This is a genomic window from Streptomyces sp. NPDC048192 (assembly GCF_043202415.1).
Taxonomy (GTDB): Bacteria; Actinomycetota; Actinomycetes; order Streptomycetales; family Streptomycetaceae; genus Streptomyces.
In genome coordinates, this window is the sequence record NZ_JBIDAL010000015.1 from 1 (window position 1) to 54,631 (window position 54,631).

General features: G+C 71.6%; 53 protein-coding genes and 5 tRNA genes (1 of these 58 cut by a window edge). 32 read left to right on the plus strand and 26 right to left on the minus strand.

Features of this window, described 5'->3' with window-relative positions; genetic code table 11:
* Window positions 1-535 (plus strand): alpha-isopropylmalate synthase regulatory domain-containing protein (locus ACGFZN_RS29150; RefSeq protein ID WP_393861453.1); only part of this gene is annotated, 535 nt, incomplete at its 5' end.
* 13 nt (window positions 536-548) lie between these two features.
* Complete coding sequence (locus ACGFZN_RS29155) at window positions 549-968, plus strand: VOC family protein (protein ID WP_393861454.1); 420 nt, start codon at window positions 549-551, stop codon at window positions 966-968.
* A gap of 29 nt (window positions 969-997) precedes the next feature.
* On the opposite strand, the gene ACGFZN_RS29160 is transcribed toward ACGFZN_RS29155, so the two are convergent.
* From ACGFZN_RS29160 to ACGFZN_RS29170, 3 genes are read right to left on the minus strand one after another with little or no spacing between them, the layout of a single operon-like run.
* Window positions 998-1,597, minus strand: coding sequence for a GPP34 family phosphoprotein (locus ACGFZN_RS29160; protein WP_393861455.1), 600 nt, complete (start codon window positions 1,595-1,597; stop codon window positions 998-1,000).
* Window positions 1,598-1,652: 55 nt separating this feature from the next.
* Complete coding sequence (locus tag ACGFZN_RS29165) at window positions 1,653-2,141, minus strand: hypothetical protein (RefSeq protein WP_393861456.1); 489 nt, start codon at window positions 2,139-2,141, stop codon at window positions 1,653-1,655.
* Between the two features lie 7 nt (window positions 2,142-2,148).
* A complete protein-coding gene (locus tag ACGFZN_RS29170) occupies window positions 2,149-4,014 on the minus strand; it encodes a ricin-type beta-trefoil lectin domain protein (RefSeq protein WP_393861457.1) in 1,866 nt (621 codons plus the stop codon).
* A gap of 145 nt (window positions 4,015-4,159) precedes the next feature.
* On the opposite strand from ACGFZN_RS29170, the gene ACGFZN_RS29175 reads away from it, so the two are divergent.
* Both ACGFZN_RS29175 and ACGFZN_RS29180 read left to right on the plus strand, forming a co-directional pair.
* Window positions 4,160-7,174: a carbohydrate binding domain-containing protein gene (locus ACGFZN_RS29175; RefSeq protein WP_393861458.1), complete on the plus strand. Its 3,015-nt coding sequence runs from the start codon at window positions 4,160-4,162 to the stop codon at window positions 7,172-7,174.
* Between the two features lie 47 nt (window positions 7,175-7,221).
* The gene (locus tag ACGFZN_RS29180; RefSeq protein WP_393861459.1) at window positions 7,222-8,592 is read left to right on the plus strand and encodes a hypothetical protein; all 1,371 of its coding nucleotides are present in this window, start codon (window positions 7,222-7,224) and stop codon (window positions 8,590-8,592) included.
* Here ACGFZN_RS29180 and ACGFZN_RS29185 read toward each other — a convergent pair.
* Window positions 8,589-9,065: a MarR family winged helix-turn-helix transcriptional regulator gene (locus ACGFZN_RS29185; RefSeq protein ID WP_393861460.1), complete on the minus strand. Its 477-nt coding sequence runs from the start codon at window positions 9,063-9,065 to the stop codon at window positions 8,589-8,591. The two genes, ACGFZN_RS29180 and ACGFZN_RS29185, sit on opposite strands and share 4 nt — an antisense overlap.
* 62 nt (window positions 9,066-9,127) lie before the next feature.
* Between ACGFZN_RS29185 and ACGFZN_RS29190 the strand changes: the two genes are divergently transcribed.
* On the plus strand, window positions 9,128-10,213 hold the full coding sequence (locus tag ACGFZN_RS29190) for an FUSC family protein (protein ID WP_393861461.1): 1,086 nt from the start codon (window positions 9,128-9,130) through the stop codon (window positions 10,211-10,213).
* Here the strand turns inward: ACGFZN_RS29190 and ACGFZN_RS29195 are convergent.
* Both ACGFZN_RS29195 and ACGFZN_RS29200 read right to left on the minus strand, forming a co-directional pair.
* Window positions 10,127-10,318: a DUF397 domain-containing protein gene (locus ACGFZN_RS29195; RefSeq protein ID WP_393861462.1), complete on the minus strand. Its 192-nt coding sequence runs from the start codon at window positions 10,316-10,318 to the stop codon at window positions 10,127-10,129. The genes ACGFZN_RS29190 and ACGFZN_RS29195 overlap by 87 nt on opposite strands.
* Window positions 10,315-11,121 (minus strand): helix-turn-helix domain-containing protein, encoded by an 807-nt coding sequence (locus ACGFZN_RS29200; RefSeq protein WP_393861463.1) that lies wholly within the window; start codon window positions 11,119-11,121, stop codon window positions 10,315-10,317. The genes ACGFZN_RS29195 and ACGFZN_RS29200 overlap by 4 nt, the downstream gene beginning before the upstream one ends.
* 112 nt (window positions 11,122-11,233) lie before the next feature.
* Between ACGFZN_RS29200 and ACGFZN_RS29205 the strand changes: the two genes are divergently transcribed.
* Window positions 11,234-11,632 carry an ATP-binding protein gene (locus tag ACGFZN_RS29205; RefSeq protein ID WP_393861464.1) on the plus strand — a complete coding sequence of 133 codons (399 nt, stop codon included), beginning with the start codon at window positions 11,234-11,236 and terminating at the stop codon, window positions 11,630-11,632.
* A 21-nt stretch (window positions 11,633-11,653) separates the two neighbouring features.
* Here ACGFZN_RS29205 and ACGFZN_RS29210 read toward each other — a convergent pair whose 3' ends face one another.
* Window positions 11,654-12,262, minus strand: coding sequence for a YceI family protein (locus ACGFZN_RS29210; protein ID WP_393861465.1), 609 nt, complete (start codon window positions 12,260-12,262; stop codon window positions 11,654-11,656).
* Window positions 12,263-12,501: 239 nt separating this feature from the next.
* On the opposite strand from ACGFZN_RS29210, the gene ACGFZN_RS29215 reads away from it, so the two are divergent.
* The 3 genes from ACGFZN_RS29215 (at window position 12,502) to ACGFZN_RS29225 (ending at window position 15,177) form a co-directional block, all read left to right on the plus strand.
* Window positions 12,502-12,999 (plus strand): hypothetical protein, encoded by a 498-nt coding sequence (locus ACGFZN_RS29215; RefSeq protein ID WP_393861612.1) that lies wholly within the window; start codon window positions 12,502-12,504, stop codon window positions 12,997-12,999.
* Between the two features lie 330 nt (window positions 13,000-13,329).
* Window positions 13,330-14,925 (plus strand): acyl-CoA carboxylase subunit beta, encoded by a 1,596-nt coding sequence (locus tag ACGFZN_RS29220; RefSeq protein WP_393861466.1) that lies wholly within the window; start codon window positions 13,330-13,332, stop codon window positions 14,923-14,925.
* A gap of 57 nt (window positions 14,926-14,982) precedes the next feature.
* The gene (locus ACGFZN_RS29225) at window positions 14,983-15,177 is read left to right on the plus strand and encodes an acyl-CoA carboxylase subunit epsilon (protein ID WP_330337621.1); all 195 of its coding nucleotides are present in this window, start codon (window positions 14,983-14,985) and stop codon (window positions 15,175-15,177) included.
* A 111-nt stretch (window positions 15,178-15,288) separates the two neighbouring features.
* On the opposite strand, the gene ACGFZN_RS29230 is transcribed toward ACGFZN_RS29225, so the two are convergent.
* The 9 genes from ACGFZN_RS29230 to ACGFZN_RS29270 form a co-directional block, all read right to left on the minus strand.
* Window positions 15,289-15,741 (minus strand): glutaredoxin domain-containing protein, encoded by a 453-nt coding sequence (locus ACGFZN_RS29230; protein ID WP_393861467.1) that lies wholly within the window; start codon window positions 15,739-15,741, stop codon window positions 15,289-15,291.
* A 105-nt stretch (window positions 15,742-15,846) separates the two neighbouring features.
* Window positions 15,847-16,428: an ATP/GTP-binding protein gene (locus tag ACGFZN_RS29235; protein WP_110630992.1), complete on the minus strand. Its 582-nt coding sequence runs from the start codon at window positions 16,426-16,428 to the stop codon at window positions 15,847-15,849.
* Window positions 16,409-16,978 carry a DUF742 domain-containing protein gene (locus tag ACGFZN_RS29240; protein WP_393861468.1) on the minus strand — a complete coding sequence of 190 codons (570 nt, stop codon included), beginning with the start codon at window positions 16,976-16,978 and terminating at the stop codon, window positions 16,409-16,411. Before ACGFZN_RS29240 ends, ACGFZN_RS29235 begins: the two co-directional genes overlap by 20 nt.
* A gap of 93 nt (window positions 16,979-17,071) precedes the next feature.
* Window positions 17,072-17,485: a roadblock/LC7 domain-containing protein gene (locus ACGFZN_RS29245; protein WP_004983065.1), complete on the minus strand. Its 414-nt coding sequence runs from the start codon at window positions 17,483-17,485 to the stop codon at window positions 17,072-17,074.
* Window positions 17,486-17,495: 10 nt separating this feature from the next.
* A complete protein-coding gene (locus ACGFZN_RS29250; RefSeq protein ID WP_393861469.1) occupies window positions 17,496-20,762 on the minus strand; it encodes a nitrate- and nitrite sensing domain-containing protein in 3,267 nt (1,088 codons plus the stop codon).
* A gap of 392 nt (window positions 20,763-21,154) precedes the next feature.
* Window positions 21,155-21,730: an ATP/GTP-binding protein gene (locus tag ACGFZN_RS29255; RefSeq protein WP_069778535.1), complete on the minus strand. Its 576-nt coding sequence runs from the start codon at window positions 21,728-21,730 to the stop codon at window positions 21,155-21,157.
* Window positions 21,711-22,109, minus strand: a complete 399-nt coding sequence (locus tag ACGFZN_RS29260) for a DUF742 domain-containing protein (RefSeq protein ID WP_009190816.1) — start codon at window positions 22,107-22,109, stop codon at window positions 21,711-21,713. The genes ACGFZN_RS29255 and ACGFZN_RS29260 overlap by 20 nt, the downstream gene beginning before the upstream one ends.
* A gap of 112 nt (window positions 22,110-22,221) precedes the next feature.
* Window positions 22,222-22,635, minus strand: coding sequence for a roadblock/LC7 domain-containing protein (locus ACGFZN_RS29265; RefSeq protein ID WP_005479910.1), 414 nt, complete (start codon window positions 22,633-22,635; stop codon window positions 22,222-22,224).
* Window positions 22,636-22,644: 9 nt separating this feature from the next.
* Window positions 22,645-26,475, minus strand: a complete 3,831-nt coding sequence (locus tag ACGFZN_RS29270) for a nitrate- and nitrite sensing domain-containing protein (RefSeq protein ID WP_393861470.1) — start codon at window positions 26,473-26,475, stop codon at window positions 22,645-22,647.
* Between the two features lie 569 nt (window positions 26,476-27,044).
* Between ACGFZN_RS29270 and ACGFZN_RS29275 the strand changes: the two genes are divergently transcribed.
* From ACGFZN_RS29275 to gltX, 3 genes are all read left to right on the plus strand, one after another.
* Window positions 27,045-27,236, plus strand: coding sequence for a hypothetical protein (locus tag ACGFZN_RS29275; protein WP_393861471.1), 192 nt, complete (start codon window positions 27,045-27,047; stop codon window positions 27,234-27,236).
* Between the two features lie 183 nt (window positions 27,237-27,419).
* Window positions 27,420-28,205 carry a fumarylacetoacetate hydrolase family protein gene (locus tag ACGFZN_RS29280; protein ID WP_393861472.1) on the plus strand — a complete coding sequence of 262 codons (786 nt, stop codon included), beginning with the start codon at window positions 27,420-27,422 and terminating at the stop codon, window positions 28,203-28,205.
* Window positions 28,198-29,682, plus strand: a complete 1,485-nt coding sequence (gltX, locus tag ACGFZN_RS29285; RefSeq protein ID WP_393861473.1) for a glutamate--tRNA ligase — start codon at window positions 28,198-28,200, stop codon at window positions 29,680-29,682. The genes ACGFZN_RS29280 and gltX overlap by 8 nt, the downstream gene beginning before the upstream one ends.
* A gap of 59 nt (window positions 29,683-29,741) precedes the next feature.
* Here gltX and ACGFZN_RS29290 read toward each other — a convergent pair whose 3' ends face one another.
* On the minus strand, window positions 29,742-30,026 hold the full coding sequence (locus ACGFZN_RS29290) for a type II toxin-antitoxin system RelE/ParE family toxin (RefSeq protein WP_393861474.1): 285 nt from the start codon (window positions 30,024-30,026) through the stop codon (window positions 29,742-29,744).
* Window positions 30,027-30,067: 41 nt separating this feature from the next.
* Here ACGFZN_RS29290 and ACGFZN_RS29295 point away from each other — a divergent pair, with 41 nt between their 5' ends.
* The 6 genes from ACGFZN_RS29295 to ACGFZN_RS29320 all read left to right on the plus strand — a co-directional run bounded on the left by ACGFZN_RS29295 (window position 30,068) and on the right by ACGFZN_RS29320 (window position 31,353).
* The gene (locus tag ACGFZN_RS29295) at window positions 30,068-30,802 is read left to right on the plus strand and encodes an HAD family hydrolase (RefSeq protein WP_393861475.1); all 735 of its coding nucleotides are present in this window, start codon (window positions 30,068-30,070) and stop codon (window positions 30,800-30,802) included.
* Window positions 30,803-30,891: 89 nt separating this feature from the next.
* Window positions 30,892-30,963, plus strand: a tRNA-Gln gene (locus ACGFZN_RS29300).
* A gap of 21 nt (window positions 30,964-30,984) precedes the next feature.
* Window positions 30,985-31,057, plus strand: a tRNA-Glu gene (locus ACGFZN_RS29305).
* Between the two features lie 29 nt (window positions 31,058-31,086).
* A tRNA-Glu gene (locus tag ACGFZN_RS29310) sits at window positions 31,087-31,159 on the plus strand.
* Window positions 31,160-31,180: 21 nt separating this feature from the next.
* Window positions 31,181-31,252: transfer RNA gene (locus ACGFZN_RS29315), tRNA-Gln, on the plus strand.
* Window positions 31,253-31,280: 28 nt separating this feature from the next.
* Window positions 31,281-31,353, plus strand: a tRNA-Glu gene (locus ACGFZN_RS29320).
* 73 nt (window positions 31,354-31,426) lie between these two features.
* On the opposite strand, the gene ACGFZN_RS29325 is transcribed toward ACGFZN_RS29320, so the two are convergent.
* On the minus strand, window positions 31,427-32,071 hold the full coding sequence (locus tag ACGFZN_RS29325) for a MerR family transcriptional regulator (RefSeq protein ID WP_393861476.1): 645 nt from the start codon (window positions 32,069-32,071) through the stop codon (window positions 31,427-31,429).
* Window positions 32,072-32,153: 82 nt separating this feature from the next.
* On the opposite strand from ACGFZN_RS29325, the gene ACGFZN_RS29330 reads away from it, so the two are divergent.
* The gene (locus ACGFZN_RS29330) at window positions 32,154-32,663 is read left to right on the plus strand and encodes a DUF4188 domain-containing protein (protein WP_393861477.1); all 510 of its coding nucleotides are present in this window, start codon (window positions 32,154-32,156) and stop codon (window positions 32,661-32,663) included.
* A gap of 77 nt (window positions 32,664-32,740) precedes the next feature.
* Here ACGFZN_RS29330 and ndgR read toward each other — a convergent pair whose 3' ends face one another.
* Window positions 32,741-33,457 (minus strand): IclR family transcriptional regulator NdgR, encoded by a 717-nt coding sequence (gene ndgR, locus ACGFZN_RS29335; RefSeq protein WP_023546516.1) that lies wholly within the window; start codon window positions 33,455-33,457, stop codon window positions 32,741-32,743.
* A 208-nt stretch (window positions 33,458-33,665) separates the two neighbouring features.
* Between ndgR and leuC the strand changes: the two genes are divergently transcribed.
* The 4 genes from leuC (at window position 33,666) to ACGFZN_RS29355 (ending at window position 36,973) form a co-directional block, all read left to right on the plus strand.
* Window positions 33,666-35,090: a 3-isopropylmalate dehydratase large subunit gene (leuC, locus tag ACGFZN_RS29340; protein ID WP_393861478.1), complete on the plus strand. Its 1,425-nt coding sequence runs from the start codon at window positions 33,666-33,668 to the stop codon at window positions 35,088-35,090.
* 6 nt (window positions 35,091-35,096) lie between these two features.
* On the plus strand, window positions 35,097-35,690 hold the full coding sequence (gene leuD / locus ACGFZN_RS29345) for a 3-isopropylmalate dehydratase small subunit (protein ID WP_393861479.1): 594 nt from the start codon (window positions 35,097-35,099) through the stop codon (window positions 35,688-35,690).
* Between the two features lie 263 nt (window positions 35,691-35,953).
* Entirely contained in the window at window positions 35,954-36,184 is a 231-nt protein-coding gene (locus ACGFZN_RS29350; RefSeq protein WP_330337608.1) for a hypothetical protein, read from the plus strand.
* A gap of 135 nt (window positions 36,185-36,319) precedes the next feature.
* Complete coding sequence (locus tag ACGFZN_RS29355; protein ID WP_393861480.1) at window positions 36,320-36,973, plus strand: HU family DNA-binding protein; 654 nt, start codon at window positions 36,320-36,322, stop codon at window positions 36,971-36,973.
* A 69-nt stretch (window positions 36,974-37,042) separates the two neighbouring features.
* Here ACGFZN_RS29355 and ACGFZN_RS29360 read toward each other — a convergent pair whose 3' ends face one another.
* Together ACGFZN_RS29360 and cofC are read right to left on the minus strand one after the other, a co-directional pair.
* Entirely contained in the window at window positions 37,043-37,246 is a 204-nt protein-coding gene (locus ACGFZN_RS29360; protein ID WP_330337606.1) for a hypothetical protein, read from the minus strand.
* Window positions 37,247-37,309: 63 nt separating this feature from the next.
* On the minus strand, window positions 37,310-37,948 hold the full coding sequence (gene cofC, locus ACGFZN_RS29365; protein WP_393861481.1) for a 2-phospho-L-lactate guanylyltransferase: 639 nt from the start codon (window positions 37,946-37,948) through the stop codon (window positions 37,310-37,312).
* 153 nt (window positions 37,949-38,101) lie between these two features.
* Between cofC and ACGFZN_RS29370 the strand changes: the two genes are divergently transcribed.
* From ACGFZN_RS29370 to ACGFZN_RS29380, 3 genes are all read left to right on the plus strand, one after another.
* Window positions 38,102-38,881, plus strand: coding sequence for a lysophospholipid acyltransferase family protein (locus ACGFZN_RS29370; protein WP_393861482.1), 780 nt, complete (start codon window positions 38,102-38,104; stop codon window positions 38,879-38,881).
* Window positions 38,878-39,888 (plus strand): NAD(P)H-dependent glycerol-3-phosphate dehydrogenase, encoded by a 1,011-nt coding sequence (locus ACGFZN_RS29375; protein ID WP_393861483.1) that lies wholly within the window; start codon window positions 38,878-38,880, stop codon window positions 39,886-39,888. Before ACGFZN_RS29370 ends, ACGFZN_RS29375 begins: the two co-directional genes overlap by 4 nt.
* Window positions 39,889-39,992: 104 nt before the next feature.
* A complete protein-coding gene (locus ACGFZN_RS29380) occupies window positions 39,993-41,150 on the plus strand; it encodes a D-alanine--D-alanine ligase family protein (RefSeq protein WP_393861484.1) in 1,158 nt (385 codons plus the stop codon).
* A gap of 9 nt (window positions 41,151-41,159) precedes the next feature.
* Here the strand turns inward: ACGFZN_RS29380 and ACGFZN_RS29385 are convergent, their stop codons facing one another.
* A complete protein-coding gene (locus ACGFZN_RS29385) occupies window positions 41,160-41,678 on the minus strand; it encodes a DUF3515 domain-containing protein (protein ID WP_393861485.1) in 519 nt (172 codons plus the stop codon).
* 20 nt (window positions 41,679-41,698) lie between these two features.
* A complete protein-coding gene (locus ACGFZN_RS29390) occupies window positions 41,699-41,932 on the minus strand; it encodes an Lrp/AsnC family transcriptional regulator (RefSeq protein WP_003997603.1) in 234 nt (77 codons plus the stop codon).
* A 267-nt stretch (window positions 41,933-42,199) separates the two neighbouring features.
* On the opposite strand from ACGFZN_RS29390, the gene ACGFZN_RS29395 reads away from it, so the two are divergent.
* Both ACGFZN_RS29395 and thiD read left to right on the plus strand, forming a co-directional pair.
* Entirely contained in the window at window positions 42,200-43,165 is a 966-nt protein-coding gene (locus ACGFZN_RS29395; protein WP_330337600.1) for a thiamine-phosphate kinase, read from the plus strand.
* Window positions 43,162-43,950 (plus strand): bifunctional hydroxymethylpyrimidine kinase/phosphomethylpyrimidine kinase, encoded by a 789-nt coding sequence (gene thiD / locus ACGFZN_RS29400; protein ID WP_393861486.1) that lies wholly within the window; start codon window positions 43,162-43,164, stop codon window positions 43,948-43,950. The genes ACGFZN_RS29395 and thiD overlap by 4 nt, the downstream gene beginning before the upstream one ends.
* Window positions 43,951-44,082: 132 nt before the next feature.
* On the opposite strand, the gene rpmB is transcribed toward thiD, so the two are convergent.
* Window positions 44,083-44,268, minus strand: coding sequence for a 50S ribosomal protein L28 (gene rpmB / locus ACGFZN_RS29405; protein WP_330337598.1), 186 nt, complete (start codon window positions 44,266-44,268; stop codon window positions 44,083-44,085).
* Between the two features lie 258 nt (window positions 44,269-44,526).
* On the opposite strand from rpmB, the gene ACGFZN_RS29410 reads away from it, so the two are divergent.
* Window positions 44,527-46,407 carry a DAK2 domain-containing protein gene (locus tag ACGFZN_RS29410; RefSeq protein ID WP_393861487.1) on the plus strand — a complete coding sequence of 627 codons (1,881 nt, stop codon included), beginning with the start codon at window positions 44,527-44,529 and terminating at the stop codon, window positions 46,405-46,407.
* A gap of 58 nt (window positions 46,408-46,465) precedes the next feature.
* On the opposite strand, the gene ACGFZN_RS29415 is transcribed toward ACGFZN_RS29410, so the two are convergent.
* Window positions 46,466-49,423 (minus strand): tetratricopeptide repeat protein, encoded by a 2,958-nt coding sequence (locus ACGFZN_RS29415; RefSeq protein ID WP_393861488.1) that lies wholly within the window; start codon window positions 49,421-49,423, stop codon window positions 46,466-46,468.
* Window positions 49,423-51,249 (minus strand): HSP90 family protein, encoded by a 1,827-nt coding sequence (locus tag ACGFZN_RS29420; RefSeq protein ID WP_393861489.1) that lies wholly within the window; start codon window positions 51,247-51,249, stop codon window positions 49,423-49,425. Before ACGFZN_RS29420 ends, ACGFZN_RS29415 begins: the two co-directional genes overlap by 1 nt.
* Window positions 51,250-51,415: 166 nt before the next feature.
* On the opposite strand from ACGFZN_RS29420, the gene recG reads away from it, so the two are divergent.
* The 3 genes in view from recG to coaD are tightly spaced (at most 41 nt apart) and all read left to right on the plus strand, a layout consistent with a single transcriptional unit that may run on beyond the window.
* Window positions 51,416-53,632 (plus strand): ATP-dependent DNA helicase RecG, encoded by a 2,217-nt coding sequence (recG, locus tag ACGFZN_RS29425; protein WP_393861490.1) that lies wholly within the window; start codon window positions 51,416-51,418, stop codon window positions 53,630-53,632.
* Between the two features lie 41 nt (window positions 53,633-53,673).
* Complete coding sequence (gene rsmD, locus ACGFZN_RS29430) at window positions 53,674-54,261, plus strand: 16S rRNA (guanine(966)-N(2))-methyltransferase RsmD (protein WP_393861491.1); 588 nt, start codon at window positions 53,674-53,676, stop codon at window positions 54,259-54,261.
* A 26-nt stretch (window positions 54,262-54,287) separates the two neighbouring features.
* On the plus strand, window positions 54,288-54,631 hold the 5' portion of the coding sequence (gene coaD, locus ACGFZN_RS29435; RefSeq protein ID WP_330342793.1) for a pantetheine-phosphate adenylyltransferase. The gene runs 136 nt beyond the window's last position; the window shows 344 of its 480 coding nt (coding positions 1-344); it begins with the start codon at window positions 54,288-54,290; the stop codon falls past the right edge of the window.

A 54,631-nucleotide genomic window follows, 5' to 3' on the forward strand; every position in this document is an offset into this window, starting at 1 on the left:
GGGCGGTGACCGGGAACTGGTCGGCCGGGTCGTGGAGCGGGTCAAGGAACGCGAACTCAAGGGCTACACCTACGAGGCGGCGGACGCGAGCTTCGAGCTGCTGCTGCGCGCCGAGGTCGAGGGCCGCCCGCTGAAGTACTTCGACGTGGAGTCCTGGCGGGCCATCGTGGAGGACCGCCCCGACGGCACCCACGCCAACGAGGCCACGGTCAAGCTGTGGGCCAAGAGCGAGCGGATCGTCGCCACCGCGGAGGGCAACGGCCCGGTCAACGCCCTCGACCGCGCCCTGCGCGTCGCCCTGGAGAAGATCTACCCGCAGCTCGCCAAGCTGGACCTGGTCGACTACAAGGTCCGCATCCTGGAGGGCGTGCACGGCACCTCCTCCACCACCCGGGTCCTGATCTCCACCTCGGACGGCTCCGGCGAGTGGTCCACGGTCGGCGTGGCGGAGAACGTCATCGCCGCGTCCTGGCAGGCGCTGGAGGACGCGTACACCTACGGGCTGCTGCGGGCGGGCGTCGAACCGGCCGAGTAGTCATAGTGGAGGCATGACCGACGCCGACGTGCTGTCCCGGGCCCGCGCCGCGACCCGGCTGCCCGCCCGGGACCTGGAGCGGGCCCGGCGCTTCTACGCCGACGTACTCGGCCTCCGGCCCGTCGACGAACGCCCCGGCGGGCTGCTGTACCGGTGCGGCGGAACCGAGTTCGTGGTGTTCCGCTCCACCGGCGCGTCGCCCGGCACCTTCACCCAGATGGGCTTCGAGGTCGACGACCTGGACGCGGTCGTCGCGGAGCTGAGGCGGCGCGGGGTGGTCTTCGAGGACGTGGACGCGCCCGGCTTCCGCACCCGCGACGGCATCGCCGAGGTCGAGGGCAACTACCCCAGCAAGGGCGCGCGCGGGGAGCGGGCCGCGTGGTTCCGGGACAGCGAGGGCAACCTGCTGGGGATCGGCGAGCCGGTCCGCTAGCCCCTGCCGTCGGCGGGCCCGTCGGGCGCTCAGGGCGCCCGCCAGATGTTGTCGAAGGCCACGTTCTCGATGCGGCGCCGCTCGCGCACGGCCCCCAGCTCGGTCACCGCGTCGCCGACCGCGACCAGGACGGTGACGACGGACTCGTCGCCCGGTTCCTCCTCGGGCGGCCGCTCGCCCTGGATGCCCAGGGTGGCGGCGAGCCCGGCGAGGACGGGCTCACGGGACCACCAGCGGTCGGCGGCGTGCCGGCGGGCCGGGGTGTCGGCGGCCGCGGCCTTGTCCGCCCGGTGCGGCCAGCGGTGCGGCTTGCCGGACAGCTGCCCCCCTGCGTCGAGCACGTCCCGGTAGGCGGTGGCGAGCCCCTCGCCCCGCCGCCACAGCCAGTCCTCGACCGTCTCGTACGGCTCCGCGCGCCGCAGCGCGGCCCCGGCCTCGTCCAGCATCCGGTCGCCCGTGGTCAGCACCGGGCCGGGCACGATCCGCTCACCGTCCAGGGTGAGCGCCCGCGCCCCGAGAAGGTCGATCAGTTCGGCCCCCGCCAGCGCCAGCGACAGATCACCCGCCTCGACGGGATGGTCGCCGGGCACGTCGAGACTGACGAGGAACAGATCCTGCGGTGTGGTCATACCCACCACCATGGTCCGTGGGCGCCCGATGCGCACCACGCCACACCCGTCCCGTTCAGCAGGACTCCTCGGCCAGCCGCTCGAAGGAGCGCCGGCTCATCGCCCGCCCGTCCGCCCACACCTGGCCGGGCCGCAGCCGGGCGATCTGCCCCGCGGTGAACTCCACGACCGCGTTGTAGGAGTCACCGGTGACGTAGTGCCCGAAGCCGAGGGTGTAGTCGTGCCCGGGCAGCAGCTCCTGCCTGCCGCGGTGCCGGGCGTGCCAGTGCCCGGGCGGGGCGAACAGCGGGAACTCGGCGTCCCCGCGCAGCCCCTCGCGCCGCGAGTCCCACCCGGTGGTCACCGGCCCGTCCCCGCCGCCGCGCGCCCGCCCCTCCAGGGACGGGCCCCGGTAGGCGTCGTCGCCGCACGGACGGAACACCGCGTACGGCGTCCCGTCCGTGCCGACGCGCACCCCCGCGAGCGGCAGGTCGACGGCTCCGCAGCCGCTCAGCAGCAGCATCCCGCCGGCGATCCCCGCCGCCACGGCCCCCGTGCGTCTCATGTGTCCCCTACCGCAGTGTCCACTTCTGGTTGGCGGCCCCGGTGCACGACCAGATCTGGGCCCGCGCCCCGTTCGCCGACGAGTTGTCGGTGACGTCGAGGCACTTGTCCGCCGCCGTATTGACCACGTCACCGGTCGAAGGGTTGTACGACCACTGCTGGGCGCCGGTTCCGTTGCAGTCGTACAACTGCACCTTCGCCCCGTCCGCCGTCGAGCCCGAGGTGACGTCCAGGCACTTGCCGAGCGCCTGGACGGACCCGTCGGGCTGGACCGTCCACTGCTGGGCCGCCGTGCCGTTGCAGTCGTAGAGCTGCACCGCCGTGCCGTTGGCGCTCGAACCGCCCGCCACGTCGAGGCACTTGCCGGCCAGGCCGACGAAGGAGCCGGTGCGGGCGCCGCCGCCGGACTGGGTGCCGGACCAGGTGAAGGTGGCCGAGGTCCGGGCGGGCAGCGAGTAGGTCGCGTGCTCGGAACCCCAGTCGATGGTGACGGTCTGCGCCGAGGAGGAGCCGTTGTAGGCGATCAGCGCCTTGCTGCCGTCGGGGTTGCGCCAGGCTACGTTGGGCACGGTGGTGGACGCCGTCGAGGCGATCCGCTGGGCGCCCGGCCGGACGAACTTGGTCAGGTGCCCCATGTCGTAGTACTCGACGGTGTAGTCGACCGTTCCGCTCGCGCCGTCGCCGTTGTGCACGGTGATCAGTCCGGTGCAGGTGCCGCAGCCGCCGTTGTGCGGGCCCATGTTCTGGTCCACGGCCAGCGACCACTTGGTCACCGACTTCGCCCAGTTGCGGGTGTAGTCGATGATGTTGGACATGTCCTCGCGCTGCTGGTCGGCGATCCAGGTGCCGCCGGAGTGCTCGGTGCCGAACGCGTCCAGCGCGGGGTACTTGTCGTGGATCGTGGTCTGCTCGCCGACGTCACCGCCGTAGCCGTGCCAGGCGATCCCGCCGAAGTTGGGGTGGTTGCGGATCGCCGGGTCGTCCACGGACAGGGCCGCGTAGGAGTCGTAGGTGTCCCAGTTCCAGTCGTGCGCCAGGACCTTGGTCGACAGGCCCGCCGACTGGAGCTGCGGCAGCAGGTCGTTCTTGAGGAAGTACTGGATGCCGGAGGCGTTCCAGCTCATCGACGGGTAGCCGGAGCAGCACGTCGGCTCGTTCTGCGGGGTCACGTACGAGACGTCGATCCCCTGCGCCTTGTACGCCTGCAGGTACTTCACGAAGTAGGAGGCGTACGCGCCGTAGTCCTCGGCCTTGAGCCAGCCGCCGTTGAGGGAGCCGCTGTCCTTCATCCAGGCCGGTGCGGTCCACGGCGAGGCCATCACGGTCAGGGACGGGTTGAGCTGGAGCGCCTGCTTCGTGAGCGGCACGACGTCGGCGAGGTCGTGGGCGATCGAGAACTTCGCCAGGGAGGGGTCGGTCTGGCCGGACGGCACGTCGTCGTACGTGTAGCCGTACCGCGCGAGGTCCGAGGCGCCCATCGGGTTGCGCAGGAACGAAAGACCGATGCCGTCGGTCGGCGAGAACAGCTTGCGCATGGTCGCGTCCCGGGTCGCCTGCGACAGCGCCCCGCTGCTGTTCATCAGCCAGGCCGCGGTGTCCGTGAAGGACGCGCCGCCGCCGGTGAAGGTCTGGTAGCGGGTGTTCTCGTCCACCGTGATGTTCGTGCCGCTGCCGCCGGTGCCGGACTGGAAGGCGAACGGCGTCTGTGCCTGCAGGCCGCGGACGACGTGCCGGCCGGCGGAGTCGTCGGTGGTGGTGAGCCAGGCCGTGACCTGCTCGCCGGCCGCGTGCGCGGGGGGTACGGCGGCGGTGAAGCCGGCGGCGGAGAGCAGCCCGGCCAGCAGCAGCCGGACTGTGCGGGGGGTTCTCCTCATGTGCGTCGCCCTTCCTCTCGGGTCGACTGTGGGGAAGTCGCCGCGAGGCACAACTGACGCGCCGTCTTGACGGGTTGGCGAGCCGTTAGTTAACTCACGGCGTGATCTAAGCCATGAGTGAACCATGAGAGCCGAGGGAAGGTCCATGCCGAGAACCGCCCTGCTCGTCTCCGGGGCTCTGCTCGCCGCCCTGTTGCCCCTGTCCGCCGCGGCGCACGCCGCCGACGACCCCGCGCCGACCCCCGTCGACCGCTTCGAGGGCGAGGTCCCCTTCGCCTCCCAGCCCGCCGACGGCATCTTCACCTGGGGAAGCGACGCGGACGACCCGCCCGCCCTGCGCCTCGCCGACCGCGCCGACGCCCCCGAGGGCGCCAAGGTCCTCACCGGCACCTACGACATCAGCGGCTACGGCGGCTTCACCCATGACTTCGCCGCGGACCAGCCGGCCCACGACTGGTCCGCCCACCAGGGCATCCGCTTCTGGTGGGAGGGCCGGGACAACGGCCGCAAGATCGCCTTCGAGATCAAGGACGGTGGCGCCAACGGCGAGGCCTCCGAGCTGTGGACGACCTCCTTCACCGACGACTTCACCGGCTGGAAGCAGATCGAGATCCCCTTCACCGACTTCCAGTACCGCACCGACTACCAGCCCGTCGGCGGCATCGACCACGTCCTCGGCCTGACGCAGATGTGGGGGTACGCCGTCACCCTCCCGGCCGGCACCAAGGGCGACTTCGCCATGGACGACGTCGAGCTGTACGGCAGGGCCGACCAGGCGCTGCACGCCTCCGTCGGCACCGACGCGCCCGTCTACCCCGTCAGGGCGGGCGGCACCGCCCGGGTCGAGGTCACCCTGGCCACGACCGGCGACCGGCCCGTGGACGAGCCGGTGACGGTCGCCTACGCCACCGGGGACGGCACCGCCACCGCCGGCCGGGACTACACCCCGGTCGAGGGCACCGTCACCTTCCCGGCCGGCACCGCCTCGGGCGCCACGCGGACCATCGAGGTGCCCACCCGGCCGAACCGGGCCCCCTCGGCCGCGCGGACGATCCCGCTGAAGCTCACGGTCACCGGCGCCAGGGCGCCCGCCGAGATGCCGCAGGTGGTGATCGACGCGCACGGACTGCCGTACCTGGACGCCAGGTTGCCCGTGAAGAAGCGCGTCGCGGACCTGCTGTCCCGCATGTCCCTTCAGGAGAAGGCCGGGCAGATGACCCAGGCCGAGCGCGGAGCGGTCGGCGGCGGCGCGGACGTCTCGGCCTACTCCCTCGGCTCGCTCCTGTCCGGCGGCGGCTCGACGCCCACGCCCAACACTGCCGGCGCGTGGGCGAAGATGATCGACGGTTTCCAGCTCAGGGCGCAGGCCACCCGGTTCCAGGTCCCGCTGATCTACGGCGTCGACGCGGTCCACGGCCACAACAACCTGGCCGGCGCCACGATCATGCCGCACAACATCGGCATCGGCGCGAGCCGCGACCCCCAACTCGCCCATGACACGGGCGCGGTGACGGCCGCCGAGGTGCGCGCCACCGGCATCCCCTGGGACTTCGCGCCCTGCCTGTGCGTGAGCCGCGACGAACGCTGGGGCCGCTCCTACGAGTCCTTCGGCGAGGACCCGGCCCTCGTGCAGTCCATGGAGACGATGATCCAGGGCCTCCAGGGCCGCGCCGACGGCCGTGACCTGAGCCGGAACGACAAGGTGCTGGCCACCGCCAAGCACTTCGTCGGCGACGGCGGCACCGCCTACGGCTCCTCCACCACCGGCACCTACACCATCGACCAGGGCGTCACCACGGTCACCCGGCAGCAGCTCGACGACATCCACCTCGCGCCGTACCGCACCGCCGTCCGGCGGGGCATCGGCACGGTCATGCCGTCGTACTCCTCCCTCGACATCGTCGGCGACGGCAAGGGCGCGGTGAAGATGCACGCCCGCGGCGACATGATCAACGGCGTGCTCAAGGACGGAATGGGCTTCGGCGGCTTCGTCATCAGCGACTGGAACGCCATCGACCAGCTCCCCGGCGACTACGCCACCCACGTCCGCACGGCGGTGAACGCGGGCGTCGACATGATGATGGTGCCGTACTCCTACAAGGACTTCACCTCCACGCTCGTCGACGAGGTGAAGGCGGGCCGGATCAGCGAGAAGCGGATCGACGACGCCGTCTCCCGTATCCTCACCCAGAAGTTCCGGCTGGGCCTCTTCGAGCACCCCTACGCCGACACCTCCGGCGCCGCGGCCATCGGCTCCCCGGCGCACCGGGCGGTCGCCCGCCGGGCAGCCGCGGAGTCGCAGGTGCTGCTGAAGAACAGCGGCGGGCTGCTGCCGCTGAAGAAGAGCGAGAAGGTCTACGTCGCCGGGTCCAACGCCGACGACCTCGGCAACCAGACCGGCGGCTGGACCATCACCTGGCAGGGCGCCTCCGGCACCCACACCCGGGGCACGACCATCCTCCAGGGCATGCGCGACGCGGGCGGGGACGTCACCTACTCCAAGGACGCCTCCGCCCCGACCGGCGGCTACGACGTGGGCGTGGTCGTCGTCGGCGAGACCCCGTACGCCGAGGGCGTCGGCGACGTCGGCAACGGCCACAGCCTCCAGCTGGCGGCGGCCGACCAGGCCGCCGTGGACAAGGTGTGCGCGGCCATGAAGTGCGTGGTGCTGGTGGTCTCCGGCCGCCCGCAGCTCATCGGCGACCGGCTCGGCGAGATCGACGCACTCGTGGCGTCCTGGCTGCCCGGCACCGAGGGCGAGGGCGTCGCCGACGTCCTGTACGGCAAGCGGCCCTTCACCGGGCAGCTCCCCGTCACCTGGCCGAAGTCCGAGTCCCAGCTGCCGATCAACGTGGGCGACGCCTCGTACGACCCCCAGTTCCCCTACGGCTGGGGCCTGACCACCCTCACCGACGCCCCCGAGGGCGGCACGGCCACCTTGAAGGCGCTTGGCGCGGCGGCGACGGCGGCCGAGCGCAGGGGCGACGACCGGGCCGGACGCGCGCTGGTGACCAAGGCGCGGCTGCTCGTGCAGAACCGGGTGGGGGAGCGGATGACACAGGCGGTGGCCAAGCCGTTCGCCGACGCCGACCATCTGCTGCTGACCGGGCGGTACGGGAAGGCGGTGGAGAAGCTGAGCGAGGCGTACCGGGCGGCGTAGCCCTGCCCCTATGACCGAGTATGGGAGGCTTCGGGTAGCTTCGAAGGATGAAGGCCGTCCTGCGGAACCGAAGCCTCCCCGCACTGCTGCTCGCCGTGCTCGCCCTGGTGGTGGCGACCGTCCTCGCTCCCGGGGCGAGCGCGGACACGAGCGTCTCCACCGTCGCCCAGGCCCTTCGCAAGAGCCCGGTCTACGTCGACCCGGCCGCCTCGGGCCAGCTGTCGAAGGCCGACGCCGACGCGCTCGCGAAACGCATCGAGGACGCGGACAAGCCGCTGTTCATCGCGGTCCTCCCGGCGGGCTACCCGACCGCGAACCTCTTCTCCGACCTGCGCGCGGCCACCGGTGTCACCGGCCTGTACGGCATCCGCCTCGGCGACCGCTTCGACGCCCGCGCCGACTCCTCCGTGATGTCGGCGACGGCCCGGCAGAACCTGGTCGGCAGCGTCCAGGGCGAGTCCGCCAAGGTCCAGCTCACCGACTTCACCGACCGCGCGCTGGCCCACATGGGCGGCCACGCCCCGAAGAGCTGGGGCGGCAGCGGCGGCGGATCCTCCACCACGGCGCTGATCGCGGTCGCCGCGGTGCTGGTGGCGGGCGGCGCCGGCGCCTACGCACTGGTGCGCCGCAACCGCCGCAGGCGCGAGGAGGAGCAGCGGGCCGCCCTCGACCGGCTGCGGGTGGTGGTGGACGAGGACATCACCGCCTTCGGCGAGGAACTGGACCGGCTCGACTTCCAGCCGGGCGAGCCCGGCGCCGACGACGCGATGCGCGCCGACTACGCCCACGCGCTGGACGCCTACGAGACGGCGAAACAGCGCATGGCCGCCGCGCGGCGGCCCGAGGACGTCCGGACCGTCACCGAGGCGCTGGAGGACGGCCGTTTCGCCCTGGCCCGCCTCGCCGCCCGGCGCGCGGGCCGCCCGCTGCCCGAGCGCCGCCCGCCCTGCTTCTTCGACCCGCGCCACGGCCCCTCGGTGACCGACGCGACCTGGACCCCGCCCGGCGGGGCGCCGCGCCAGGTCCCCGTCTGCGCCGCCGACGCCACCCGGCTGGCCGACGGCCGCGACCCGGTCGTCCGCGAGGTCGACACGGAGTACGGCCGCCGCCCCTACTGGGACGCGGGCCCCGCCTACGGCCCCTGGGCGGGCGGCTACTTCGGCGGTGGCATCCTGCCCGGCCTCCTCGTCGGCACGCTGCTGGGCAGCGTGATGGCCACCCCGTCGTACGCGGCCGACTACGGCTACGGGTACGGGGACTTCGGGGACGGCTACGGCGGTGACGCCGGCGGCGACTACCAGGGCGGCGACGTGTCCGGCACCGACTTCGACCCGGGCGACTTCGGAGGCGGGTTCGGCGACGGAGGCGGCTTCGGCGGGGGCGGTGACGGGGGCGGCGACTTCGGCGGAGGCTTCTAGTCCTTCCGGACCCCGGCCCGGCCCCGGCCGTCCGGCTCCGGGGCATCCGGCGTCTCCAGCGCCCCCAGCCGCTCCATCACCGCGGCCGCGAGGGCCAGCACGCCGCGCTCGGTCTCGCCCAGGGCGCCGAGCGCCCCGGCCAGCCAGGCGTCGCGGTCGGCCATGTCCTGCTCCAGGGCCGCGCGGCCGGCCCCGGTGAGCGACAGCACGGACCGGCGCCGGTCGTCCGTGCCGCGCTCCCGCACGATCAGCCCCTCGGCCTCCAGCTCGGCGTAGACCCGGGTCAGCGACTGCGGCCGCTGCCGCTCCGCCGCCGCGATCTCACCGGGCGTCGCGGGCCCGTACCGGTGCAGGTACCCGAGCACCGCGAGCTGGTTGGGGCTGAGGCTCCCTTCCCCGCGCTCCTGCCGCAGTCGCCGGTTCAGCCGGACGACGGCACGGCGCAGACGGGCGGCTTCGGAGAGGTGGTTCATGCGGCTGAATACTACGCGACTACTTACTATCTAGCCCCACTCGGCGGCTGTATCGTCAAGGAGTGCGCCAAAAACTCATACGCAACGCGTACGAATCTCTGCTGGCGATGACGGCGGTCCTGCTGTGCTGGGGAACCGTCCTGTGGCTGGAGGGCGCGGCGGGGCTGCACACCGATGTGCTCGTCCTGGCGGTCGCCCTGACCCTGACCCTGTTCTCGACCCAGCGCACCGCGCCCTCGCGCCGCAGGCTGGCGGCGCTCGTGCTGCTGCCGGCCACGGCCGCAGGCGCCCAGCTGCTGGGCCGCCTGATCATGCACCACTACGCGCTCGGCGCCGCCGTCTACACGGCGGGCATCTCCCTGTGCATCTGGATCCGCCGCTACGGCCCTGCCGCCACCAAGGCGGGCACGCTGCTGACCCTGCCCTTCGTGGCCCTGCTGATCGTTCCCGGACCGGCCCTGCCGTCCGAGGCCGAGAGCGGGCTGGTGAGCTGGTTCTGGTCGGCCGTGGTCGGCGTGCTGGCGTGCCTCAGCGTCTGGCTCGTCCAAGGGCTCGGCGACCGGTACGGACCCTGGCGCCCGGAGCCCGAGCGGGCGGCACCCCGCCGGGTCTCGCGGCTGCACCCTCGCCCCAGCACGCGGATGGCCGTTCAGATGGCGGCGGGTGTCGCGGCGGCGTTCGTGTGCGGCCGGCTGTTCTTCGACGACCACTGGCCGTGGGCGGTGCTGACGGCCTACGTGGCCGCGAGCGGCAACCGTGGCCGAACCGACGTACTCCGCAAGGGTGTCGAGCGGTTCGCCGGCGCGTCCGTGGGCACGCTGCTGGCCACCGGCGTGGCGGCCGTCGGCGTCACCGGGCACGCGGCGGTCGCGGTGATGTTCGCGGTCCTGGCCGTCGCCCTGTGGCTGCGCCCGCTCAACTACGGCTACTGGGCGGCCGGCATGACGACCGCCCTGTCCCTGCTCCTCGGCTACTTCGGCCAGGACGCGGTGACCCTGCTGCCGACCCGGCTGGCCGCGATCGCGCTCGGCGCCGGCCTGTCCGTGGCAGCGGCGTGGTGGCTACTGCCAGTCCAGCGCCGCCGACCGCAGGAACTCGCTCCACGTGGCGGGAGACAGAGTGAGGACAGGGCCGGCCGGCTGCTTTGAGTCACGGATGTGGATGGTGGCGGGGGTGGTGGCCATTTCCAGGCAGTTGCCGCCTTCGTCGCTGCTGTAGCTGGACTTGTGCCAGGCCAGTGCTGCGGTGTTCATGAGTCTCCTAGCAGTCCCCTCAGGAGGCGTTCGCTCTCGTCGCAGGAGAGCGCCTGTGACCGCAGCATCGCATACTTGTGGTTGTAGTAGCTGACCTCTTCTGGGTCGTCGATGAGGAAGCTCGCGCGCTGGACCTCCAGGTAGACGAGCCGTTCATGTTCCGGGGTCTCCAGGAGAACCATCGGGCCCGCGAGGGCCGCGTGCGGTGTGCGGTCCATGGGCATGATCTGAAGGCCCATGTGAACCGGCCGGGTGAACTCCAGGATCTGCCCGATCTGTTCACGCATGACGTCCGGACCGCCGACCGGCCGCCGCAGAATGCTCTCCTCCAGGACGAAGTGCCCCACGGGCGGCTGCTCGCGTTGCCAGATCAACTGCCGGTCCATGCGAGCCTGGACCCACTGATCGGCCGTCTCGCTGCCCAGTGCGGGATACCGGAAGTCGAAAACGGCCCGGCAGTAGTCCGGCGTCTGCAGGAGACCCGGAACGACCAGGGTCTCGTACGACAGGAAGCTGACCGCCTCCTGCTCGTGATCCACCAACCCCTGCGCGAACTGCACGATGCGATCCCGCACCGGCAGTTTCTCCAGCAGCACCGCCAACGCCCCGCCCGTGTCCAGCACTTCGTCGAACTGCTCGGCGCGGTGCGGCTGAAGCGCGAGCCGCCCCTGCTCGATGGAGGCCACCGTGTCGACGTGGAGGTTGACCTGCTCGGCCAACCCCTCCTGTGAGAGGCGGGCCTTCTTCCGGTAGTGGGCGACCAGCGCGCCCACCGCTTGCCAGGTACCGACCTTCTTGGGCATGCCTGTGCCCTTCCCCCGTGCCGTGCGGAAGCCCTCGTAGTGGAGCCGTAGAGAAAAGCTCTACGACCTCACTCAGTGGTCCAATCTAGTCACGGACGGTGACCCTCGTCCCGTGAACGAGGAAACTCGACTCGGCGAGATGCGCGTGGCGTTCTTCCGGCGGGACCGCAGGTCGGTGTGCGCGGCAAGGGAGTTCACGCGGGCGGTGATGAAGGACTGGCGGCAGCGGGCGCGGCAGGACGATGTGCTGCTGTGCGTCAGCGAGTTGGCCACCAACGCCCTGCTGTACGGCGTGCCGCCCGGCCGGGGTTTCTCCGTGCGGCTGTGCCTGCTGGACGGCGTGCTGAGACTGGAGGTGCATGACAGCGGGCCCGGCGCCGCGCGCCCGAGGGAGCCGGACCCGGAGTCGGAGGGCGGCCGGGGTCTGGTGCTGGTGTCGGCGCTGGCCGACAAGTGGGGCGTGGGGGAGCGGAACCCCGGGAAGTTCGTGTGGTGCGAGTTCGCGGGGTGACCGCATCCGGGCCGGCGGCGCTCAGGCCTGCTTGATGGCGGAGATCTCGAAGTTCAGCTTGATCTTGTCGGAGATCAGCACGCCGCCGGTCTCCAGCGCCGCGTTCCAGGTCAGGCCCCACTCCGAGCGCAGGATCTCCGCCTTGCCCTCGAAGCCGACGCGCTCGTTGCCGAACGGGTCCTTCGCGGCGCCGTTGAACTCCAGGTCGATGGTGATCTGCTTGGTCACCCCGAGCAGGGAGAGGTCGCCGGTGATGCGGTACTCGTCGCCGCCCACGGCCTCCGCCTTCGTGGAGCGGAACGTCATGACCGGGAACTCGTCGATCTTGAAGAAGTCGGCGGACTTCAGGTGGCCGTCCCGGTCGGCGTTGCCCGTCTCGATGCTCGCCATCTGGACGTCGATCGTGGCCGTGGACCGGCTCGGGTCCGCGCCGTCCAGGTGCAGCGTGCCGGTGAAGTCGTGGAAGGCGCCCTTGACGTTGGTGACCATGGCGTGCCGGGCGGTGAAGCCGATGGTGGTGTGCGCCGGGTCGATCGTGTAGTCGCCGGTCAGCGCGGAAAGGTCGGGGCTCGTCGCGGTCGGCGCGGCCGTGGCCTCGACGGTGCTGTCCTTGCGGCTGAAGATGCCCATGTCGTGCTCCCAGATCAGTTGAACGTTAAACCAAGTCGGTAGGTACGACGGTAGACCCATTCGGTTCGGTTTTCAACATCATCCGCAGGGTGATTTCACCATCGCGCGGAGTGATCTCGTACGCCCTCTGGCGGACGCGCGTAGAACTCGGGCACCATCTGCGTGCACCACCTGCACAGCCGCCCCACTGGAAGCACGGCCCGACGCAGGAAAGGTCCCCCATGAAACTCGCCAGACCCATGCGGCTCCGCTCCGTCCTGACCGCGCTCGCCTTGGTCGTCGCCCCCGGTGTCGCCGTCGTCGGCACCGCCACCGACGCCTTCGCCGTCACCAAGATCAGCCAGGCCACCGCCGAGTCGATGTTCCGTCAGGTCGGCATCACCTGGTCGTCCTCCGGCAACTGCACCGACCGCTACAACTCCACCTGCACGTCCTTCGAGCAGCTCAACCTCGCCACCGCCCAGGGCGCCCAGACCCTGAAGCGGGCCAGCGGCTGCGCCCTCAACATCACCGGCGGCACCGAGACCGGCCACGCCTCCGGCACCTACTCGCACTGGAACGGCTACAAGCTGGACTACGGCAAGAACACCTGCGTGACGTCGTACATCAAGAACAACTTCAGCTACATCGGCCTGCGCGGCGACGGCTATCCGATGTGGCAGTCCGCCTCCGGCAACGTCTACGCCGACGAGGGCACCCACTGGGACGCCCTGTACTACAACTGCGGCGGCTGCTGAGCGGAGCGGGCAGCAGGGCGGCCGGTCCCGTGGTGCGGTGGCCGGCCGCCGGACTTTTGTCCGGTATCGTCGGTGCGCCGGACCGGTGTGCTCCGTCCGGAGGACCGCCGTCCGGGGCTCCCGTCACCCCGGTGATGGCATGCCCGGGCCGCCGATGTGAGGTGGCTCTCCGGTGACGTATTTGTGGCCCTCTCACAACGCCGACGCCCTGTGAGCAGTCGGAACGGCTGCATGCGGCCGTGGTTCTGTTCACTGCTACCAGGAAAACGGGCCGGAGACTGTACGGAGTCGACGGCTCGCTTTCCTTGGTGTCCTTCGTAAGGTCGCTACATGACCGTTTTGGAAGAGACGACGGGTGAGCCCACCGGCGAGCCGACGGACGCGCGCGGGCGGGTCGCCGAACTGCACGAGATCCGTGCGCGGGCCGTGGCCGGCCCCAGCGAGAAGGCGACCGAGGCGCAGCACGCCAAGGGCAAGCTGACGGCGCGGGAGCGGATCGAGCTGCTCCTGGACCCGGGGTCCTTCCAGGAGGTCGAGCAGCTGCGCCGGCACCGGGCGACCGGGTTCGGCCTGGAGGCGAAGAAGCCGTACACCGACGGTGTGATCACCGGCTGGGGCACGGTCGAGGGCCGTACGGTCTTCGTCTACGCGCACGACTTCCGGATCTTCGGCGGCGCGCTGGGCGAGGCCCACGCCACGAAGATCCACAAGATCATGGACATGGCCATCGCCGCCGGTGCGCCCCTGGTGTCCCTCAACGACGGCGCCGGCGCCCGCATCCAGGAGGGCGTCTCGGCCCTCGCCGGCTACGGCGGCATCTTCCAGCGCAACACCAAGGCCTCCGGGGTCATCCCGCAGATCTCGGTGATGCTCGGCCCGTGCGCGGGCGGCGCGGCCTACAGCCCCGCCCTGACGGACTTCGTCTTCATGGTCCGTGACACCTCGCAGATGTTCATCACCGGCCCGGACGTGGTCAAGGCCGTCACCGGCGAGGAGATCACGCAGAACGGGCTCGGCGGCGCCGATGTCCACGCGGAGACCTCCGGCGTGTGCCACTTCGCGTACGACGACGAGGAGACGTGCATCGCCGAGGTGCGCTACCTGCTGTCGCTGCTGCCGCAGAACAACCGCGAGAACCCGCCCCGGGTGGACTCCTCCGACCCGGTGGACCGCCGCTCGGACGTCCTGCTGGACCTGGTCCCGGCCGACGGCAACCGGCCGTACGACATGGCCAAGGTCATCGAGGAGATCGTCGACGACGGCGAGTACCTCGAGGTCCACGAGCGCTGGGCCCGCAACATCATCTGCGCCCTCGCCCGCCTCGACGGCCAGGTGGTCGGCATCATCGCCAACCAGCCGCAGGTCCTCGCCGGCGTCCTGGACATCGAGGCGAGTGAAAAAGCTGCGCGCTTTGTCCAGATGTGTGACGCTTTCAATATCCCGATCGTCACCTTCCTGGACGTGCCGGGGTTCCTCCCCGGTGTCGACCAGGAGCACGGCGGAATCATCCGCCACGGCGCGAAGCTGCTGTACGCCTACTGCAACGCGACCGTGCCGAGGATTTCGCTGATCCTGCGCAAGGCGTACGGAGGTGCCTACATCGTCATGGACTCCCAGTCGATCGGCGCCGACCTCACCTACGCCTGGCCCACCAACGAGATCGCCGTCATGGGCGCCGAAGGCGCCGCGAACGTCATCTTCCGCCGCCAGATCGCCGGCGCGCCGGACCCCGAGGCCATGCGGGCGCGGATGGTCAAGGAGTACAAGGCCGAGCTGATGCACCCGTACTACGCGGCCGAGCGCGGTCTCGTGGACGACGTCATCGACCCCGCCGAGACCCGCGAGGTCCTGGTCAGGTCGCTGGCGATGCTGCACTCCAAGCACGCCGACCTGCCCTCCCGCAAGCACGGCAACCCCCCGCAGTAACCGAGCGGACCCGCCGCGGCAACCCCGCGGACCTCTCTCTCACGGAGACTGACACCCATGAGCACTCCCGACATCCGCGTCGAGAAGGGCCACGCCGAGCCCGAGGAAGTCGCCGCCATCACGGCCGTCCTCCTGGCCCGCGCGGCCGCCCGGCCCGCCCCCACGGCCCACCCCCACCGAGCCCGCGCCAGGGCCGCCTGGCGCCGCCTCGAACGCGAGCCCGGCTTCCGCGCCCCGCACAGCTGGCGCTGATCCTTCTCAGCAGGCGTACGGCCCCGCACTGACGAGAGCCGCCGACTCCGGTCCACGGAGCCGGCGGCTCTCGCCGTGTACTGGGCCGGCAGGTCCCGTCCGTGCCACGGCTCATTGATCCGGGCCACGGCCTGAGCGCGAGAGTTGCTCGCGCAGCCACGCGGGATCGGGGTTGGTGTGCGGCCGGCCTGCCAGGATGACGGTGGGCACGGTCTCGTTGCCGTCGTTGGCCGTTCTCACCGCTGCGGCGCCGGCCGGGTCGCGCCAGATGTCGACCCAGTGCATCCGGCGGGCGCTGCGGCCCAGTCGGATACGCAGTCGAATGCAGTATGTGCAGCCCGGTCGCCAGAAGACGACCGGCCGGCCGTCGACCGCGCTGCGGCGCTGTGCCTCCAGCACGCCGGTCGACCGCGGGAAGACAAGGGGCGAGTTCACGCCTGCGAGCAGCACGAAGACCAGCAGGACGGCTGCGGCCGCGCGAGGGCTGCCGCTCACGGTCAGGCCGGCCGCAAGGACTGAGCCGCAGAGCACCAGCAGCAGGGGCAAGGTCCACGAGCGTGTCATGAGGACGAAGGCTATCGATGAGTGGCTGTCGATGAGCCGAAACAGCCACCGAGGGGCGGCAACCCCCAAGGTTGCCGCCCCTCAGATGCTCACCATGCCGGGCAGTTACCGGAGCCGGGCCATCAGGGCGTGTTCGACCAGGGTGATCAGGGTCGACTTGGCGTCGGCGCGGTGGCGGGCGTCGGTGGTGATGATCGGGGTGTCGGGGCCGATCTGCAGCGCCTCCCGCACCTCCTCCGGAGCGTACGGCTGCTGCCCGTCGAAGCCGTTGAGGGCGATGACGAAGGGCAGGCCGCTGTTCTCGAAGTAGTCGACGGCGGGGAAGCAGTCGGCGAGGCGCCGGGTGTCCACGAGCACCACCGCGCCGATCGCGCCGCGGACCAGGTCGTCCCACATGAACCAGAAGCGGTCCTGGCCGGGGGTGCCGAAGAGGTAGAGGATCAGGTCCTGGTCCAGGGTGATGCGGCCGAAGTCCATGGCCACCGTGGTGGTGGTCTTGTCCCCGGTGTGGGTGAGGTCGTCGATGCCGGCCGACGCGGACGTCATGACGGCCTCTGTGCGCAGCGGGTTGATCTCCGAGACGGCGCCGACGAACGTGGTCTTGCCCACGCCGAAGCCGCCCGCCACCACGATCTTCGCGGAGGTGGTGGAGCGGGAAGGACCGCCGCTAGAGCTTGCGAAGTCCACTGAGCACCCTTTCGAGCAGTGTCACGTCTGGCTGGCCACCGGCGTTCTCGTCGCCGCCGGGCTGATGGATGGCGACCAGGCCCGCCTCCGCCAAGTCGGCGACGAGGATCCTGGCCACGCCGAGGGGGATTGTCAGGAGCGCGGAGATTTCCGCTACCGACTTGATCTCTCGGCAGAGGTTGCAGATCCGCTGATGCTCGGGCAGCTGGCCCTGCATCTGGTGCGGAGCGGCGGTGGTGTGCACCAGCGCCTCGATGGCGAGCTGGTAGCGCGGGCGGGTCCGGCCGCCGGTCATGGCGTACGGACGCACCAGGGGGTTGTTGGCCGCCGCGGCCGGCGCCGGCTCGGGGCGGCGCTGCGGCTGCACCGGCTGGATGCGCGGGGCCGGCGGCTGGTCGTACGGAGAGGGGCCGGGGCCCTGCGGGGCGTACGGCTGGCGGTGGCTCGGAGCGGAGGGGAAGTTGTACCGGTTCGCCGAGCCGTCGCCCTGGCCCTGGGCAGGGCCGTACGACCAGTTGCCCGGATGCGAACCACCTGGGGGTGTTGCCACTTTCTCCTCCTCCGACTGTGCCTGGCGCCCATCGCTGTGCACCGCGTCCCGAAACCTTACGGCCCCGGGACGCGAATACGCACCGTCCGATTCCTAGTTGAGAAGGCTGCCCTGGAGCTCAGCGCGCAGATCCGGGGTCAGAACCGTGCCCGCGCGGTCCACCAGAAGGGCCATCTCGTACCCGATGAGGCCGATGTCCGCCTCCGGGTGGGCCAGAACGGCGAGGGACGACCCGTCGGAGATGGACATGATGAAGAGAAATCCCCGCTCCATCTCCACAACCGTCTGGTTCACGCTGCCGCCCTCGAAGATGCGCGAGGCACCGGCGGTCAGCGAGGTCAGACCGGAGGCGACGGCCGCGAGCTGGTCGGCGCGGTCGCGGGGGAAGCCTTCGGACATCGCCAGAAGGAGTCCGTCGGCGGAGACCACCACCGTGTGGGACACCCCCGGGGTGTTGTCCACGAAGTTGGTGATCAACCAGTTCAGGTTCTGTGCCGCCTGGCTCATCGGGCTCACACTAACGCTCCTGGTTGTAGGTGCTGTCAGGACCGAAGCCCTGGCCGTTCGTTTCACTGCCTGCGCTGCGTCCGCGCTGGACGCCCCTGCGCAGGTTGCTCAGCCTGCCCCGGACGTCCTCCGGGGCACGGGAGACCTGTGGGCCCCCCTGGGGGGTGGATTCGGCGGCACCCGAGACCAGGTTGGCCTTGGGCACCCGCCTGGGCAGACCGGAGGCGGTGACCCCGCCTGCCTTGGGCTTCCGGAGCTGCGCCGCCTGCTGCCACCGCTCGTCGTTCTGCGAGCGCCAGCCGCTGTCGCCGCCTGCGTCCGGAGCGGGAGCCGGCGTTTCCTGCTGCACGTGCGCCCTGCCGGCCGCGGTGCCCGAGCCGTTGGAACCGCTCGCGACGGATCCGCGGCGGGGCAGCCCGGCGTCGGTCAGCTCGTGTGCGGCGGGAGATGCCGTTCCCGGACGGTCGAAGCCTACGCCGTCCGCCTCGCTCGCGTCAGCGGCCTGCGAGGACTCCGTTTCCGGAGCGTACTGGGCGGGATAGCCGTTCTGGTAGCCGTCCTGCTGAGGCTGCTGCGGCCAGTCGTCCTGGTACGCGGGGCGCGCGGCCGGCTCGGTGTACGCGGGGTCCGGGTAGCCGCCGTTCGCGGAGTAGCCGTCGCTCGGGGAGAAACGGTCGTTGGAGGAGTAGCCGTCGGTCTGCGGCAGATCGCCGGACGGCGCGTAGTACTGCTCCTCGTAGGGCTTGTCGTACGACGTCGCCTGCGGTGCCGCGTGGGCGCCCGTGGCCGGCTCGGCGTACGGCTCCTGGTACGCGGCCTGCTGCTCCTGGTACGAGGGCTCCTCGTACGCCTGCTGCCGCTCCCGGTAGCCGCTCTGCCCGTCGAACAGCGGGTCCTCGTAGCCGGGCGTCTCGGCGGACTCCTGCTGCCCACCGGACTGCTGGCCGTGCGACTGGGCCTCCAGGGCCGCCCGGCGCTCCTCGCGCATCAGGGAGCGGCCGACGGGGTCCAGCTCGCGGATGTCGTCGGGGACGTCCGCGTACCGGCTGTCGTCGAAGCCGAGTTCCGCGGCGGTGCGCATCGGCTGCAGCTGGTTGAAGTTCTCACCCTGGAACCGCTGCTCCGGGATGATCTGCGAGACGGTGAACTCCTCGCGGTCCAGCGGGGCCTCGCCGCCACCGCCGTGCGTGATCGCGTCGGGGAGCATGACCAGCGAGGTGGTGCCGGCCTGCTCGCCCGAGGGGCGCAGCTGGACGCGGATGCCGTGCCGGTCGGACAGCCGGCCGACCACGAACAGGCCCATGCGCTGGGAGATCGCGGCGTCCACGGTCGGCGGGTTGGCCAGCTTGTGGTTGATGTCCGCGAAGTCCTCGGCCGTCAGGCCGATGCCCTTGTCGTGGATCTCGATCATGATGCGGCCGTCGGGGAGACGGGTCGCGGTGACGCGGACCTTGGTCTGCGGGGAGGAGAACGTGGTCGCGTTCTCCAGCAGCTCGGCCAGCAGGTGCACCAGGTCGGTGACCGCGCGGCCGTGGATCTCGGCCTCCGGGACGCCGGACAGCTCGATGCGCTCGTACTGCTCCACCTCGGAGGAGGCGGCGCGCAGCACGTCGATGAGGGGGACCGGCTGGTCCCAGCGGCGGCCGGGCTCCTCGCCGGCGAGGACCAGGAGGTTCTCGCCGTTGCGGCGCATACGGGTCGCGAGGTGGTCCAGCTTGAAGAGGTTCTCCAGCTGGTCCGGGTCGGCCTCGTTGTTCTCCAGCTCGGTGATCAGGGTCAGCTGGCCCTCGATCAGCGACTGGTTGCGGCGCGAGAGGTTGGTGAAGATCGCGTTGATGTTGCCCCGCAGCAGGGCCTGCTCGGAGGCGAGCCGGACCGCCTCGCGGTGGACCTGGTCGAAGGCGCGGGCGACCTCGCCGATCTCGTCCTTGGTGGTGATCGGGATCGGGGCGACGCGGGTGTCGACCCGGCCGGGGTCGGTGCGGGAGAGCTGGTCGACCAGCATCGGCAGGCGCTGCTCGGCGATGCCGAAGGCGGCGTTGCGCAGCTGGCGCATCGAGCGGCTCATCTGCCGGGCCACGGCGCCGGCCAGGATGAAGGCGAGCAGCAGGGCCACCACGACGACGGCACCGGTGGTGATCGCCGAGTTCTTGGCGTCGTCGGCGATGCCGGAGGCCTCGTTCACCGCCTTGTCGGCCATGTCCGACTCGATCTTGCGGTACGCGTCGAACTTGAGGGTGTTGACCGCCCACCAGTTCTCGGGGGTGACGCCCCGGGCGGCCAGCTGCTGGCGCGCGACCGGGCTGGTGGTGTCCAGCGTGGCGAGGGCCGCGACCATGTCCTTGGGCGGCGCCACGTAGTTCGGGTTCTTGGCCTTGGCCTCCTGGGCCATCGCCTTGCCCTTGGCCGCGATGTCCGCCTTCTCGGCGTCCAGCCGGTCCGCGTCGGCCTGGGTGCCGCCGCCGAGGTACTCCTCGACGGCGATGCCCTCCAGGTAGGCGTAGGAGGACAGGGCGACGCGCTGGCTCGCCAGGTTCCCGGCGTCCGGACCCGGCTTGATCAGCATGTGCATGCCGATGGACCGCTCCAGCGACAGCGCCGCCTTGGTCAGCGAGATGGCGTAGACGGTACGGCCGTAGGAGGTGATGTTGCCGGTGCCCAGGCCCAGCTCGTTGGCGAACTCCATCAGCGGGTGGGCGACCTTGACGTAGCCCTCCTCGGTCTGCACGCCCGTGAAGTTGGAGGTGTAGGCGTCGGCGCGCAGCGTCCGCAGGAAGGGCTCGACCTTGCGGAACAGCTTCAGCCGGCGCTCCAGGCCGGACTTGTGCGGCATGTTCTGCGCGGCCTGGTCGAAGGCGTCGGCCGCCTTGTCGGTCTGGCTGCGGGCCTGCGCGACGATCGTCTTGTCGTCGGCGGACACGTTGCCCTTCAGCAGGGGAGCGGCGGTGGTGTCCCGCTCGTTGTAGAGGGCGTCGGCGTACGACAGCGACGCGCGTACCAGACGCGCGGTGTTCTCGGCGTCACGCGCCTGCTGCCAGGTGTCGATCGAGGTCTTCACCTGGAATCCGCCCATGACGAGGCCGACCGCCACGGGAATCAGCAGAATGGCGTTCAGCCGGGTCGGCACCCGCCAGTTGCGCGGGGAGAAACGGCCGCCGCTCGGCGCGGGAGTGGCGGCCGGCTCCGCACCGGTCACCGGGCTGGGAGCCGCAGCGCGCGGCGGCGGGGTGAAGTTGCCCCGTGCCGACGGCTCGGGACCGTTCTTGCTTCGCCTCACTCGACCAACAACCTCTCGGCGGTCGGCACCTACGTCGTGCCGCAGTCTCTCAGAGCCCGTTTCGTCGTCGACAGTTGAGTACGTCTTTGACTATTGGGCAGTTCAGGCATTCCAGCACGCGGACCAGCGCTCTTCCAAACAGTGGAAACCCCGTCGTGATGCTCTTGTAAGGCCCAGATAAAACGGTCATAAAGAGCGAGCCCCGGCAAAATGCGGGGCGATTGTGAGCACAGCGACACGGCCCGACCGCGCGGCGTGGTGATCCCGGGGGATTCCTCTGCCGAACTGTTATGAACACCGGAGCCGACCGTGTCAAAGGCCACAGTCGGCTCCGAGGTTCCTTTACGACAACTGCCGTATGTGACGTCGCACTTGAGTACGGACGCCGCTGCCTACTTGAGCCGGGCCATCAGCGCGTGCTCCACCAGCGTGATCAGCGCGCTCTTGGCGTCGGCCCGGTGCCGGGCGTCCGTGGTGATGATCGGGGTGTCCGGACCGATCTGCAGCGCCTCCCGCACCTCCTCCGGAGCGTACGGCTGCTGCCCGTCGAAGCCGTTGAGGGCGACGACGAAGGGCAGGCCGCTGTTCTCGAAGTAGTCGACGGCGGGGAAGCAGTCGGCGAGGCGCCGGGTGTCCACGAGCACCACCGCGCCGATCGCACCGCGGACCAGGTCGTCCCACATGAACCAGAAGCGGTCCTGTCCGGGGGTGCCAAAGAGGTAGAGGATCAGGTCCTGGTCCAGGGTGATGCGGCCGAAGTCCATGGCCACCGTGGTGGTGGTCTTGTCCCCGGTGTGGGTGAGGTCGTCGATGCCGGCCGACGCGGACGTCATGACGGCCTCTGTGCGCAGCGGGTTGATCTCCGAGACGGCGCCGACGAACGTGGTCTTGCCCACGCCGAAGCCGCCCGCCACCACGATCTTCGCGGAGGTGGTGGCCCGGCCCCCGTCAGAGCTTGCGAAGTCCACTGAGCACCCTTTCGAGCAGCGTCACGTCCGGTGCGCCGCCGTTGTTCTCGTCGCCACCCGGCTGGTGGATGGCGACCAGGCCGGCCTCGGCGAGGTCGGCGACCAGGATCCGGGCCACCCCGAGCGGCATGGCCAGCAGCGCGGAGACCTCCGCGACCGACTTGACCTCACGGCACAGGTGGCAGATGCGCTGGTGCTCCGGGAGCAGCCCCATGAGTGCTGCGGGGTCCGCGGTGGTGCTGATCAGCGCCTCGATGGCGAGCTGGTAGCGCGGCCTGGTCCGGCCGCCGGTCATCGCGTACGGACGGACCAGCGGCTGGTCGCCCTCGTCCCCGTACGGCTCCGCGTACGGATCATGATGGGCGGTGGGCGGGGTCATCGAATCCTCCGGGCGGGACAGCAAGTCGGTCAGTCAAGCCGTCGGACGGGGCCGGTGGGGGGATTGTGGCGGCCGGACGGTGTTTTCGTGAGGTGGGTGGTGCCGGGGCCGTTCAGTGGAGCAAACTGCCCTGCAGTTCGGCGCGCAGGTCCGGGGTGAGTACCGCCCCTGCGCGGTCGACGAGCAGTGCCATCTCGTAGCCGACAAGGCCGATGTCGCACTCGGGGTGGGCCAGGACCGCGAGGGACGACCCGTCCGAGACGGACATCAGGAAGAGGAAACCGCGCTCCATCTCGACGACCGTCTGCGCCACGTCGCCGCCCTCGAAGATCCGGGACGCCCCGGCGGTCAACGAGGTCAGGCCGGAGGCGACGGCCGCGAGCTGGTCGGCGCGGTCGCGCGGAAAGCCTTCGGACATCGCCAGCAGAAGGCCGTCGGCGGAGACCACCACCGTGTGCGACACCCCGGGGGTGTTGTCCACGAAGTTGGTGATCAACCAGTTCAGGTTCTGTGCCGCCTGGCTCATCGCTCTCAACTAACGCTCCTGCTGGTGAGTGGGGCTCGGGAAGCTGCCGGTCTGGCCGCTGCCGGCCTGACGGCCCTGAGCGATGCCCCGACGGAGGTTGGTCAGCCGTCCGCGCACGTCGTCAGGCGCACGCGAGACCTGCGGACCGCTTTGGTGCTGTTGCTGCTGAGCCGTGCCCGGGACGAGGTTCGCCCGGGGCACCCGGCGCGGCAGGCCGGAGGTGGTGACACCGCCCGACGCGGGCTGCCGGACGCGCTCGGCCTGGCGGACGAGTTCGTCGTTCGGCGAGGTGCGCCAGGAGCCGGTGGCGGATGAGCCGTTGGCAGTGCCGTTGGCACCGCCGTTGCCGTTCGCGCTGCGCTGCGGGGCCGGCGCCTGCTGCTGCGGCGCGGCCGGCGCCTGCGCACCGCCGTGGAACCAATTGGTCTCCAGCGTGTCGTACAGCGGCGTACGGCCGTCGCCCGGGCCGGTGGCCGGCGGCAGCGCCTCCGGCTCACGGTGCTGCGGCTGCGGGGCGGGCGGGCGCGGGGCGCCGAAGCCGTCCCGGCCGGCCGGCTGCGGACGCTCGAACTGGCCGGTGTGGGCCGGGTCCTGGCGTCCGGGCAGGGCGTGCCGTCCGGTGGAGCTGCCGTCGTAGCCGCCCTCGAAGCCCTGCGGCGCCGCGAACTGGCCGGTGCCGCGCGCCGGGTCGTCCTGGCGGGGCGCCGGGGTGCCGAAGACGTCGGAGCGGACGAACTGACCCGAGCCGGAGTCCTGCGGGTTGCCGGGCCGCTCGTACCCGCCGGGCAGCTGCGGGGCCTCGGGACGCTCGAACTGCCCGGTCTGCTGCGGGTTTCCGGGGCGCGGGAACTGGCCGGTCTGACCGGGGCCGTCCGGGCGGGCGTACTGGCCCGTCTGCTGGGGGCTGTCCGGGCGGGCGAACTGGCCGGTGTGCTGCGGGCCGTTGAAGTCCGGGCGCGGGAACTCGCCGGTGGCGGACGGGCCCTGGGCGTCGATGCGGGGTATCTCCGCGGTCGAGCCCGGGCCCTGCCGGTCGTCGACGCGCGGCATGCGCGCGGTGTGCGTGGGGTCCTGCTCGTCGTGGCCGCGCGGCGCGTCCAGCGAGGCACGCGACAGCGGGGCCTGGGCGTCACCCCAGTCCGGGGTGCGCTGGTCGCCGCCGGGCAGCTCGGCCCGCGCGCCGCCGCGCGGCGGCAGCTGCGGCTGGCGGCCCTGGTCGGAACCGGCGCCGGGCCGCTGCGGGCCACGGCCGCCGAAGGCGTCCTGCTGCGGGCCGCCGGGGTTCGCCGTCTGGAGGTTCTGCGGGGCGCCGGGCGCCTGGCCGCCGAAGCCGCCCGCACCGGAACCCGCGGGCACCGGCCGGCCCTGCGGGCCGGCGAGACCGGGGCCGCCGGGGCCGCCCTGGGGACCGCGGGCGCCGGGACGGCCGCCCTGGCCGGTGCCGGGCAGCGCGGCCCGGGGACCCTGGCCGGCGCCCACCTGGCCGCGCGGACCGGAACCGGAACCGAGCAGACCGCCGCCGGACGGGGCGCCGCCGAGGGCGCCGCCGTTGTTGCCGGCCGCCTGGCGGCGGGCCGCGGCCGCGCCTGCGGCGGCCTGTGCGGCGGCGGGGCCACCGGTGCCGACGGGCGCGCCCGGCTTGCCCGGAGCGGGCTTCTTGCCGCCCTGGGCCACGTCGACGGGCAGCATGACCAGCGCGGTCGTACCGCCGGAGTCGGACGGACGCAGCTGGATGCGGATGCCGTGCCGCTGGGACAGCCGGCCGACCACGAAGAGGCCCATGCGGCGGGAGACGGAGACGTCCACGGTGGGCGGCGAGGCCAGCCGCTCGTTGATCGCCGCGAGGTCCTCGGGGGACAGGCCGATGCCGGTGTCGTGGATCTCGATCAGCACGCGGCCGTCGGGCAGCGCATGACCGGTGACCTTGACCTTGGTCTGCGGCGAGGAGAACGAGGTCGCGTTCTCCAGCAGCTCGGCGAGCAGGTGCACGAGGTCGTTGACGACGCGGCCCGCGACCTCGGTGGTGGGGACGGCGGCCAGCTCGATGCGCTCGTACTGCTCCACCTCGGAGGCGGCGGCGCGGAGCACGTCGACCAGCGGGACCGGGCGGGTCCAGCGGCGGCCGGGCTCCTCACCGGCGAGGACGAGGAGGTTCTCGCCGTTACGGCGCATACGGGTGGCGAGGTGGTCGAGCTTGAACAGCGAGGACAGCTGGTCCGGGTCGGCCTCGCGGGACTCCAGCTCGGAGATCAGCGACAGCTGGCGCTGGATCAGACCCTGGGAGCGGCGCGAGAGGTTGGTGAACATCGCGTTGACGTTGCCCCGCAGCAGGGCCTGCTCGGCGGCGAGGCGGACCGCCTCGCGGTGCACGTCGTCGAAGGCCGCGGCCACCTGGCCGATCTCGTCCTTGGAGTGCACACCGACCGACTCGACGGAGGTGTCGACGTCCTGCGGGTCGGACTCCGACAGCTGCTTGACCAGCTCGGGCAGCCGGTCCTGGGCGACCTTGGTCGCGGTCTCCTGCAGCCGGCGCAGCGAGCGGATCATGGACCGGGCCACGACGAAGGCGCCGACCAGCGAGACGCCGAGCACGAGGAGGATGAGCGCACCGGAGATGATGGCGTCACGCTGGGTGGCGCTCTTCAGCTCGCGGGCCTTCTGCTCCATCTCCTCGAGCAGCGTGTGCTCGATCTTCTTCATCTGCTCGATCTTGGTCGAGCTGTCGTCCACCCAGTCGCGGTACGAGCGCGCGTTCAGGCTCTGCAGGCCGTCGGAGGAGTCGAAGACGCGCTTGGCGTAGGTGTCCGCCGCCTCGATCGTCGGGTTGCCCTCGTCGATCGGCTTGAGGAGTTCCTCGGCGTTGTTGTTCGCGTAGATCTTCCGGAAGATCGAGATCTCGGAGTTCTCGCTCTGGTACGCCGACTGGCCGTAGAGGCGGTCGTTCGTCGACAGGTCGCCCTTGACGTTCGTGGTCGCGGGCAGCGCGGCGGCGATCGTGGCGCGCTGCACGGAGGCGTACTCCTTGGCGGTGGAGAAGGCCGCCAGGGCGCGGGTGCGCGAGATCATCTCCGGGTTGCTGGACGCCTGGGCCATGTCCTGGGACAGGTCGATCAGCTGGGTGATCAGCCGGTGGTAGGCCTCGATCGTCTGCGTCGAGTTGCCGTGCTGCTGATACGCGCTCTTGCGGATCTTGGCCAGCTGGTCGAGCTGGTTGAAGATGCCGACGAGGTTGTCGCGGACGCCCTGGAGCTGGCCGTCCTTGCTGGCGTCGTCGATCTCCTGGGTGGAGTTCTCGAAGTTCGCCAGAGCCCGGTCGGTCTTGTCCCGGTAGCCCTTGACCGTGTAGTCGCTCGCGTTGAGGCCGTGCGCCAGCGGGCCGGCCGACTGGTCGCGCTCCTCCTGGAGCGCGGCGGCCAGTTCGGTGGCCTGCTTGGTCATGTCCGTCAGCAGCTTCATGTTGTCGAGCTGCTGGATGTCGGTGATGTTCTGGTCGATGCGCAGCGCGCCCAGCGAGGTCGCCGCGACCACGGGCAACGCGAGCAGCGACACCAGGCGCGTGGAGATGCGCCAGTTGCGCAGCGCCAGGCGCGAGCCGGGGCCGCTCGGGCCCTTGGCGGGCTTGATGGGCGGCGTGGGGGCGGCGCCGGAGCCGCCGGCCGCCGTGGCCGTCGACGAGGACGACACGCCGGGGCGTCCGGGGCGGTCACCACCGTCCGCCGAAGGGGCCGGGCCCGGGTTCTGGGCGTGCTGGGGCGAGGAGCTGCCCTTCATGGGGCCAGTTCCGTCGTGCGACTCCGGCTCCGCCGAAGCGCTGCCATCCCTCTTGAAACGTCCCTGCACTAGCGTCGCAACCTCTGGACCAGGCACCCCCCCGCGTGAACGGAGGGACACGGTGTCGGCGTTGTGGAGAGCGCCCTGAATACGCCCCCCGATGGTCTTGAGTGACCGGCGCGTTCCCCCTGTCTCGCCCGCCACTCGGCGCGGCTTCGCGCCCCCTGTGCGCCGGCTCGATCCCGCGGCGGTCCGTGGAATTCCAGCACAGTGCCGGATCTCCAACAAGGGCCGTGCCCCTAGCTGTGACCTAGGTGACGGGCTGTGAGTGCGGTGTCACCAGCCGTGGAGGCTGATCCCGGATGTAACGGACATATCCCTGCGAGTCCTCGGCGGCTCCCGAGTGTCTGAGTCGCCATGATCAGGAGCGGAATGATGGCTTCAGGGGGACAATGTCCGTTTCTCCGGGCCGGATTGGCGGTCGGGTATGACCGGTTTGTCCGCGAGGTCGTGAGCAAACTCACACGCAGATAGTGAACAGTTGGCGCCTTCGGCGGGGAATCCGATGTTTAGCCTGACGCTTTACAAGAGGGACGCATCTGTAAGCCCGCCGACACAGAACCAGGACTTGTACAACCGTGAAGACGACGATGATGTTCCACAAGATCGCCAACCCGCGTCGCACGACCCTGGCGCATCTGAAGGACGCCGGCGAACTCGAGACCCCCGACCTGCCGGAGCACTCCGTCGATCTCCCGGCCCAGACGGCCAACCCCCGGCGCACGGTGCTGGTGGACGTCCCCGCCGGCGCGTCGGCCCCGGCAGAGTAGCCGACGGGCCGCCCCGGCCCCCGGCGGGGGCCGGGCCCACTTGTGTACGCGGCGTACGGGCCGCCGGCGCCATGCCGGCGGCCCACCCGTATGACCGGTCCTTTTCGGCGGAAGTGCGCGGTCCGACCGGTTAACCTGGGGCGACAGTACGCCGGTTCTCAAGTCAAGGGGCGCGAAGATCCCGTGCGCATCGCCAGGTTCTCCATCGACGGGAACGTCGCCTTCGGCGCGGTCGAGGGCGACAAGCAGGACGAGCTCGTCCTCGACATCATCAAGGGCATCCCGTTCGCGGACTTCGAGCTGTCCGGTACGAAGGTGCCGCTGAGCAAGGTCAGGCTGCTTCCGCCGGTGCTCCCCAACAAGGTCGTGGCGTTCGGCCGCAACTACGCCGAGCACGCGCGCGAGCTGGGCAACGACGTCCCGGACGCCCCCTTCGCCTTCTTCAAGCCCTCCACCTCGGTGATCGGCCCCGGCGACGAGATCCAGTACCCGCCCTTCTCCGAGGAACTGCACCACGAGGCCGAGCTGGCCGTCGTGATCGGCCGCATGTGCCGCGAGGTGCCGCGCGAGCGCGTCAAGGACGTGATCTTCGGCTACACCTGCGCCAACGACGTCACCGCCCGCGACGTGCAGAAGCGCGAGAAGCAGTGGGCCCGCGCCAAGGGCTTCGACACCTCCTGCCCGCTCGGCCCCTGGGTGGAGACGGACCTCGGCCTCGAGCGCGCCAACGACCTGACCGTGCAGCTGACCGTCAACGGACAGCAGCGCCAGCTCGGCCGCACCAGCGAGATGATCCACCCCATCGAGGACCTGGTCGTCAACATCTCCGAGGCCATGACCCTGCTGCCCGGCGACGTCATCCTCACCGGCACCCCCGCGGGGGTCGGCCCCCTGAACGTCGGCGACGAGGTCGCCGTCACCATCGAAGGCATCGGCACTCTCACCAACAAGGTTGTCAAGCGTGGCTAGCGCACCCGGCTCACCCGTACGCGTCCGTTTCTGCCCCTCGCCCACCGGTAACCCGCACGTGGGCCTGGTCCGCACCGCCCTGTTCAACTGGGCGTTCGCCCGGCACCACCAGGGCACCCTGGTCTTCCGCATCGAGGACACCGACGCCGCCCGCGACTCGGAGGAGTCGTACAACCAGCTCCTCGACGCGATGCGCTGGCTCGGCTTCGACTGGGACGAGGGCCCCGAGGTCGGCGGCCCGCACGCGCCGTACCGCCAGTCGCAGCGCATGGACATCTACGCCGACGTCGCACGCAAGCTCCTGGACGGCGGCTACGCCTACCACTGCTACTGCTCCCAGGAGGAGCTGGACACCCGCCGCGAGGCCGCCCGCGCCGCCGGCCGGCCCTCCGGCTACGACGGCCACTGCCGTGACCTGAGCGCCGGGCAGGTCGAGGAGTACCGGGCGCAGGGCCGCACCCCGATCGTCCGCTTCCGGATGCCCGACGAGACGATCACCTTCACCGACCTGGTCCGCGGCGAGCTGACCTTCACCCCGGAGAACGTGCCGGACTACGGCATCGTGCGAGCCAACGGCGCCCCGCTGTACACGCTGGTCAACCCGGTCGACGACGCCCTGATGGAGATCACCCACGTGCTGCGCGGCGAGGACCTGCTGTCCTCCACCCCGCGCCAGATCGCGCTCTACAAGGCGCTGACCGAGCTGGGCGTCGCCAAGCAGGTCCCGCAGTTCGGCCACCTCCCCTACGTCATGGGCGAGGGCAACAAGAAGCTGTCCAAGCGCGACCCGCAGTCCTCGCTGAACCTCTACCGCGAGCAGGGCTTCCTGCCGGAGGGCCTGCTCAACTACCTGTCCCTGCTGGGCTGGTCGCTCTCCGCGGACAAGGACATCTTCACGATCGACGAGATGGTCGCCGCCTTCGACATCTCCGACGTCAACCCCAACCCGGCCCGCTTCGACCTCAAGAAGTGCGAGGCGATCAACGGCGACCACATCCGCATGCTCGAGGTGAAGGACTTCACCGAGCGCTGCCGCCCCTGGCTGAAGGCCCCCTTCGCGCCCTGGGCGCCGGAGGACTTCGACGAGGCGAAGTGGCAGGCGATCGCGCCGCACGCCCAGACCCGGCTGAAGGTGCTGTCGGAGATCACCGACAACGTCGACTTCCTGTTCCTGCCCGAGCCGGTCTTCGACGAGGCGTCGTGGACGAAGGCGATGAAGGAGGGCAGCGACGCCCTGCTCCGCACGGCGCGGGAGAAGCTGGAGGCGGCCGACTGGACCTCCGCGGAGTCCCTGAAGGAGGCCGTCCTGGCCGCCGGCGAGGCCCACGGCCTCAAGCTCGGCAAGGCCCAGGCCCCGGTCCGCGTCGCCGTCACCGGCCGCACCGTCGGCCTGCCCCTCTTCGAGTCCCTGGAGGTCCTGGGCAAGGAGAAGACCCTGGCCAGGATCGACGCTGCCCTGGCGCGGCTGAGCGCCTGACTGACGCATGACGACAGGGGCGGCACCGGAGCTATCCGGTGCCGCCCCTGTCGCATGGGTCACTGAGCGTCGGCTTCGTCGATCAGATAGGCGCTCTCGTCGAAGATCTCCAGTACGACGATGACCATGATCGCGCCGGCCACCATGTACTCCAACATGACGCCCGGCGCCACGTAGGCCTTGCGCAGGTGCTCGTCAGGGCCCAGCTGTGCGGTCGAGGTCTTCCGGAACGGGTCGCGCGCCAGTATGCGTACGGCCCGGTCCAGCTGGGCTCGACGCTCTGCGGGCAGGGCGTCGAACGTCGCACGGGCCTCGACGGTGAACTGGACGCGGTACTCGTTCATGCCGACCAGTTTGCCAGCCGTCCGGCGGTACCGTCGGCGGTATGACGATCAGAGCCGTGGTCTGGGACGTGGACGACACCCTCTTCGACTACACGAGCGCCGACCGGGAGGGCATGCGGGCGCATCTGGCGGCGGAGGGGCTGCTCGCCGGGTACGCGACCGCGGAGCAGGCCCTCGCCCGGTGGCGGGAGATCACCGACGACCAGTGGGCCCGGTTCTCGGCGGGGGAGATCAGCTTCGAGGGACAGCGGCGCGACCGGGTGCGGGTGTTCCTCGGCGAGGCCGCGCTGACCGACGCGGAGGCCGACGCCTGGTTCCGGCGCTACCTCGGGCACTACGAGGCCGCCTGGAGCCTCTTCCCGGACGTCCTGCCCGCCCTGGAGGCCCTCTCCGCCAGCCACCGGCACGCGGTGCTGTCCAACTCCAGCCTCGCGGTCCAGGAGCACAAGCTGCGCACCCTCGGCCTGCTCCACCGCTTCGAGGCGGTGCTGTGCGCCGCCGAGCTGGGCGTCTCCAAGCCGCAGGCCGGCGCCTTCCTGGCGGTCTGCGAGGCGCTCCGGCTGCCTCCGCACGAGGTGGCGTACGTCGGCGACCACCCGGAGATCGACGGGCGGGGCGCCGCCGAGGCCGGGCTGCTGTCCGTGTGGATCGATCGCGGAACGGCCTCGTTCCGGGGCGCGGGAGAGGCCGTGGCGCGCCGGATCTCGTCCCTCGCCGAACTCCCCGCGCTCGTCCGCACGGATACCCGTTTTGGAGCCCCGTCCACCTTCGGGTAATGTTCTTCCTGCGCCGAGGGGCGCGGGCCGGAAGGCCGGAGCCCCGAGGAGCAAGCTAGAACGAGACCCCGCAGGGGCTTGAGTTCCAGTGGCCTATGGTGTAATTGGCAGCACGACTGATTCTGGTTCAGTTAGTCTTGGTTCGAGTCCAGGTAGGCCAGCTCGCAGAGCTTATCTGCAAAGCCCCCGTTGTGTAGCGGCCTAGCACGCTGCCCTCTCAAGGCAGTAGCGCCGGTTCGAATCCGGTCGGGGGTACTGATCCTGATCCTGTCGGGATCGCTAGGGCCCCCGTTGTGTAGCGGCCTAGCACGCCGCCCTCTCAAGGCGGTAGCGCCGGTTCGAATCCGGTCGGGGGTACTGACTGGTCTAAACCATCATTGGTCTATGGTGTAATTGGCAGCACGACTGATTCTGGTTCAGTTAGTCTTGGTTCGAGTCCAGGTAGACCAGCTCGGACCTGCGGAAACGCAGCGTCCACGCCCCCGTTGTGTAGCGGCCTAGCACGCCGCCCTCTCAAGGCGGTAGCGCCGGTTCGAATCCGGTCGGGGGTACGCATCAGGGAAGGCCCTCCACTGCGGTGGGGGGCCTTCGCCGTTCCCGGGCCTCGCCGTTCCCCGGCGCCGGCTACTCGAAGCCGTAACGCCGTGCCGACTCCTCCTCCTGCGCCAGCCGGCGCAGCGCCTGCAGCATCGGCTCGGTCAGCACCGCACCGAGCACCGCCGTCTCCACCTTCTCCGCCTCCGACGGATACGTCTCCACGAAGTCCAGGTCGAGTCCGGCCACCTCGTGCATCAAGTGGGCGTAGGACGCGAGGAGTTCATGCCCCCACTCGTACCCGAGCCGGCGGAAGGCGGCCACCGCCACCACCAGGGAGCGGTACGCGGGCGAGATCGTCGTCAGCAGCTTCGCGTTCGTCCAGCCCAGCTCGTCCAGCAGCTGGTCCACCTCCCGGTGGGCCGCCCGTACGAACGCGTCCTCCTCGTCCGGTTCCGGCACCTGCGGCAGCGCCCACAGGGCCGCGCCCAGCCGGATCGTGCGGCCCAGGGAGTCGTCGTCGACGTGGCGCAGCACCTCCCGGACGGCGGCCACGGGGAGCCCGCCGACCTGGATCATCGCCCGCACCAGCCGCAGCCGGCGCAGATGGTCCTCGCCGTACTCGGCCGTCGTCGTGTTGATCTGGCGGCCCGGCGGCAACAGGCCTTCGCGCAGGTAGTACTTGATCGTCGCGGTGGACACACCGCTGCGCTCGCTCAACTCCGCCAGCCGCATCTCTTGCGCTCCTCTTCGGATAACGGCACTATCCAAGCATCGGTCATTGGATAGCTCCGCTCACCAACCGGGGGACATGCTCATGGTGACCCGTACGACCGCCGACGCGAAGGGCGACGTCGTCGTCCTGCTGATCGGCATGCGCATCAACCGCTTCCGGGCCGTCCGGCTGTGGCTGCCGGTGATGCTCGCGATGTTCCGCATGCTGCGGGACCTGGAGAAGGAACCCGAGCGGGGCCTGCTCGGCCGTGTGCTGCTGACGGCGTCGCCGCGGACGTACTACGTGGTGCAGTACTGGGAGTCCAAGGACAAGCTCTACGGCTACGCGACCGCGCCGGACGCCTTCCACCACACGGCCTGGGCACGCCTGAACCGCTTGGAGCGGACCGGGAAGCTGCGCGGGCAGGTCGGGATCTGGCACGAGGCGTACGTCGTGCCGGAGGGGTCGTACGAGGCGATCTACGGCGACATGCCGGCCTTCGGCCTCGCCGCCGCGCACGGACAGATCCCGCTGGAGCGCAGGGGCCGGTACGCGAAGGACCGGTTCGCTCACCGTTCGCAGCAGGCGCCGGTGGAGGGGAAGACCGCCTGACGGGGGGACCGGGGGAGCGAGGAGGGCCTGCCGCGGCGTTGAGGCAGGCCCTCCTCTGCGTTCCCGGCGGGCCGGGGTCAGCCCGAGCGGCGCAGGGCCTCCGAGAGGCGGGCCGCGGCGTCGATGACCGCCTGGGCGTGCATACGGCCCGGGTGGCGGGTCAGGCGCTCGATGGGGCCGGAGACCGACACGGCGGCCACCACGCGGTTGGACGGGCCGCGCACCGGCGCGGAGACGGACGCGACGCCCGGCTCCCGCTCACCGATGGACTGGGCCCAGCCGCGCCGCCGCACGCCCGACAGGGCCGTCGCCGTGAAGCGGGCGCCCTGCAGGCCGCGGTGCAGGCGCTCGGGCTCCTCCCAGGCGAGCAGGATCTGCGCCGAGGAGCCGGCCTTCATCGTGAGCGTGGAACCGACCGGGACGGTGTCCCGAAGGCCGGACAGGCGCTCCGCCGCGGCCACACAGATCCGCATGTCACCCTGGCGACGGTAGAGCTGCGCGCTCTCGCCGGTGACATCGCGGAGGTGGGTGAGCACGGGGCCCGCCGTCGCGAGCAGGCGGTCCTCGCCGGCCGCCGCCGCCAGTTCCGCAAGGCGCGGGCCGAGGATGAACCGGCCCTGCATGTCGCGTGCCACCATGCGGTGGTGTTCCAGGGCCACGGCCAGGCGGTGAGCCGTGGGTCGTGCCAGTCCGGTGGCGCCGACCAGACCCGCGAGGGTGGCCGGACCGGACTCCAGAGCGCTCAGGACGAGGGCCGCCTTGTCCAGAACGCCGACGCCGCTACTGTTGTCCATGCAACGATACTCGCGTCTCACTCTGTGAAACGCAAGTTCAATTTTCCGTGGAACGCGCCACTCTTGAATCACACAGCGGCCCGCGGACCAACGGGCCCGGCGGTGGACGCCCGGAATCACGACTTTCAGGGGGCCCCTCAAGGGCAGTCGCCGCATCCCAGGATCTCTAGTTGGGCCGGTGGACGTGTCGCCGGCCGGAGGGAAAGCGATGGGTAGGACACTCGCGGAGAAGGTCTGGGACGACCACGTCGTCCGGCGCGCCGAGGGCGAGCCCGACCTCCTCTACATCGATCTGCACCTGCTGCACGAGGTGACCAGCCCGCAGGCCTTCGACGGGCTGCGCAAGAACGGCCGCGCGGTCCGCCGCCTCGACCTCACCATCGCCACCGAGGACCACAACACCCCGACCCTCGACATCGACAAGCCCATCGCCGACCCGGTCTCCCGGGCCCAGCTGGAGACGCTGCGCAAGAACTGCGCCGAGTTCGGCGTGCGCCTGCACCCGCTGGGCGACGTCGAGCAGGGCGTCGTGCACGTGGTCGGCCCGCAGCTCGGCCTGACCCAGCCCGGCACGACGGTCGTCTGCGGCGACTCGCACACCTCCACGCACGGCGCGTTCGGCGCGCTGGCGTTCGGCATCGGCACCTCCCAGGTCGAGCACGTGCTGGCCACCCAGACGCTGCCGATGGCCCGCCCCAAGACCATGGCCATCACGGTGGAGGGCGAGCTGCCCGAGGGCGTCACCGCCAAGGACCTGATCCTCGCCATCATCGCGAAGATCGGCACCGGCGGCGGCCAGGGCTACGTCCTGGAGTACCGCGGCTCCGCCATCGAGAAGCTCTCGATGGAGGCCCGGATGACCATCTGCAACATGTCGATCGAGGCCGGCGCCCGCGCGGGCATGATCGCCCCCGACGAGACCACCTTCGAGTACCTCAAGGGCCGCCCGCACGCCCCCGAGGGCGCCGACTGGGACGCGGCCGTCGCGTACTGGAAGACGCTGAGGACGGACGACGACGCCGAGTTCGACGCCGAGGTCGTGATCAACGCCGGTGAGCTGTCGCCGTTCGTCACCTGGGGCACCAACCCGGGCCAGGGCGCGCCGCTTTCCGCGAGCGTCCCCGACCCGGCTTCGTACGAAGACGCTTCGGAGCGCCTCGCCGCCGAGAAGGCCCTGGAGTACATGGGGTTGGAGGCCGGGCAGCCGCTGCGGTCCATCAAGGTGGACACCGTCTTCGTAGGCTCCTGCACCAACGGCCGCATCGAGGACCTGCGCGCCGCCGCGGCGATCCTGAAGGACCGCAAAGTCGCCGACGGCGTACGGATGCTGGTCGTCCCGGGCTCCGCGCGGGTGGGTCTGCAGGCCGTCTCCGAGGGTCTGGACGTGGTCTTCAAGGAGGCCGGCGCCGAATGGCGGCACGCGGGCTGCTCGATGTGCCTGGGCATGAACCCCGACCAGCTGGCCCCCGGTGAGCGCTCCGCGTCCACCTCCAACCGCAACTTCGAGGGCCGGCAGGGCAAGGGCGGCCGTACCCACCTGGTGTCGCCGCAGGTCGCGGCGGCCACCGCCGTCCTGGGCCACCTGGCCTCCCCGGCCGACCTGTCCGACACCTCTGTGCCCGCTGGAGTCTGATCAGTCATGGAAGCATTCACCACCCACACCGGCCGGGCCGTGCCGCTGCGCCGCTCCAACGTCGACACCGACCAGATCATCCCTGCTCACTGGCTCAAGAAGGTCACCAGGGACGGTTTCGAGGACGGGCTGTTCGAGGCCTGGCGCAAGGACCCCGAGTTCATCCTCAACCGCCCCGAGCGGCAGGGCGCGACCGTCCTGGTCGCCGGCCCCGACTTCGGCACCGGTTCCTCGCGCGAGCACGCCGTCTGGGCGCTGCAGAACTACGGCTTCAAGGCCGTGATCTCCTCCCGCTTCGCGGACATCTTCCGGGGCAACTCGCTGAAGAACGGCCTGCTCACGGTCGTGCTGGACCAGAAGATCGTGGACGCGCTGTGGGAACTCACGGAGCAGGACCCCACTGCTGAGGTCACTGTGGACCTTGAGGCTCGTGAGGTGCGCGCCGCGGGCATCACCGCCGCCTTCGAGCTGGACGAGAACTCCCGCTGGCGGCTGCTCAACGGCCTGGACGACATCTCCATCACGCTCCGGAACGAACCCGACATCGCCGCCTACGAGGCCAAGCGGCCGTCGTACAAGCCGAGGACGCTCCAGGTCTGATCCACCCCGCCCACGGGTCGCGTTTCGGCCACTCATACATCCCCTCCGTACCCCCGGTCGCCACGATCGGGGGTACGGCCGTGTCTGCACCCGAACGGCTCCCCGGGCTTCCCGCCCGGCCCTCAACTTGCCACGTTACGAGGGCCGTTGCCTGGGTACGCGAGTGCTGGGACCGCGTCCTTCGCAAGTGCCTGGAAGGCCATGAGAGGCGGGAGTTGCCCCCTGCGCAGGCGACAACTCGCCCCAGATGGCACAATCTGTGCATGGGACACGACGGCCAACTCCAGCTCTATACGGCGGTCGCGAACCAACTCAAGGAAGCGCACGCAAGGGTGCGCGCACTGCAAGTCCCGGAGGGCGTACGGATGGCGCTGACCCGGAAGCTGCTGGTCATTACGGCCGCGGCCAAGCACGATCTCGCCGCGGCGGCAAGGCGGCTCGAGCGGTTCAACGCGGACCTCGACGAGGGTCGGATCCCCGACGAGGACCGCTGACCGGCCCGAGATCGCCGAGTCCGCTGCGGCACAAGGGTGATAAGCCCGTTTCGTGTTTGATTTGCGGTATATATCTGCCTAACGTGCGAAAAGCTTGAACACTTTCGTTCTGGCGATGTCTCCGAAGGGGAAGACGTGAACAAGGCGCAGCTCGTAGAAGCGATTGCCGACAAGCTGGGTGGCCGCCAGCAGGCCGCCGACGCTGTCGATCATGTCCTGGACGCCATCGTCCGCGCGGTCGTCGCGGGCGAGCGGGTCTCGGTCACCGGCTTCGGGTCCTTCGAGAAGGTGGACCGCCCCGCCCGCTACGCCCGCAACCCTCAGACGGGCGAGCGGGTTCGGGTCAAGAAGACCTCCGTGCCGCGGTTCCGCGCCGGCCAGGGGTTCAAGGACCTGGTGAGCGGCTCGAAGAAGCTGCCGCGCGGTGGCGAGGTCGCCGTCAAGAAGGCGCCCAAGGGCAGCCTGTCCGGCCCGCCGCCCACCATCTCCAAGGCCGCGGGCAAGAAGGCCGCCGCCAAGAAGACGGGCGCGGCGAAGACCACCGCCGCCAAGAAGACGACCGCCAAGAAGACGACGGCCGCCGCCAAGAAGACCACGGCGAAGAAGGCGCCCGCCAAGAAGACCACGGCGACCGCCAAGACCACCGCCGCGAAGAAGACCACCGCCAAGAAGGCGACGGCCAAGAAGGCCCCGGCGAAGAAGGTCACCGCGAAGAAGGCCCCGGCCAAGAAGTCGACGGCCCGCAAGACCACCGCCAAGAAGGCCACCGCCCGCAAGGCGACGTCGTAGGACGCCGAGGCACTCACGCGCCGGGCCGGACTCCTCCTGGGAGTCCGGCCCGCGGCGTGTGCAAGGCGGTTACAGCGTTTGAAGGGTCACCAGAGTGATCCGCAGGGCGTCCCCCCGCCCCTCGGTCTCGATCCGCACGCGCTGCCCGGGACGCAGCAGTCGCAGGCCGCCCTTGTCGAACGCCGCGGCGTCGAAGGGCACGGGGGTGCCGTCGTCGAGCAGCACCTGCCCGCTGCGGGTTTCGGGGTCGTACGTGTATGCGGTGGCTTGCATGGCAGCAGCGTAGTGCGCGCGACGGGTACGGGTTTCGCCGCGGGGGCGCGGCCGCGGACGCCCTCACGACCCCGGGATCAGCAATCCCGCCGACACCGCCGCCGTGAACGGCCCGACCCCCAGCGCCAGCGCCGCGCGCAGGTCGTCCCCGGTGTCCACGTCCTGCCGTACCGAATCGACGCCGGACACCGACAGTTCCGCCGCCCCCGAGGCCCGGTGCCGGGAGCGGGAATCCACCCCGAATTCCGGCCGCAATTCCCCGTCCGGTCCCGCGGCCAGCAACGTCGTGCCAACCCCCGCCGCATCCGCGAGAAACGCCCGCGGGAAAGGCGCCGCCGCGCCGAGTACCACGGCCAGTTCCGCCGGACGCAGCGCGGGCAGATCCGCGTTCAGGGCCGCGACGGGCGCGCGCGGACGCGAGTGCCGTACGACCGCCGCCCCGTGCGCCAGGGCGGCGTTCAGACCGCTCGCCGGCGCGTCCGGGACGATCCGCGCGCCCAGCGCCGCCAGCTCGCGTCCCGCCAGCTCGTCGTCCGTGACGACCACCACATCCGCCACCGTGCCGCACGCCAGCGCCGCGCTCACCGTGTCCTGCGCGAACGCCAGGGCGAGACCCGGCCGCACGCCGTCCGCCGCGGTGTCCGAGAGCCTGCTCTTGGCCCGGGCCAGGGGTTTCAGGGGGATGACCAAGGTCCACTGCACCGGCGTACCGTCCCTCACTCGTCACGATCATTGTCCCCGGACCCTGAGGCCGTCCGACCCTCGGGGCGTACGGTGTCCTCGACAGACCGGCGGCTCGGAGCGACACTTGTGCGGCCCCCCGCCGGGATGACAGCCCTAGAGGAAGGTGTCCTTGTGCCCCGCCGCAGAATCGGCTTCTGGTACCGCTTCGCCGCGGTGATCTGCAAACCGCCGCTGGTGGTTCTGATCAAGCGGGACTGGCGTGGAATGGAGCACATTCCGGCCGAGGGCGGATTTATCACCGTGGTGAACCACAATTCCCACGTGGATCCCTTCGCGTACGCGCACTATCAGTACAACACCGGACGGGTTCCGCGATTCCTCGCGAAGAGCGGGCTTTTCAAGAAGGGATTCGTCGGCGCCGCCATGCGCGGCACCGGGCAGATCCCCGTCTACCGGGAGTCGACCGACGCGCTCAGCGCCTTCCGCGCCGCGATCGACGCCGTGGAGCGCGGCGAGTGCGTCGCCTTCTACCCCGAGGGCACCCTCACCCGCGACCCGAACGGCTGGCCCATGACCGGCAAGACCGGCGCCGCCCGGGTCGCCCTGCAGACCAAGTGCCCGGTCATCCCGATCGCCCAGTGGGGCGCCAACGAACTGCTGCCGCCGTACGCGAAGAAGCCCGACCTCTTCCCGCGCAAGACGCATCACGTGCTCGCCGGCCCGCCCGTGGACCTCTCCCGCTTCTACGACAAGGAGATGACCCCGGAGCTGCTCAAGGAGGCCACCGAGGACATCATGGCGGCCATCACCCGCCTGCTGGAGGAGATCCGCGGCGAGAAGGCGCCCGAGACCCGTTACGACCCGCGCCGCGAGCGGATCGAGCAGCGGCGCCGCACCCGGGCGCAGACGGCGCAGATCAAGGGCAAGGAACCGGAGGGGCAGGGCAAGTGAGCAAGGCGGTCAAGGCGGCGGTCATGGGCACCGGCTCATGGGGCACCGCCTTCGGTATGGTCCTCGCCGACGCGGGCTGCGAGGTGACCCTGTGGGCCCGCCGCCCCGAGCTGGCCGAGGCGGTCAACTCGACCCGTACCAACCCCGACTACCTGCCCGGCGTCGAACTCCCGGAGAACCTCCGGGCCACCTCCGAGGCCGCCGAGGCCCTGCGGGACGCGGACTTCACCGTCCTCGCCGTCCCCTCCCAGACCCTGCGCGCCAACCTCGCCGAATGGTCCCCGCTGCTCGCCCCGCACACCGTGCTCGTGTCCCTGATGAAGGGCGTCGAACTCGGCTCCGCCATGCGGATGAGCGAGGTCGTCGAGGACGTCGCCAAGGTCGGCGCCGAGCGCATCGCGGTCGTCACCGGCCCCAACCTGGCCCGGGAGATCGCCGCCCGCATGCCGGCCGCCGCCGTCGTCGCCTGCACCGACGAGGCCGTCGCCCGCCGCCTGCAGGCCGCCTGCCACACGCCGTACTTCCGGCCGTACACCAACACCGACGTCGTCGGCTGCGAACTGGGCGGCGCGGTCAAGAACGTCATCGGCCTCGCGGTCGGCATCGCCGACGGCATGGGCCTCGGCGACAACGCCAAGGGCTCGCTCATCACCCGCGGCCTGGCCGAGACCACCCGGCTCGGCATGGCCCTGGGCGCCGACCCGCTGACCTTCTCCGGACTCGCCGGACTCGGCGACCTGGTGGCGACCTGCTCCTCGCCGCTGTCCCGGAACCACACCTTCGGCACCAACCTCGGCAAGGGCATGACCCTGGAGGAGACCATCGCGGTCACCAAGCAGACCGCCGAGGGCGTCAAGTCCTGCGAGTCCGTGCTGGATCTGGCCCGCCGGCACGGCGTCGACATGCCCCTCACCGAGACGGTCGTCGCCATCGTCCACGAGGGCAAGTCGCCGGTGGTCGCCGTCAAGGAGCTGATGTCGCGCACCGCCAAGCCCGAGCGGCACTGAAACGGCCAGGTCCACGACGCTGAGCGACCGCGCCGGGGACACGCAGTCACGGCGGCCGAGCGGGCGCTGACTCGGGGGATACCAACGGGTACTCTCATCGCGATATGAGCACCGAGAACCTTCCCCACAGCCCCGAGCAGCCGTCGCGCAAGCCGCGTGTGGCCGTCGTGTTCGGCGGGCGCAGTTCCGAACACGGGATCTCCATGGTCACCGCCGGCGCGGTCCTCAAGGCCATCGACCGGTCGAAGTACGACGTCCTGCCGATCGGCATCACGCGGGAGGGCCGTTGGGTGCTCACCGCGGACGAGCCGGAGCGGATGGCCATCACCGACCGCCGGCTGCCCGCCGTCGAGGAACTGGCGGAGTCCGCCGACGGCGGCGTGGTGCTCCCGGTCGACCCGGCCAGCCGCGAGGTCGTCTACAGCGAGCCCGGCGCGGTCCCCAAGGCGCTCGGCGAGGTCGACGTCGTGTTCCCGGTGCTGCACGGCCCGTACGGCGAGGACGGCACCCTCCAGGGCCTGCTGGAGCTGTCCGGAGTGCCGTACGTGGGCGCCGGTGTGCTCGCCTCGGCCGTCGGCCAGGACAAGGAGTACATGAAGCGGATCTTCACGTCCTACGGGCTCGAGGTCGGCCCCTACGTGGTGATCCGGCCGCGCGAGTGGGAGCGCGACGAGTCCGCCGCCCGCAAGAAGATCATCGACTTCGCCGGCGAGCACGGCTGGCCGCTGTTCGTGAAGCCCGCGCGCGCGGGCTCGTCCATCGGCATCACCAAGGTCGACGACCTGTCCGGCCTGGACGAGGCGATCGCCACCGCGCAGGCCCACGACCCGAAGATCCTGGTCGAGGCCGCCGTGCGGGGCCGGGAGATCGAGTGCGGCGTCCTGGAGTTCGAGGACGGGCCGCGCGCCTCCGTGCCGGCCGAGATCCCGCCGCCCGACACGCACGCGTACTACGACTTCGAGGCCAAGTACATCGACTCCACGCCCGGCATCGTCCCCGCGCCGCTCACCGAGGAGCAGACCGACCGGGTGCGGGAGCTCGCCGTGCAGGCCTTCGAGGCGGTCTCCTGCGAGGGCCTGGTCCGCGCGGACTTCTTCCTCACCGAGGACGGCGAGTTCGTGATCAACGAGATCAACACCCTGCCCGGCTTCACGCCGATCTCGATGTACCCGCAGATGTGGCAGGCCAGCGGCGTGAGCTACCCGGAGCTGATCGACCGCCTGGTGCAGGCCGCGCTGCGGCGTCCCACCGGGCTGCGCTGAGCCCGCAGCTCACTTCATGGAGGCGATCCCTTCGGGGATCGCCTTCTTCACGGCCGGGGCGAGATCGGTGAGGACCGCGGTGCCCTCGTCCTGCGCGGACATCCCCCGAGGCAGGGTGATCTGCACATAGGCCACGCGGTTGGCGGTGGTGAACCGCCAGGTGCCGTCGCCCTGCTTCTCCATCAGCCAGTCGACGCCGTTCACACCGCCCGCGATCGCGTCGGGATCGCCGCCCTCGGCCACCTTCGGGTCGATCATCTTCGGCGGCCGTACGACACCGCAGCGCAGTATGATCGCCGGGTTTCCCCAGCCCGCCGTGTAGGCGGACCGGGGTGCGGGGTCGTCACGGCGACGTCCGTCGAGCGTGCTCGGCAGCACGCGGTGCAGATCCCGGCACACCGCCGCCGTCCTCGCGTCGGGGCTGGGAACCGCGACGGTGGCGCTGTCGTCTGCTGAGGAGCAGCCCGCGACCGCGATCAGCAGCGAGGGCGCGAGCAGGGCGAGCGGCCGGTGACGGAAGATGTTCACCGGCCAAGGGTAGACGGGGGCTACAGATGCACGACCGGACAGGTCAGGGTGCGGGTGATGCCGTCCACCTGCTGGACCTTGGCGACCACCATGCGGCCGAGGTCGTCGACCGTGTCGGCCTGGGCGCGCACGATGACGTCGTACGGTCCCGTCACGTCCTCGGCCTGGATGACTCCAGGGATCTTGCTGATCGTCTCGGCGACGGTCGACGCCTTGCCGACCTCCGTCTGGATCAGGATGTACGCCTGTACCACGGAACCTCCAGGGCGGCCACGAGGATCATGTGGGGAAAAGGAACGCCACGGTATCGCGTCGCCGCTCTCCGCGGGGAGACCTGCGGGGACCGGGCTTGCGCGCCAGGGTGCAGGCACGACCGAAGTTGACGGTCTCGCGAGCGTCTCCACGGCCGGGCGGACCGTGTCGGCGGTCGACGGGACCGTATCGACAGTCACCTCGACCGTATCGGGGACACTGATGACGCGCGAGTGGACACGGCATGGCAGAGAAGGGGAGCAAGGGCGATGAAGGGCACTGTTGGTGAGCTCGGGGAGTTCGGGCTCATCAGGGAGCTCACCTCCCGTCTCACCACCACCCCGGCGGTCCGGATCGGGCCCGGCGACGACGCCGCGGTGGTCGCCGCTCCCGACCGGCGGGTGGTGGCGAGCACCGACATCCTGCTGGAGGGCCGGCACTTCCGTCGCGACTGGTCCACGGCGTACGACGTCGGGCGCAAGGCGGCGGCCCAGAACCTGGCGGACATCGCGGCCATGGGCGCCGTGCCCACCGCCCTGCTGCTCGGCCTCGTCGTCCCCGCCGAACTGCCGGTGACCTGGCCGAGCGAGCTGATGGACGGCCTGCGCGACGAGTGCCAGGTGGCGGGCGCCTCCGTGGTCGGCGGCGACGTGGTGCGGGGTGACACGATCATGGTGTCGATCACCGCGCTCGGCGATCTGCGCAACCAGGAGCCCGTCACGCGCGCCGGAGCCCAGCCCGGCGACCTGGTGGCCGTCACGGGCTGGCTGGGCTGGTCCGCGGCCGGTTACGCGGTCCTCTCGCGCGGTTTCCGCTCCCCGCGCGCGTTCGTCGAGGCCCACCGGCGCCCCGAGCCGCCGTACCACGCGGGCCCGGCGGCGGCCGGGCTCGGCGCGACCGCGATGTGCGACGTGAGCGACGGGCTGATCGCCGACCTCGGGCACATCGCCGAGGCCAGCAAGGTCCGCATCGACATCCGCTCCGGCGCGATCGACATCCCCTCGCAGATGAACGACATCGGGCAGGCCGTCGGCGTGGATCCGCTGCAGTGGGTGCTGACCGGGGGAGAGGACCACGCGATCGTCGCGACCTTCCCGCCGGACACCAAGCTCCCGGCCCGCTGGAAGGTCATCGGCGAGGTCCTCAACCCCTCCGCGCTGCCCCAGGTCACCGTCGACGGGGCGCCCTGGACCAGCAAGGGCGGCTGGGACCACTTCGGGGACATCGAGTCATGAGCCTGCCGAGGGTCCTGACCGTGGCCGGCTCCGACTCCGGCGGCGGCGCCGGCGTCCAGGCCGACCTGAAGACGATGCTCGCGCTCGGCGTGCACGGGATGAGCGTGATCACCGCCGTTACCGCGCAGAACTCGCTGGGCGTCCAGGGCGCCTGGGAACTGCCCGTGGAAGCGGTGCGGGCCCAGTACCGCAGCGTGGTCGACGACATCGGCGTCCAGGCCGTCAAGACCGGGATGCTGGCCTCGGCGGAACTGGTCGAGGCGGTCGCCGAGTTGATCTCCGGCACGGACGCGCCGGCCGTGGTCGACCCGGTGGGCGTCTCCAAGCACGGCGACCCGCTGCTCGCCGCCTCCGCGCTGGACTCCGTGCGCGCCAAGCTGCTCCCGGCGGCCACGGTGGCGACACCGAACCTGGACGAGGTGGCGCAACTCACAGGGATCCGCGTGGAATCGGAGGACGATCTGCGCCGGGCCGCGGCGGCCGTGCTGGAGTACGGGCCGCGCTGGGTGCTGATCAAGGGCGGCCATCTGTCCGGCGATGCCGTGGACCTGCTCACGGACGGCTCGGCGGAGCACTGGCTGCGCGCCCCGCGCCACGACAACCGGCACACCCACGGCACAGGCTGCACGCTGGCCTCCGCGATCGCGTCGGGCCTGGCGAAGGGCCTGAGCGTGCCGGAGGCGGTCACGGCGGCCAAGGAGTACGTCACGGGCGCGATCGCCGCGGGGTTCTCGCTGGGAGCGGGGATCGGGCCGGTGGACCATGGCTGGCGCCTGCGTGGCTGATACCGGCCCCCGGGTACGGCAAAAAGCCGGCCCACCCTGAGGTGGACCGGCTTTTTGCAGCGAACCAGACAGTGGCCGCGCGCGGATGGGGGTCCCCCCGCTCGAGCGAAGTCGAGAGTGGGGGATGTAGCGTCAGCGCCCGACCTTGCCGGCCTTGATGCACGAGGTGCAAGCGTTCACGCGCTTCGGCGTCCCGCCGACCACGGTACGCACACGCTGGATGTTCGGGTTCCAGCGGCGGGACGTACGGCGGTGCGAGTGCGAGATGTTGTTGCCGAAGCCCGGCCCCTTGCCGCAGACGTCGCAGTTGGCAGCCACGGGTCACTCCAAAGACTTCAGATGCACTTACGGTTGATCCCGGCATGCCGGGATCGAGATCCTAAGACCTGAGATCTTGAGTGGCGCTGCCAGGGGAATGGCCCGATCAGGATCGGGCAACCGGAGCAGCATACAACGGCTGCGCCCGTACAACGAAACTACCATGGCAGCTCAGGGCCGGCTCACGGCCCTCTTCCGGCGGACGCCCGTACGGGGTCTACGCTGCGTCCCACGTACGACCGGCTCAGGGAGGCGCAGGTGGCGCAGGTGCCGCAGACATTCTTCGATGCTCTCGCGGTGCGCACCTGGTGCGGTCGGGCGCTCGGGGCCCTGGGGCGCGCGCGTGAGGAGATCGACGCGATCAACGTGTACCCGGTGGCCGACGGCGACACCGGAACCAATCTCTACCTCACCGTGGAGTCGGCGGCGACGGCCGTGGAGGCGGTCTTCGCCGGGTACGGGACGGGCACCGGGGAGCCCTCGCTGGCGGACACCGTGCAGGCGATGGCCCACGGGGCGCTCATCGGGGCCCGCGGCAACTCGGGGACGATCCTGGCGCAGCTGCTGCGCGGCATGGCGCAGGTGCTCGGCGAAGGCGGGGAGGGGGCGCGCGGCGACGGCGCGGGGCTGCGGCTGGCGCTGCGGCGGGCCGCCGACTCCGCCCGGCAGGCCGTGGCCCACCCGGTCGAGGGCACGGTGCTCACCGTCGCCTCGGCCGCCGCGGACGCCGCCGAGGAGGCCGACGGCGACTGCCGGACGGTCGCGCGAGCGGCCTACGACGGCGCCTGCACGGCCCTGGCGGCCACCCCGGACCAGCTCGGCGTGCTCGGCCGTGCCGGAGTGGTCGACGCGGGCGGCCGGGGCCTGGTGGCGGTGCTGGGCGCGCTGGTGGAGACGCTCACGGGCGAGACGGTGCGGGAGGCTCCCGCGGTGGTGCGGGAGGCTTCCCCTTCGGAGGCTTGCTCGGCGGCACGGGAGACTGCGGCGGTAGGCGGCGCGGCAGCGGTTCCGGGGAGCCGGAGTCGGGCGGAGGGCGGGACGCCTGCCGTGGTGGAGGCGTCGGGGGTGCCGGGGTGCCGGGCCGCCGGCGAGATCCCTGCCGTGCGCGAGATCCCTGCCGTACGGGAGGCGGCCGAGGCTCCGGGCGCCGGTTCCGTTGGGTCCGCGAGCGTGAGCGCGTCCGGTGCGGAGGGGTGCGCGGACACCGACGGCACCGGCGGCCCCGCCTACGAGGTGATCTATCTCCTGGAGGCCGACGACACGGCCGTGGCCCGGCTCCGGGACCGCCTCGACGCGCTCGGCGACTCCCTGGTCGTGGTGGGCGGCGACGGGCTGTGGAACGTCCATGTGCACGTCGACGACGCCGGCGCCGCCGTGGAGGCGGGCGTGGAGGCCGGGCGTCCGCACCGGATCCGGATCACCCACTTCGGGCTCGGAGACGTGCACACGGGCGGCGAGCGGCCGCCGCGCGAGCGTGCCCAGCGGGCCGTCGTCGCCGTCGTACCGGGCGAGGGCCTGGCCGGGCTCTACACCGAGGCGGGCGCCACGACCGTGCTCGCGCGCCCCGGGGAGCCGCCCGCGAGCGGGGAGCTGGTGCAGGCCGTACGGCGGGCGCACGCGCGCGAGGTCGTCCTGCTGCCCAACGACGCCGAGCTGCGGCACACGGCCGCGGCGGCCGCCGAGCAGGCCCGCACCGAGGGCATCCGGGTGGCCCTGATCCCGACCCGCTCGGCGGTCCAGGGCATCGCCGCGCTCGCCGTGCACGAGCCGCAGCGCCGGTTCGACGAGGACGTCGTCCAGATGACCGCGGCGGCGGGCGCCACCCGGTACGCCGAGGTCGTCGTCGCCGAGCGCCAGTCCTGGACGACGGCCGGCATCTGCCAGGCCGGGGACGTGCTCGGGCTCATCGACGGCGACGTCGCGGTGATCGGCTCCGATGTCACCGCCACCGCCCGGACCGTCCTGGACCGGATGCTCCAGGCCGGCGGCGAACTGGTCACCCTGGTCGTCGGCGACGAGGCCCCGCAGGCCGTCGCCGACCAGCTCCAGGCCCGGGTACGGGAGTCCTACCTCGCCGTGGACACCGTGGTGTACCAAGGCGGCCGCCAGGGGACGCTGCTGCTCATCGGCGTGGAGTGACGGCGCGGAGCGACGGTGTGGAGCGACCCGGCGTCACCGCCCGCCTGACGCGCCCGCCTCATCCGCCGGGCCCCAGCAGCTCCCTGGCCTCCGCCCGCCGTGCCTGGACGGTCTCGTCCTCGTCGCCGGCGTCCTCGTAGGCCGCGAGCACCGCACGCGCGCGTGCAGCCGCCTCGGCGGGACGGCCCAGCACGGCCGCCAGCCGGCCGGCGGCGATCTCGGCTCCGGTGCGGTCGTCCAGCCCGCTCGCGCCCAGGGCGCCGAACAGCGTGGCCGCCCGGTCCAGCTGAACCAGGGCCGCCTCGAACACCGCCCGCACCTCCTCGTCCTCGGCGTCCCCCGGACCCGCAGGCATGTGCAGTTCCCCGGCCTCTTCGGGTTGCTCGGTCACCGAGCGGACCAGCAGTTCGCCGAACTGGCGGTGGGTGTGCGCCAGTTCCTCCGTCAGCTGCTGCCGGGCCACCGGGCCGGCCGCCGCCCGGACCGCTCGCTCGCACTCCCGCACCGCCTCCGCCATCCGCTGCCGGGCGGCCTCCGCTCCGTCCTCCCGGTGCAGCGCCAGCCAGCCGCGGGCCCGCAGCGAGCGGACGAGGAAGGCCGGGTTGCCCAGGGCCCGCCACAGTTCGCCCGCACGCGCGTACGCCTGGTCGGCCTCCGCCGGCAGACCGGCCTTGCCCAGGGACTCGGCGGCGAGATGGGCGAGCGTGGCGTGGTCCTGCTGCTCGGGCCAGTGCCGGGCGATCGCGGCCGCGCGCAGCCGGCGTTCGGCCGCCGCGCGATGGTCGCCCAGCTCGTCCAGGCAGTCGCCGAGCCACCACAGCGCCTGTACGACGGCCCCGTCGCCGTGCGTGTCGGCGGACAGGTCGGCCAGCGCCGACTCCAGCACCTCGGCGGCCTCCGCGCAGCGGCCCCGGCGGAGCAGGTGCCCGCCCAGCGCCTGCCGCGCCCAGGCGCCCAGCGTGCCGCCCTCGCCCGCCTCGTCGGCCCAGTGCGCGGCCTGCAGCGCGTGCTCGGCGGCCTCGGCGACCGCACCGCGCGCGCCGGTCACCTCGGCGAGCTGCAGATGCAGCCGGGCCCGCCCGGCCGGCTCCACGTACGGCCCGCCGTGTTCCAGGGCGGAGCGCAGCGCCCGCTCCGCCCCGGCCGCGTCACCGGCCTGATGGGCCAGCGCGGCGACCTGGGCCTCGTACTCCACCGCGAACCACGGCAGCCCGGCGTTCACGTACTCCTCGGCCGTCCGCCGGAACAGCTCCGCGGCCCGCCCGCCGTCCCCGCGCAGCACGGCCAGCTCGGCGAGCATCCCCCGCGCCTCCGCGGCCCGCGCGGCCAGCCGTACGTCCTCCCCGGTCCGCCCGCCGACCAGCGCGAGCACCTCCCGCACGGCCCGCTCGGCCCGGGTGAACGTCTCCGGGGCGGCGAGCCCCCCGGCTCCCTCGTGCGCGCAGCGCATCAGCACCCGCGTCCGGCTCATCACCACCGCCGCCGTCTGACGCAGGCCGGTCGCCTCCTCGGCGTACAGGGCGAGGACCTCGTCGTACAGGGCGTCGACCGTGTCCAGGGCGGCGCCGGGGTCGCCCGCGAGGGCGCGGACATACGCTCCACGCGCGCGTGCCGCCAGGGCCTCGCCGGGATCGCCCGCCTCCGCGTACAGAGCCGCCGCCCGCTCGAACAGGCCGACGCCCTCGGGGCCGCGGGCGATCGCCTCGTGGTCGGCGATCTCCGCGCGGGCCAGCGGCTCCAAGTCCACGCCCTGCGCGGCCCGCGCCACCGCCGCCCAGGCCTCCAGGGCGTGCGGGCGCAGCGTCCGGGACAGCCGCCGGGCCTCGGCGAGCAGGGCCACGAGGCCGGGCTCGTCCCGCGCCTCGGACGCCGGGGGCGCGGCCGCCGGGGCCGGCGCCGGGCGCGCCGTGCGGACGCCCAGCGGCAGCCGGTCCGCCGGCGGCCGCCGGGCCATACGCGCGCGTGCCCGGTCGCCGACGTACGAGGTGCCGTTGCGCCGGTCGAACCGCTCGGCCAGGTCCAGCGTCTCCGCGCGCGCGTGGGCGGCGAGTCCGCTCGCCGTCCAGGTCCGCCCGGCGGGCCCCGGCACCCGCTGGGCGCCCAGGCCCAGCTCGGTCAGCCGGTCCGTCAGCAGCGTCACCACGGCCAGGAACTCCAGCCGGCTGCGCGGATGCCCGGTGTCCGTGAAGTACGCGGGCCGTTCGGCGAGCAGCTCCAGACCCCGCGCCTCGTTGCCGGTCAGCGCGCAGAACTCCACGTGGTCGGCGTACGCGGCGCGCATCGACTCCATCGGGCGGACGAGCCGGAAGCCCCGCAGATGGTTGGCGCGGGCCTCGTCCAGCCGGCCCAGGCGCAGCAGCGGGGCCAGCGAGGCGGCCAGCACGGTGTGCGGCTCGTGGGCGCAGACGAACTCGCCCCGAAGCACCGGCGCCCACAGCTCCAGCGCCGCCGCGTCCCGGCCCCGCTCGGCCTGCCAGGCGCCCTGCCCGTGCAGCTCGCACGCGGGGCAGTCGGCCATGTCGTCGCGGTCCGCGGCGAGCCACGCCGCGTACGCCCGCTCCGCCCGCGCCAGGTCCCCGACGTGCGCGGCCACACCGAACTCGGCGGCGCGCACGGCCCGTTCGGAGTACCCGGCGAGCCGGTAGCGGTGCTCCATCTCGCCGAGCCACTTCTCGACGGAGGCCAGCGGGATGTGCGGCTGGTCCAGCATGCCCGCCGACATCCACTTGAAGACCCAGTGCAGCGAGTGCGCCTCGTACGCGTCGAAGTCCTCGGGCCGCTCGTCCCACATGCGCAGCAGCCGCGCGAACGGGACGAACATCCTGTCCTTATCGGAGCTGTAGTTGTAGACCTTCAGCTGGTGCCCGAGCGCCTCGACGACGGCCGGCGCACTGCCGAGCGACTCGGCGGCGGCGACCAGCCGCTCCGCGCGCGCGTTGCGGGCCGGGCCCTCCGGTTCCTCGGCGTTCTCCGCCATCGCCCGGCGCAGCGCGTCGAAGTCCGTGATCTCCTCCATCAGCGGTCGCCCTCCCCGTGTGTGGCCCACTCCAGCAGGCCGATGAACGCCCGGTTCAGCAGCGCCGAGTCGGCGGGCCCGAGCGGTCGCTGCGCCCTCAGCAGGGCCTGCCCGTACAGCGACTCGGCCGCCGTGCCGATCAGCTCGGGGTCCCGCAGCGAACTGATCCTGCGCACCAGGGGGTTGAGGTGGTTGAGCACCAGACGCGCACGCGGGGCGCTGCCGCGCAGCGAGCCGAGGATGCCCGCCCACAGGTCGTCGGACTGCTCCTCGGCCGCCGCGCGGGCCTGTTCGTGCCGCGCCGCCCGGTCGTCCAGGTGCAGCGCGGGCACGGACAGCGGATGGAAGGCCCGCAGGACGACGTCACAGCCCAGGGGGTCGAGTGTCGCCCGCGCGGCCGCGAGGAAGCCGGACAGGGCCGCCTCCTCGCCCGGATCGACCGCGTCGAGGTGCGCGGTCACGGTGTCCGCGTCCAGCTCGGCGACCACCGTCCCCGGCCGCACCGACGGCAGCGCCTCGACCAGGTCGCCGTCGTAGGTGTAGCCGCCGTTGACCACCCCGATGCCCTGCGCGGAGGCGATCGGCGCGACCTGCCGGTACTCCTCGACGGTCCGGGTGAAGTGCACCACCGGGTGCCGCTGCGCGAACTCCTCCAGGGACAGCTGCCCGTCGGTCGTCTCGAACGGCAGCCAGGGCAGCATCGTGCGCAGCATGCCGCGGTCGTGCCGGGCGAGGGACTTCACCCCCAGGTGGTGCACGGAGAGGAAGGCCGTCAGCCGCTCCGGATCGCCGGCGGCGAGCCCCGTCAGCCAGGAGCGGATCCGCTCGCCGAGCGCCTCCCGCACGGCGGCCAGCGTCTCGTCCTCGTACAGCGACTCCCGCGAGGCCGTGGGCCGCAGAGTGTCGGTGTCCAGCACGCAGCGCACGAAGAACGCCCAGTCGGGCAGCAGCTGTTCGGCCCGGTCGGTCAGCAGCATGCCCTTCAGGTGCACCCGGTGGCCCGCCCGCTGTGCCGGGCTCACGGCCGCCGGCAGCACATAGGCCACCCCGCGGATCCCGGCCAGCGGCACGTCCAGATCGATCGAGTCCAGCGGCCTGAACCCGAACAGCTCGTGGCAGTGCCGGGCCAGCGCCACCCTTCTGCCCGCCGGGCTCGGATACGGCCGGTCCCAGGGCGCGGGCAGACCGGTGACCGGCTCCTCGCCCACCCGGACGTCGTACGGCAGCAGCGAGCCGAAGTCGCGGGCCAGGCTCAGCACCCGCTCCGGCGTCAGCCACTCGGCCGCCCCGGGCCGCGCGGTCAGGTGGACGGTCGTACCCGGCTCGGGCCGCGCGGAGCCGGGCAGGGTCCGCACGGTGTACGAGCCGTCGTCGCACGCCGTCCACTCCACCGGTGGTGCGCCGGGCGTACGGGCGCTGCGGCTGACCACCCGGATCCGCTCGGCGACCAGGAAACAGGCGAGCAGGCCGATGCCGAACCGGCCGAGGAAGCCCGAGCGGGTCTCCTCCAGGCCCTCGGCGCGCTTGGAACTGCGCCCGATGGTCGCCAGCAGATCGTGCACGTCCGCCTCGGTGAGCCCGATCCCGCTGTCCTCCACGCGCAGGCCGCCGCCGTCGGCGTACAACCGCACCCGGGCCGGGGCGCACGGATCCTCACCCCGCCGGGCCGTGATGGCGTCGACGGCGTTCTGCAGCAGCTCGCGCAGATAGACCCTGGGGCTGGAGTAGAGGTGATGGGAGAGCAGATCCACCAGACCGCGCAGGTCGACCTGGAACATGTGAGGTGAGAGGGGGCTGTGGGATGTCTGTGAGCTCTGGTTGTCCATCGTCGCAGCGCCGCAGGGGGGAGGGACATCGGCGCGGGGTCGGGCGGTCCGAGGTGGGGCGGTGACCGCGAAGGATGGCCGGAGCGCGCCATCCTAGAGCCGGAGCAGTCGGCCCGACCAGGACTTTCCTATGACGTGTACGGCATTGTCTGTGCCGTGGTGTGCAATGGATCTCGTGCACGGACTGGAAGAACCACTGAAGCAGCCACTGAAGTCGGTGCTCGGCCCCGCCACCGCGAAGGTGATGGCCGAGCACCTCGGCCTGCACACCGTCGGCGACCTCCTCCACCACTACCCGCGCAGATACGAGGAGCGCGGCCAGCTCACCCGGCTCGCCGACCTGCCCATGGACGAGCACGTCACGGTGGTCGCGCAGGTCGCCGACGCCCGCCTGCACACCTTCGCCTCCGCCAAGGCGCCCCGCGGCAAGGGCCAGCGGCTGGAGGTCACGATCACCGACGGCAGCGGCCGGCTCCAGCTGGTCTTCTTCGGCAACGGCGTCCACAAGCCCCACAAGGAGCTGCTGCCGGGCACCCGCGCGCTGTTCGCGGGCAAGGTCTCCGTGTTCAACCGCCGCCTGCAACTCGCCCACCCCGCCTATGAGTTGCTGCGCGGCGACAGCGACGAGACGGTGGAGAGCTGGGCCGGCGCCCTGATTCCCATCTACCCGGCCACCGCGAAACTGGAGTCCTGGAAGATCGGCAAGGCGGTCCAGACCGTGCTGCCCACCGCCCAGGAGGCCCTGGACCCGCTGCCGCCCGCCCTCCGCGAGGGGCGCGGTCTGCTCCCGCTCCCCGAGGCCCTGCTCAAGATCCACCGCCCGCACACCAAGGCCGACATCGCCGACGCCCGGGCCCGCCTGAAGTGGGACGAGGCCTTCGTCCTCCAGGTCGCCCTGGCCCGCCGCCGCCACGCCGACGCCCAGCTCCCCGCCGTCCCCCGCAAGCCCAGGCCCGACGGCCTCCTGGCCGCCTTCGACGACCGCCTGCCCTTCACCCTCACCGAGGGCCAGCGCAAGGTCTCCGAAGAGATCTTCGGCGACCTGGCCACCGAGCACCCGATGCACCGGCTGCTGCAAGGAGAGGTCGGCAGCGGCAAGACGCTGGTGGCCCTGCGCGCCATGCTCGCCGTGGTCGACGCGGGCGGGCAGGCCGCGATGCTCGCGCCCACCGAGGTGCTCGCCCAGCAGCACCACCGCTCGGTCACCGAGATGATGGGCGAGCTGGCCGAGGGAGGCATGCTGGGCGGCGCCGAGCACGCCACCAAGGTCGTCCTGCTCACCGGCTCCATGGGCGCCGCCGCCCGCCGCCAGGCCCTGCTGGACCTGGTCACCGGTGAGGCCGGCATCGTCATCGGCACGCACGCCCTGATCGAGGACAAGGTCCAGTTCCACGACCTCGGCCTGGTCGTGGTCGACGAGCAGCACCGCTTCGGAGTCGAGCAGCGCGACGCCCTGCGCGGCAAGGGCAGACAGCCCCCGCACCTGCTGGTGATGACGGCCACCCCGATCCCGCGCACGGTCGCCATGACGGTCTTCGGCGACCTGGAGACCTCGGTCCTCGACCAGCTCCCGGCCGGCCGCTCCCCGATCGCCAGCCACGTCGTCCCCGCTGCCGACAAGCCCCACTTCCTCGCCCGGGCCTGGGAGCGCGTCCGCGAGGAGGCGGGAGGCGGCCACCAGGCGTACGTCGTCTGCCCCCGGATCGGGGACGAGGAGGACGATCCGAAGAAGGCCAGGCAGAAGTCGCCCGAGGACGAGGCGGAGAAGCGCCCGCCGCTGGCCGTCCTCGACGTCGCCGACCAACTGGGCCGCGGCCCCCTGCAAGGGCTGAAGGTGGAGGTCCTCCACGGCCGTATGCACCCCGACGACAAGGACGCGGTGATGCGCCGCTTCGCGGCCGGCGAGACCGACGTCCTGGTCGCCACCACGGTCATCGAGGTGGGCGTCAACGTCCCCAACGCCACGGTCATGGTCATCATGGACGCCGACCGCTTCGGCGTCTCCCAGCTCCACCAGCTGCGCGGCCGCGTCGGCCGGGGCTCGGCGCCCGGCCTGTGCCTGCTGGTCACCGAGATGCCCGAGGCCAGTGCCGCACGCCAGCGGCTGAACGCGGTCGCCGCCACCCTCGACGGCTTCGAGCTCTCCCGCATCGACCTGGAGCAGCGCCGCGAGGGCGACGTCCTCGGCCAGGCCCAGTCCGGCGCCCGCTCCTCCCTGCGCGTCCTCGCGGTCATCGAGGACGAGGAGGTCATCGCGGAGGCGAGAGCGGAGGCGACGGCCCTGGTGGCGGCGGACCCGGAGCTTCAGGGCCTGCCGGGCCTGCGTACGGCGCTGGACGCCCTGCTGGACGAGGAGAGGGAGCAGTACCTGGAAAAGGGGTGAGCCACAATGAACGGAAAGCCGCCCACGAAGAAGGACCCCACATGACCCGCGTGATCGCCGGCCGGGCCGGCGGACGGCGCCTCTCGGTACCTCCCGGCACCGGAACCAGGCCGACCTCCGACCGCGCACGCGAGGGTCTCTTCTCCACCTGGCAGTCGCTCCTCGGCGGCCCCCTCGACGGCGAACGGGTCCTGGACCTCTACGCCGGATCGGGCGCCGTGGGCCTGGAAGCCCTCTCCCGCGGCGCGAGCCACACCCTCCTGGTCGAAGCGGACGCACGGGCAGCCCGCATCGTGCGGGAGAACGTGAAGAACCTGGCCCTTCCCGGCGCTGAGGTCAGAGCGGGCAAAGCGGAACAGATCATCAGGCAACCGGCGCCGGAAGAGCCGTACGACCTGGTCTTCCTCGACCCCCCGTACGCCGTCACGGATCACGATCTTCGCGAGATTCTGCTCACACTCCGCTCGGAAGGCTGGCTCGCTGAGCAAGCGCTCGTCACCGTGGAGCGCAGCACCAGAGGCGGCGAATTCCGGTGGCCGGACGGCTTCGAGGCGATCAGGTCCCGTCGCTACGGCGAGGGAACGTTTTGGTACGGTCGCGCCGCCTCTACGTGCGAAGACGCACGATGACCGGACCGGAGAGCGAGGGATCACTAGTGCGCCGCGCCGTCTGTCCCGGGTCGTTCGACCCGATCACCAACGGACACCTCGACATCATTGCCCGCGCCTCCCGTCTGTACGACGAGGTGTACGTCGCGGTGATGATCAACAAGTCCAAGAAGGGCCTGTTCGACATCGAGGAGCGGATCGAGCTGATCCGCGAGGTCACCGCCGACTACGCCAACGTCCGGGTCGAGGCCTTCCACGGCCTCCTCGTCGACTTCTGCAAGCAGCGCGACATCCCCGCCATCGTCAAGGGCCTGCGCGCCGTCAGCGACTTCGACTACGAGCTGCAGATGGCCCAGATGAACAACGGCCTCACCGGCGTCGAAACGCTGTT

What these genes read in the sequence shown, in the direction of transcription:
- ACGFZN_RS29155 (WP_393861454.1), top strand. Translation starts at nt 549, where the DNA reads ATGACCGACGCCGACGTGCTGTCCCGGGCCCGCGCCGCGACCCGGCTG.
- ACGFZN_RS29160 (WP_393861455.1), bottom strand. Translation starts at nt 1,597, where the DNA reads ATGACCACACCGCAGGATCTGTTCCTCGTCAGTCTCGACGTGCCCGGC.
- ACGFZN_RS29165 (WP_393861456.1), bottom strand. Translation starts at nt 2,141, where the DNA reads ATGAGACGCACGGGGGCCGTGGCGGCGGGGATCGCCGGCGGGATGCTG.
- ACGFZN_RS29170 (WP_393861457.1), bottom strand. Translation starts at nt 4,014, where the DNA reads ATGAGGAGAACCCCCCGCACAGTCCGGCTGCTGCTGGCCGGGCTGCTC.
- ACGFZN_RS29175 (WP_393861458.1), top strand. Translation starts at nt 4,160, where the DNA reads ATGCCGAGAACCGCCCTGCTCGTCTCCGGGGCTCTGCTCGCCGCCCTG.
- ACGFZN_RS29180 (WP_393861459.1), top strand. Translation starts at nt 7,222, where the DNA reads ATGAAGGCCGTCCTGCGGAACCGAAGCCTCCCCGCACTGCTGCTCGCC.
- ACGFZN_RS29185 (WP_393861460.1), bottom strand. Translation starts at nt 9,065, where the DNA reads ATGAACCACCTCTCCGAAGCCGCCCGTCTGCGCCGTGCCGTCGTCCGG.
- ACGFZN_RS29195 (WP_393861462.1), bottom strand. Translation starts at nt 10,318, where the DNA reads ATGAACACCGCAGCACTGGCCTGGCACAAGTCCAGCTACAGCAGCGAC.
- ACGFZN_RS29200 (WP_393861463.1), bottom strand. Translation starts at nt 11,121, where the DNA reads ATGCCCAAGAAGGTCGGTACCTGGCAAGCGGTGGGCGCGCTGGTCGCC.
- ACGFZN_RS29210 (WP_393861465.1), bottom strand. Translation starts at nt 12,262, where the DNA reads ATGGGCATCTTCAGCCGCAAGGACAGCACCGTCGAGGCCACGGCCGCG.
- ACGFZN_RS29215 (WP_393861612.1), top strand. Translation starts at nt 12,502, where the DNA reads ATGCGGCTCCGCTCCGTCCTGACCGCGCTCGCCTTGGTCGTCGCCCCC.
- ACGFZN_RS29220 (WP_393861466.1), top strand. Translation starts at nt 13,330, where the DNA reads ATGACCGTTTTGGAAGAGACGACGGGTGAGCCCACCGGCGAGCCGACG.
- ACGFZN_RS29225 (WP_330337621.1), top strand. Translation starts at nt 14,983, where the DNA reads ATGAGCACTCCCGACATCCGCGTCGAGAAGGGCCACGCCGAGCCCGAG.
- ACGFZN_RS29230 (WP_393861467.1), bottom strand. Translation starts at nt 15,741, where the DNA reads ATGACACGCTCGTGGACCTTGCCCCTGCTGCTGGTGCTCTGCGGCTCA.
- ACGFZN_RS29245 (WP_004983065.1), bottom strand. Translation starts at nt 17,485, where the DNA reads ATGAGCCAGGCGGCACAGAACCTGAACTGGTTGATCACCAACTTCGTG.
- ACGFZN_RS29260 (WP_009190816.1), bottom strand. Translation starts at nt 22,109, where the DNA reads ATGACCCCGCCCACCGCCCATCATGATCCGTACGCGGAGCCGTACGGG.
- ACGFZN_RS29265 (WP_005479910.1), bottom strand. Translation starts at nt 22,635, where the DNA reads ATGAGCCAGGCGGCACAGAACCTGAACTGGTTGATCACCAACTTCGTG.
- ACGFZN_RS29290 (WP_393861474.1), bottom strand. Translation starts at nt 30,026, where the DNA reads ATGAACGAGTACCGCGTCCAGTTCACCGTCGAGGCCCGTGCGACGTTC.
- ACGFZN_RS29295 (WP_393861475.1), top strand. Translation starts at nt 30,068, where the DNA reads ATGACGATCAGAGCCGTGGTCTGGGACGTGGACGACACCCTCTTCGAC.
- ACGFZN_RS29325 (WP_393861476.1), bottom strand. Translation starts at nt 32,071, where the DNA reads ATGCGGCTGGCGGAGTTGAGCGAGCGCAGCGGTGTGTCCACCGCGACG.
- ACGFZN_RS29330 (WP_393861477.1), top strand. Translation starts at nt 32,154, where the DNA reads ATGGTGACCCGTACGACCGCCGACGCGAAGGGCGACGTCGTCGTCCTG.
- ndgR (WP_023546516.1), bottom strand. Translation starts at nt 33,457, where the DNA reads ATGGACAACAGTAGCGGCGTCGGCGTTCTGGACAAGGCGGCCCTCGTC.
- leuC (WP_393861478.1), top strand. Translation starts at nt 33,666, where the DNA reads ATGGGTAGGACACTCGCGGAGAAGGTCTGGGACGACCACGTCGTCCGG.
- leuD (WP_393861479.1), top strand. Translation starts at nt 35,097, where the DNA reads ATGGAAGCATTCACCACCCACACCGGCCGGGCCGTGCCGCTGCGCCGC.
- ACGFZN_RS29350 (WP_330337608.1), top strand. Translation starts at nt 35,954, where the DNA reads ATGGGACACGACGGCCAACTCCAGCTCTATACGGCGGTCGCGAACCAA.
- ACGFZN_RS29360 (WP_330337606.1), bottom strand. Translation starts at nt 37,246, where the DNA reads ATGCAAGCCACCGCATACACGTACGACCCCGAAACCCGCAGCGGGCAG.
- ACGFZN_RS29380 (WP_393861484.1), top strand. Translation starts at nt 39,993, where the DNA reads ATGAGCACCGAGAACCTTCCCCACAGCCCCGAGCAGCCGTCGCGCAAG.
- ACGFZN_RS29395 (WP_330337600.1), top strand. Translation starts at nt 42,200, where the DNA reads ATGAAGGGCACTGTTGGTGAGCTCGGGGAGTTCGGGCTCATCAGGGAG.
- thiD (WP_393861486.1), top strand. Translation starts at nt 43,162, where the DNA reads ATGAGCCTGCCGAGGGTCCTGACCGTGGCCGGCTCCGACTCCGGCGGC.
- ACGFZN_RS29415 (WP_393861488.1), bottom strand. Translation starts at nt 49,423, where the DNA reads ATGGAGGAGATCACGGACTTCGACGCGCTGCGCCGGGCGATGGCGGAG.
- ACGFZN_RS29420 (WP_393861489.1), bottom strand. Translation starts at nt 51,249, where the DNA reads ATGGACAACCAGAGCTCACAGACATCCCACAGCCCCCTCTCACCTCAC.
- recG (WP_393861490.1), top strand. Translation starts at nt 51,416, where the DNA reads ATGGATCTCGTGCACGGACTGGAAGAACCACTGAAGCAGCCACTGAAG.
- rsmD (WP_393861491.1), top strand. Translation starts at nt 53,674, where the DNA reads ATGACCCGCGTGATCGCCGGCCGGGCCGGCGGACGGCGCCTCTCGGTA.